Source organism: Paenibacillus residui (genome assembly GCF_042677205.1).
In the GTDB taxonomy this organism is placed as follows: domain Bacteria; phylum Bacillota; class Bacilli; order Paenibacillales; family NBRC-103111; genus Paenibacillus_L; species Paenibacillus_L residui.
On sequence record NZ_JBHTIU010000073.1, the window covers coordinates 1 to 43,322 of the forward strand.

Annotated in this window: 38 protein-coding genes, 2 pseudogenes and 2 CRISPR repeat arrays; of the genes and pseudogenes, 39 read left to right on the forward strand and 1 reads right to left on the reverse strand. The window is 47.7% G+C overall.

Going from position 1 to position 43,322, the window contains the following annotated elements; translation table 11 throughout:
• The 38 genes and pseudogenes from ACFQ03_RS18135 to ACFQ03_RS18320 form a co-directional block, all read left to right on the forward strand.
• Positions 1–604 (forward strand): annotated as a pseudogene (locus tag ACFQ03_RS18135) (transposase); the annotation flags it as partial.
• Positions 605–1,655: 1,051 nt separating this feature from the next.
• Positions 1,656–2,606, forward strand: a complete 951-nt coding sequence (locus ACFQ03_RS18140; protein WP_144938902.1) for an aldolase catalytic domain-containing protein — start codon at positions 1,656–1,658, stop codon at positions 2,604–2,606.
• Positions 2,607–2,858: 252 nt separating this feature from the next.
• Positions 2,859–3,464, forward strand: a pseudogene (locus ACFQ03_RS18145) (DedA family protein); the annotation flags it as partial.
• A gap of 51 nt (positions 3,465–3,515) precedes the next feature.
• A complete protein-coding gene (locus tag ACFQ03_RS18150; RefSeq protein ID WP_379289991.1) occupies positions 3,516–3,992 on the forward strand; it encodes a nuclease-related domain-containing protein in 477 nt (158 codons plus the stop codon).
• A 104-nt stretch (positions 3,993–4,096) separates the two neighbouring features.
• Entirely contained in the window at positions 4,097–4,660 is a 564-nt protein-coding gene (locus ACFQ03_RS18155; protein WP_379289949.1) for a thioredoxin family protein, read from the forward strand.
• 56 nt (positions 4,661–4,716) lie between these two features.
• Positions 4,717–5,337, forward strand: a complete 621-nt coding sequence (locus tag ACFQ03_RS18160) for an MBL fold metallo-hydrolase (protein ID WP_144938911.1) — start codon at positions 4,717–4,719, stop codon at positions 5,335–5,337.
• A 217-nt stretch (positions 5,338–5,554) separates the two neighbouring features.
• Positions 5,555–6,712: a YhgE/Pip domain-containing protein gene (locus ACFQ03_RS18165; RefSeq protein ID WP_379289951.1), complete on the forward strand. Its 1,158-nt coding sequence runs from the start codon at positions 5,555–5,557 to the stop codon at positions 6,710–6,712.
• A 79-nt stretch (positions 6,713–6,791) separates the two neighbouring features.
• The gene (locus ACFQ03_RS18170; protein ID WP_144938915.1) at positions 6,792–7,400 is read left to right on the forward strand and encodes a TetR family transcriptional regulator; all 609 of its coding nucleotides are present in this window, start codon (positions 6,792–6,794) and stop codon (positions 7,398–7,400) included.
• A 221-nt stretch (positions 7,401–7,621) separates the two neighbouring features.
• The gene (locus ACFQ03_RS18175; RefSeq protein ID WP_379289954.1) at positions 7,622–8,323 is read left to right on the forward strand and encodes an SAF domain-containing protein; all 702 of its coding nucleotides are present in this window, start codon (positions 7,622–7,624) and stop codon (positions 8,321–8,323) included.
• A 49-nt stretch (positions 8,324–8,372) separates the two neighbouring features.
• On the forward strand, positions 8,373–9,287 hold the full coding sequence (locus ACFQ03_RS18180) for an AAA family ATPase (RefSeq protein WP_144938919.1): 915 nt from the start codon (positions 8,373–8,375) through the stop codon (positions 9,285–9,287).
• A gap of 12 nt (positions 9,288–9,299) precedes the next feature.
• A complete protein-coding gene (locus ACFQ03_RS18185) occupies positions 9,300–10,682 on the forward strand; it encodes an ATPase, T2SS/T4P/T4SS family (protein WP_379289956.1) in 1,383 nt (460 codons plus the stop codon).
• Between the two features lie 4 nt (positions 10,683–10,686).
• On the forward strand, positions 10,687–11,622 hold the full coding sequence (locus ACFQ03_RS18190; RefSeq protein WP_379289958.1) for a type II secretion system F family protein: 936 nt from the start codon (positions 10,687–10,689) through the stop codon (positions 11,620–11,622).
• A 13-nt stretch (positions 11,623–11,635) separates the two neighbouring features.
• Positions 11,636–12,532, forward strand: coding sequence for a hypothetical protein (locus ACFQ03_RS18195; protein WP_379289960.1), 897 nt, complete (start codon positions 11,636–11,638; stop codon positions 12,530–12,532).
• 34 nt (positions 12,533–12,566) lie between these two features.
• Positions 12,567–12,719, forward strand: a complete 153-nt coding sequence (locus tag ACFQ03_RS18200; RefSeq protein ID WP_186328401.1) for a hypothetical protein — start codon at positions 12,567–12,569, stop codon at positions 12,717–12,719.
• A gap of 108 nt (positions 12,720–12,827) precedes the next feature.
• Positions 12,828–12,974, forward strand: a complete 147-nt coding sequence (locus ACFQ03_RS18205) for a hypothetical protein (protein ID WP_186328402.1) — start codon at positions 12,828–12,830, stop codon at positions 12,972–12,974.
• A 19-nt stretch (positions 12,975–12,993) separates the two neighbouring features.
• On the forward strand, positions 12,994–13,419 hold the full coding sequence (locus ACFQ03_RS18210; RefSeq protein WP_379289962.1) for a hypothetical protein: 426 nt from the start codon (positions 12,994–12,996) through the stop codon (positions 13,417–13,419).
• A gap of 209 nt (positions 13,420–13,628) precedes the next feature.
• Positions 13,629–14,111 carry a hypothetical protein gene (locus ACFQ03_RS18215; protein ID WP_144938929.1) on the forward strand — a complete coding sequence of 161 codons (483 nt, stop codon included), beginning with the start codon at positions 13,629–13,631 and terminating at the stop codon, positions 14,109–14,111.
• A gap of 299 nt (positions 14,112–14,410) precedes the next feature.
• Positions 14,411–15,604 carry a M24 family metallopeptidase gene (locus ACFQ03_RS18220; RefSeq protein ID WP_379289964.1) on the forward strand — a complete coding sequence of 398 codons (1,194 nt, stop codon included), beginning with the start codon at positions 14,411–14,413 and terminating at the stop codon, positions 15,602–15,604.
• A gap of 470 nt (positions 15,605–16,074) precedes the next feature.
• Positions 16,075–16,605 (forward strand): RNA polymerase sigma factor SigY, encoded by a 531-nt coding sequence (sigY, locus tag ACFQ03_RS18225; RefSeq protein ID WP_144938933.1) that lies wholly within the window; start codon positions 16,075–16,077, stop codon positions 16,603–16,605.
• Entirely contained in the window at positions 16,595–16,966 is a 372-nt protein-coding gene (locus ACFQ03_RS18230) for a YxlC family protein (RefSeq protein WP_379289967.1), read from the forward strand. The genes sigY and ACFQ03_RS18230 overlap by 11 nt, the downstream gene beginning before the upstream one ends.
• Positions 16,963–17,181: a hypothetical protein gene (locus ACFQ03_RS18235; protein ID WP_144938937.1), complete on the forward strand. Its 219-nt coding sequence runs from the start codon at positions 16,963–16,965 to the stop codon at positions 17,179–17,181. The genes ACFQ03_RS18230 and ACFQ03_RS18235 overlap by 4 nt, the downstream gene beginning before the upstream one ends.
• 353 nt (positions 17,182–17,534) lie before the next feature.
• Complete coding sequence (locus ACFQ03_RS18240; protein WP_144938939.1) at positions 17,535–17,912, forward strand: ATPase; 378 nt, start codon at positions 17,535–17,537, stop codon at positions 17,910–17,912.
• A 251-nt stretch (positions 17,913–18,163) separates the two neighbouring features.
• Positions 18,164–18,451, forward strand: coding sequence for an Asp-tRNA(Asn)/Glu-tRNA(Gln) amidotransferase subunit GatC (gatC, locus tag ACFQ03_RS18245; protein WP_144938941.1), 288 nt, complete (start codon positions 18,164–18,166; stop codon positions 18,449–18,451).
• A gap of 257 nt (positions 18,452–18,708) precedes the next feature.
• The gene (gatA, locus tag ACFQ03_RS18250) at positions 18,709–20,157 is read left to right on the forward strand and encodes an Asp-tRNA(Asn)/Glu-tRNA(Gln) amidotransferase subunit GatA (RefSeq protein ID WP_379289993.1); all 1,449 of its coding nucleotides are present in this window, start codon (positions 18,709–18,711) and stop codon (positions 20,155–20,157) included.
• A 15-nt stretch (positions 20,158–20,172) separates the two neighbouring features.
• On the forward strand, positions 20,173–21,618 hold the full coding sequence (gene gatB, locus ACFQ03_RS18255; protein ID WP_144938945.1) for an Asp-tRNA(Asn)/Glu-tRNA(Gln) amidotransferase subunit GatB: 1,446 nt from the start codon (positions 20,173–20,175) through the stop codon (positions 21,616–21,618).
• An 8-nt stretch (positions 21,619–21,626) separates the two neighbouring features.
• Positions 21,627–22,094 carry a GNAT family N-acetyltransferase gene (locus ACFQ03_RS18260; protein ID WP_379289970.1) on the forward strand — a complete coding sequence of 156 codons (468 nt, stop codon included), beginning with the start codon at positions 21,627–21,629 and terminating at the stop codon, positions 22,092–22,094.
• A gap of 817 nt (positions 22,095–22,911) precedes the next feature.
• Positions 22,912–23,628, forward strand: coding sequence for an MgtC/SapB family protein (locus tag ACFQ03_RS18265; RefSeq protein ID WP_144938949.1), 717 nt, complete (start codon positions 22,912–22,914; stop codon positions 23,626–23,628).
• 140 nt (positions 23,629–23,768) lie between these two features.
• A complete protein-coding gene (locus ACFQ03_RS18270) occupies positions 23,769–24,218 on the forward strand; it encodes an NUDIX domain-containing protein (protein ID WP_260982133.1) in 450 nt (149 codons plus the stop codon).
• 774 nt (positions 24,219–24,992) lie between these two features.
• Positions 24,993–25,692: direct repeats of the CRISPR family, unit length 32 nt; unit sequence GTCGCACTCTACGCGAGTGCGTGGATTGAAAT.
• Positions 25,693–26,129: 437 nt separating this feature from the next.
• Complete coding sequence (cas3, locus tag ACFQ03_RS18275; protein ID WP_379289973.1) at positions 26,130–28,568, forward strand: CRISPR-associated helicase Cas3'; 2,439 nt, start codon at positions 26,130–26,132, stop codon at positions 28,566–28,568.
• 78 nt (positions 28,569–28,646) lie between these two features.
• Positions 28,647–29,366, forward strand: coding sequence for a type I-C CRISPR-associated protein Cas5c (cas5c, locus tag ACFQ03_RS18280; protein WP_379289975.1), 720 nt, complete (start codon positions 28,647–28,649; stop codon positions 29,364–29,366).
• Between the two features lie 4 nt (positions 29,367–29,370).
• On the forward strand, positions 29,371–31,287 hold the full coding sequence (gene cas8c, locus ACFQ03_RS18285; RefSeq protein ID WP_379289977.1) for a type I-C CRISPR-associated protein Cas8c/Csd1: 1,917 nt from the start codon (positions 29,371–29,373) through the stop codon (positions 31,285–31,287).
• Entirely contained in the window at positions 31,288–32,136 is an 849-nt protein-coding gene (gene cas7c, locus ACFQ03_RS18290) for a type I-C CRISPR-associated protein Cas7/Csd2 (protein WP_379289979.1), read from the forward strand.
• Complete coding sequence (gene cas4, locus ACFQ03_RS18295; protein ID WP_379289996.1) at positions 32,123–32,782, forward strand: CRISPR-associated protein Cas4; 660 nt, start codon at positions 32,123–32,125, stop codon at positions 32,780–32,782. Before cas7c ends, cas4 begins: the two co-directional genes overlap by 14 nt.
• A complete protein-coding gene (gene cas1c / locus ACFQ03_RS18300; RefSeq protein WP_379289981.1) occupies positions 32,779–33,810 on the forward strand; it encodes a type I-C CRISPR-associated endonuclease Cas1c in 1,032 nt (343 codons plus the stop codon). The genes cas4 and cas1c overlap by 4 nt, the downstream gene beginning before the upstream one ends.
• 37 nt (positions 33,811–33,847) lie before the next feature.
• A complete protein-coding gene (gene cas2, locus ACFQ03_RS18305; protein ID WP_379289983.1) occupies positions 33,848–34,138 on the forward strand; it encodes a CRISPR-associated endonuclease Cas2 in 291 nt (96 codons plus the stop codon).
• A gap of 168 nt (positions 34,139–34,306) precedes the next feature.
• A CRISPR array of direct repeats spans positions 34,307–36,957; the repeat unit is 32 nt; unit sequence GTCGCACTCTGCATGAGTGCGTGGATTGAAAT.
• A gap of 324 nt (positions 36,958–37,281) precedes the next feature.
• The gene (locus tag ACFQ03_RS18310) at positions 37,282–38,505 is read left to right on the forward strand and encodes a copper amine oxidase N-terminal domain-containing protein (RefSeq protein WP_379289985.1); all 1,224 of its coding nucleotides are present in this window, start codon (positions 37,282–37,284) and stop codon (positions 38,503–38,505) included.
• A gap of 374 nt (positions 38,506–38,879) precedes the next feature.
• Positions 38,880–39,326, forward strand: a complete 447-nt coding sequence (perR, locus tag ACFQ03_RS18315; protein WP_144941886.1) for a peroxide-responsive transcriptional repressor PerR — start codon at positions 38,880–38,882, stop codon at positions 39,324–39,326.
• A gap of 197 nt (positions 39,327–39,523) precedes the next feature.
• Complete coding sequence (locus ACFQ03_RS18320) at positions 39,524–41,209, forward strand: glycosyl hydrolase family 18 protein (protein ID WP_379289987.1); 1,686 nt, start codon at positions 39,524–39,526, stop codon at positions 41,207–41,209.
• A 57-nt stretch (positions 41,210–41,266) separates the two neighbouring features.
• Here ACFQ03_RS18320 and ACFQ03_RS18325 read toward each other — a convergent pair whose 3' ends face one another.
• On the reverse strand, positions 41,267–41,668 hold the full coding sequence (locus ACFQ03_RS18325) for a DUF2614 family zinc ribbon-containing protein (protein ID WP_379289998.1): 402 nt from the start codon (positions 41,666–41,668) through the stop codon (positions 41,267–41,269).
• A 134-nt stretch (positions 41,669–41,802) separates the two neighbouring features.
• On the opposite strand from ACFQ03_RS18325, the gene ACFQ03_RS18330 reads away from it, so the two are divergent.
• Positions 41,803–42,672, forward strand: a complete 870-nt coding sequence (locus ACFQ03_RS18330; RefSeq protein ID WP_379289989.1) for a nucleotidyltransferase-like protein — start codon at positions 41,803–41,805, stop codon at positions 42,670–42,672.
• Positions 42,673–43,322: the final 650 nt, after the last annotated feature.

Here is a 43,322-nt window from a genome sequence, read left to right on the forward strand (position 1 = left end):
CAATACCGAGCGAGGCACGAATGCCGTTCAGCTCAGTTCATTCCTGCAGGTCACTTATAAAACCGCCTGGGCGATCCTTCACAAGATTCGCCAAGCTTTGTCTCAAGCAGATCATAAGCAGCCGCTTACCGGTGTGGTGAAGGGAGGCACAGCTTTTCATCGCCCTTTCCGCAGTGCTGCGTCGGTCTTAGGGCTCTATCCCGAACAGAGGCCTGTATTCGTCGTTGCTTCCTTGGACAAAGGAGCTGTACCTCAGCAGGTCAAAATCAAAACCGTTCGTCCGGAAGATATGGAGGACGGCAGAATCTATCGGTCTGCGGGCGAGCACTTCATCAAGGAGCATGTCAGCCCGGATGCGCTCGATGTGGATATCGAGACGAGGCGCTACCATTATCAACGCGTTCCTTCCCTGCGGAATTATTTGCGCAAAGCGAGAGCGTGGACCAATCGAGTATTTAACGGGATCGGACCGAAGTATTTACAGCATTACCTGGATGAATTCTGTTTTCGTCTGAATTTACAATTGCAGAACGTACCTATTTTTGAACATCTCGCCCGTGCTTGTATAAGGCTATCGATGGAAATGAGCTTATCTCGGCCATGAGAATTGAAAAGGGAGAAGGGGATTGCGAGCGTGATATAATCTGGTTCGGTATGCCGCATGGTCCAGGATGGGAGACCTCGTCATTCTTGCGAAACATAGGCAATTACTCTATCTATTTTGGTGCACGTACTTGCGAGCATGATGTGCAGTTCGGTATGCCGCATGGTCCAGGGTGGAGACCTCGTCATTTTCCTGAGTAACATAATAGGCAATTACTCTATCTATTATGGTGCACGTATATTACTTTGTTATTAATTGCGAGCATAAATGGGCTGGCTTCTTTTATGTGCATGTTCGGGACAGTAGACTTCATTATCTCTATTGAGAACATCATTGGCTAGTTTCGCCGCTTTCTATGGTACACATGTATGCAAGCTTCGTGGTTACATGGCATATAGTGTGCTGTTTTTCGTTATGTCGTATGGTGCAGCAGCTTTTTTTTCACTATGTTCGAAACAGGGATAATTGGTATCGATTATTTCGAATGTCCCCGCATTTGCTTTCAAGTGGGGCCATGCAGCGTACAGATTGTATTTTTGTCACGTTCTCTAGTTATTCTGAGCCAATGGGATAATAGTCAAAAGCCCGTAGAAAGGGAATTTATATCAAATTCTCGACCAATGCGAGATAGTATTTAAACAGCAAGAGGAGAGGTCAATACACAATACACAATACACAATACACAATATGCAATTCAAACAGGTTATAAGCAAAAGGGTATGTAACCACGTTTATTCATAATCGATCGTGCAATTTCCGTTGACAAAACAATCATCGTCATGTTATAACAGATTCATCTATCTTTAACGGATAAAAGCATAAAAGCCAAAAAGCTTGAAAGTGGAGAAGCAATAACTGAATATCGAGGCAACGGTTATGGCATCTAAGCAAAGTTGAATCATCTTAAGTTATGTTGAATCATTTAAGCAATGGCTGGATATCTTCTGTATCGAGAAGTTTCGAGGAAGAATTGTTCACGGAGGGTCGGGTTGCGGGTAGTCTAACCGCTTCCTGGCTATAGAGAATAGCGATAATGGGGGATGGAACAGAAATGAGAGATCAATGCAAAATTTTGGATTGTACTATTCGGGATGGCGGTCTGGTCAATAATTGGGATTTCAGCGTGGAGTTTGTCCGCGATTTATATAATGGGCTTAATGAAGCCGGGGTTGAATATATGGAGATCGGCTATAAAAACTCGCCCAAGCTGCTTAAAGGGGCGGACTCCGGACCTTGGCGTTTTCTGGATGAAAACTTTCTGAAAGAAGTCATTCCTGAGAAGAAACGCACAAAGCTGTCCGCTCTGGTCGATATCGGACGTGTGGACGAGAATGACATATTACCGCGTGAACAAAGCATGCTCGATCTAATCCGGGTGGCTTGCTATATCAAGGATGTAGATAAAGCTCTGGAACTGGTGCGCCAATTCCATGAGAAAGGCTATGAAACCAGCTTGAATATTATGGCTTTGTCCCATGTGCTGGAGCATGATTTGGTCGAAGCCTTTGCGGAAATTGCACAGAGCCCGGTAGATATCGTGTATATTGTAGACTCGTATGGAAGTATGGATTACAAGGATATAGAGCATCTCGCCGATAAATTCGGGCAGATGCTTCCCGGCAAGCAGCTAGGCGTCCATACGCACAACAACATGCAGCTTGCTTTCTCGAATACACTGGCAGCCAAAAATAAAGGAGTGGTCTATCTCGATTCCTCCGTATACGGCATGGGCAGAGCGGCAGGAAATTGCCCTACCGAGCTGTTGGTAAGCCACTTGAAGAACCCGAACTATCGTTTGCGCCCGGTATTGGATATTATTGAAAAACATATGCTTGCCATGAGACAGAAATGGGAATGGGGATACATCATTCCGTACATGATTTCCGGTACGCTCAACGAGCATCCTCGGGTAGCCATGGCCCTTCGCGACAGCGAACGGAAAGACTGCTTTGTGGAATTTTATGATACGTTGACTTCTCCCGAACCGGCAGGTGTCAAATAAGCATTTTCGAAGAGACTAATGCAGCCCCCTTGTTTAAAGGACGAGGGGGCTTTTTGCTGTGGATTCGTAATATTTTGTCCGTTGCGCTTCTTCTCCGTAACATCATTCATTCGCTTTTGACGGGGGTTTTCTGCATGCTTTGAGGCGTAGGAATCGTCCCGTTCTTTTTCTTAGGACACAGAAGTATGTATACTATAAAAGTGGACAACACTTCAAGCGATAAACAAATCTCAGCGGGAAAGTAGGGTGGCCATGACTGAATTGATTAATGAGCTGTTAAAAATCATGACTTCTATGGGCTATTGGGGGATTATGCTCGGGCTGATGATCGAGGTTATCCCAAGCGAGATTGTGTTGGCTTATGGTGGTCTGCTCGTATATCGGGGGAACGTCAGCTTTACGGAAGCCGTCATTTTCGGCACGATCGGGGGAACCATCGCCCAGATTTTTGTATATTGGATCGGGCGGTACGGCGGAAGGCCTTTTCTGGAGAAATACGGCAAGTATTTGCTAATTCATGACAAACATATAGATATGGCCGAGGCCTGGTTTAACCGTTACGGAACCGGAGTTATCTTTACAGCGCGCTTCATTCCGGTAGTACGGCATGCGATTTCTATTCCGGCGGGTATGGCGAAGATGCCGTTAGGCCGTTTTACGCTTTATACTGCAATGGCGGTTATTCCTTGGAGCATTCTCTTCGTTTTTCTTGGGTTCAAGCTGGGGCAATTGGGCAAGAGCTTCGAGCAAATCGGCGATATTGCCGGCCCCTACGTACAACCGTTCATCTGGGTGTCCGTCGCTCTGACACTGCTTTATATTGTCATTAAAATATTCCGTAGGAGGAAGCAGCTCTCCGTTAATGAACAAGGGAATACGGCAGAAACATCCGTGTCCGGAGAGCAGGAAATGGACAAGAACGAGAAACGACTTCTAGAGCTCGGCAGCAGCTATATCGTGTTACATTCCCAACGGGTGACAGCCGGTGGCAGTTCGCAGGTGATCGAGCATTTGGCCATCGGGCCAAACGGAGTATTTCATATCCGGACAGAAGGTTCCGCGGGGATAATCCGGCTCACGACCGAGAGAATCCAGCGTGGGGAGGAGAAAGGCTATGAGGATGCCACAGGTCTTCTGTACCGCAACGAATATGTGTTGAAGCAGAAGCTTCGCTCCAAACGGTTGGAAGCCGATGTTGTCGGCCTGTTGTGCTTCGTTCATCCGGATTGCCGATTGGAGGGGAGAATGCCTGCTTTTACCGCCGTAAGAGCGGATCAGCTGACGGAATTTATTCAAAGCTATAAACCAAAAAAGCTGCTATCCGTGGCTGAAGTAAAGGAGATAGCGAGTCTAATGGAAGCCGGGAGCGGAAGGAATACAGGTTAAAAGGGGCAGACTCCCGGAAGCCGTGCCCCCGGTCTATGCACCCTGCTGTACATTCTGATACAATGGGTACAACAGGTAAACTATTCAAGTGGAGGGGTAGGCATATGGCTAAAAGTGTTGCAGCTAAAATCGGCAAGGGGATTACACCTCAGCAGTTTATGGACGGTATGGAGAAAAACAAGGACAAATTTATGGAGTGGTACAACCAATTTAGCTGGAAGAGCGAGGACGACCGGAAGTTTTTCGAATCGCTTCGCGACCGTGACCTTCGCTGTCTGATCCTTATGGCCGATTGGTGCGGCGATGTTGTTCGCAATATACCGGTCGTATTCCGGGCTTTGGAGAACAGCGGTGTTCCTGTGGATGTGCTCATAATGGAACAGCATTTGGATACGATGGATGAATTTCTGACGATGGGCGGCCGTGCCGTGCCGATCGTTATCTTTGCGGATGGCAGCGGGAATGTGCTCGGACAATGGGGACCGCGTCCTAAACACGTGCAGGCGATTATGATTGAATTTAAGCAAAACAACCCGGACCGCGAAGCCCCGGATTACAATGACAAAATCCAGGTAGCCCGGCAGGAAATGCTTAAGCAGTACGGGGAAGGAACCGGTTATCATGACGTCATTGTGAAGGAACTGCGCGAGCTGCTTACGTCATTTTGAAGAGGAGAAATAAAGGAATTATTCTGCAGCAAGAACTAGAACAGGAGCGAGACTGGATGAACATAGAAGTGGTAACGCTGGGACCGTTGCAGACGAATGCCTATCTGCTGACCAATCCTGAACGGACCAAAGCGGTCGTAATCGATCCGGGGATGAACCCCCAGGCGCTGATTCGCAAGCTGGGTGATTTGGAAGTGGAAGCCATCCTGTTGACTCATGCCCATTTCGACCATATCGGCGGGGTGGATGAAATCCGCAAGCTGAAGCAGTGTCCCGTTTATTTGCACGATGCGGAGGCGGACTGGCTGACCAATCCGAACAAGAACGGCTCGGCTCGCTGGCCGGAAATCGGCGGACCGATTCAGACCGACCCGGCAGAATATGCGCTGGATGAAGGACAGACTCTGGAGCTTCTGGGCTCTACCTTTCAGGTGCTGCATACTCCGGGGCATTCTCCGGGCAGCGTAAGTTTTCTCGTGGGCAGCCATCTGTTCGGCGGGGATGTTTTATTCCGTTTGTCCGTGGGAAGAACGGATTTGCCGGGAGGCAATTGGAATGATTTGATGGATTCCATTCACGGCAAGCTGTTTGAACTGGATGATTCGATTCAGGTTTATCCGGGGCACGGGCCGAAGACGACCATTGGCTATGAAAGAGAAAATAACCCTTACCTGTAGCCTCATGGTGCAGTAAGGGATTGAGGCAACAAAAGTCGGAAGACGCCATTTGCAAGCAACGAGGATGTTTCGGAAGCCACCCGCTTTCGTCACATCCTCTTTTTTATTCCATTTTGAATTAAGGGGATTGGGGGTTGACAAATTATGTTATTTATAAGTATATTTAAACAAACATTTATTTTAAATAAACATTTAATTAAGTCAGAGGTGAAGGATTATGTATAAGATCATCAAAGCATTTCTGAAACAGAAAACATCGATCACCGGCATTGCAGTAGCGATCCTGTTCCAGCTTGTTTTCAGTGTCGTATGGATGACGGGATACAGGGAAGTGAACGATCATTTCGATCAGTTGAACGTTGTCATCGTTAACGAAGATCAGGAGGCGGGCGCCACCCTCGCCGAGACTCTCGTTCGGACGCTGCCTTTCCAAACCAAAGCTGCCGATACAACTACGGATGCCGAAGCTATGCTGAATGAGCGGGAAGCACAGATGGTGGTCGCAATTCCGGCCGGCTTCCAAGAACGGCTGAGACTGCCCGGAGGAGAACCTGTTTCACTTAAATTCATTATCAACGAATCCAATCCCACTATGGTCAAAAGCATTATGCAGAACATAGCCTTGGAAATAACTTCAACGATTAATCAGCAAGTGACTACTGCGGGAGTGGAAGCGGTTCTCGTTCAAGCCGGCATGCCGGAGGGGCAGGCACAGGCGGTCAGTGCCGGGGTGAGCGCGCGGGTGGCCAAGGAAATCCAAAGCTTACATCCGGTTGAGAGGATGTCCGATTCGATGGTGCCGTTAATGATGGTGCTGGCCTCCTTCGTCGGTTCGATGCTGTTTTCCATGAATTTGTTTCAATCGATGCAGGCGTTAGGGGCAGGATTTAGCAAGTGGGCGAAGTATTCCGCCCTGCTTCTAATCAGTATTTGTACGGCTCTTACGGTATCTCTTGTGGGCACCTCCATGGTGATGCTGTTGGGAGAGACCTTTAACAGCAGCTTCTGGACCGTCTGGGCCTTCCAGTCTCTCTTCCTGTTCACATTTATCTTGTTTACAATGGCTTTTGTTTTGCTTTTTGGTATGGGCGGCATGCTGTTCAATATTATAGGCCTGTCCGTTCAATTGGTCACATCGGGGGCGCTCGTTCCTGCCGTTCTATTGTCCGATACGTATCGCGGCATAGGCCAACTGCTTCCGGCCACTTATGCCGTAGAAGGAGTTATGAATTTGTTGTTCGGAGGAGAAGGAACCGGATCGGCCATTCGCATGCTGTGCGTTATTATGGTTATAAGCGCAGCGGTTGGAGTGTTGTCTGTCGCAATCCGCCGGGAGAAGGAGGAGCTTCCGGGCATAAGCCGAGCCGTTGTTTAGCCTGAGGGCCTTGTGCACCCTCTTGCAACAAGTCCCGGGTACAGTTCATAATAGAAGAAAACTGTTAAAGGAGAAGCAAATGACAACTCCTGAGCCTGATGCTAAGCAAAGAATATTGCTGGCCGCCAAAAAGCTGTTTGCCCGCCAAGGATACGACGGGACGAGTGTAAGACAAATATGCGATGAGGCGGGCGCTAACGTTGCGTTGGTTTCCTATCACTTCGGAGGAAAAGAAAATATGCTCAATGCCATGTTCAACGAATTTCTTCCGCAGCATCGTATAGCTGAGATTGAAGCCTTCAAAGATCTTCCTGCGGAAGCCCTTCGATTGCTTATACAGGAAATCATCCGTTTTAGAATGAGCGACCGCGATCTGATTACGATTTTGCAGCAGGAAATTTTGACGGCCTCTCCGAGAATAGATATGATTCGCAAGCACTTTTTACCTTTGTGGTCTGCATTCCGAGATCTCCTTGAAAAAGGGAGGGAGCAGGGAATCTTCCATTTTCGCTCGCTGGATCAAACCTTTATGTTCACTCTGGGGGTGCTTCTGCTTCACAAGCAAATAGACTATTTTTCTCCGCTTCTCCAGGAAGGTCCGCCAAGCTTCGAGGAACTGGTCAGAGATACGACCGAATATATTTTCAGAGGGTTGGGAGCAGCCGATCTATTGGAGAAGCAGGGTTGATTTTTGTAAAATATAGAAAAAATATGTCAACAATCGGTTGAAAATTCCAATAGGCTCTGGTATATTATGTTACAAATGAATATATGACTTTGCGAAGAACGCAAGCTTACGGATAAGATCCGCGAGTTTGCGTTTTTTTGTTTTATTGTTCCGCATTCGCTGCAGGACAATTGTCTTTCGGCGAAGCGGGGCGCCCATCTGCGAAGGAGGTGATGGATGGATTGAGCAGAAGGCGGAATTTGCTCATTAGCCTGGTTGCAGGGATATTGTCCTGTCTGCTGGTTTATGGTGTTTACTTGCTTCAGGTTCGTCAGGTGGAGCTGCAGCAGACGACAAACGTTGTCGTTCCCAAGAGCTTCATTAAGGCAGGAACATTGATAACGTCCGATATGATCGAGATGAAGCCCATATTCATCGGTTCTTATGACGAACAGATGGCTTCCAGGGCGGAAGAGGTGATAGGCAGGGAGGCAGTCGTACCTCTGGGAACGAACGAACCGATCCTTCATTGGAAGCTTGACCGGTTTCAGCTGCTTCCAAGAGAAGGCCAGTACACTTTCCAGGTGCCTAAGGAATACATATTGTCGATCTCCAACGGGATCCGTGCCGGGGACCGGGTACGGATTTATCTGTCCGGCAAAGCAGGCCCACGCATCATGTTTGAGGAGGAGATTGTAGTTGCTTCCGTCAAGTCGGCGGCCAACATAGAGGTCGATGATCCGAACAATACCCATTTCCTATCGAAGCTGAATGGCGATGAGGAGAAGATGTACGCTTCGCGTCGCGAGGCCAACGGCAACATCGAACAGATTAATTTGAATTTGACCGAGGAGCAGTGGCTGAGAATGGATGACGCTTGCCGCAATCAAGACGGAAAGCTGGTTATCGCTTTCAGCAATATGTCGGACATTGAAGAGCGATAAGGAGGCCGGCCTGAAGCCGGCCGTGAGACAGAAGGAGGATAACAGAAAAATGGATACCCATATGACGGTAGACAAGGAACCGGAAATCTGCGCAAGTCAAGCCCATTCCGTCCGAACGGGAACGGCTTCCGGAGATAATAAATTGATAGTTTATTTGGGAACGACGCCGAACATCGGAACCACCCTTCTTTCTTATGGTTCTGCTGTCTGCGCCGCGCGATGCGCACATTTGTCGGTGGGCTACCTATGCCTGAATTTAAAGAGCTCCAAGCTGCACCGTTATATAGGAATGAATGAGGTATCATCGTCGCTGGATCATCTGCGGGCCGATCTGAAATCGCAGAGCCTGACCCGCCAGAGGCTGCTCCGCCACTGCGTTCAGGCTCCCGGAGTGCCGGGACTGTCGGTGCTCTTCGGAAGCTCCTTGCGGGAGCAGGCGGAATTCTATCAGCCGGAAGATATCGAGCATCTGTTGATTGCGGCCCGGTCGGCATTCGACCTGTGCATTGTTGAGGTAAATGCTTATTGGGATAACGCTGCAACGGTCGTGGCATTGCTGGAAGCGGATGCAAGAATCATCGTAACCACACCGGATCTCACTCACTTTCAGGAGGACTTGCAGCGCTGGATGCTGACGATGGCACCGATGTTCGGACTTCATCCGGAAACCTTCCATCTGGTAGTCAATCAGGTGGAGAAAGCCTCCGCAGCGGGCGGCATCCGAATGAAAGATATTCAGAGGGAAACCGGCCTGGAGATTATCTCACAGGTGCCAAGGCGCGAAGAAACGGTTGAAAGATTGAATCAGGGCAAGCTGATGGAATTGCTGGCGGGCGATCATCCATTTTATCAAGCGATAGCGAGGATTCCCCGCAAATTTTTGGAGCAGTGGAATATGGAAGCTACGGATCTGTCCCGCAAGAAGCGCTGGCTTGGCCGCTGGATTCCGCGGGCCATCTCTTAAGGAGGAGTGGCTGTGGAGAAGAAATTTTCCGTCCTTGCCTATGCGAATAAGCTCCGGGAAGATCACCCGTCTTCCAATGAAGGGCTTGGTGCGAGGGGGGACAGGCAGCTTCAGGAGTTCTACCGCTGGACGGAGGAAATCCGCAGCGAATTGGTAGCGGCCAAGGGAAGAACCGAAGAGGAACAGCTGCAGTATGGTGAAATGCTCAATCGTGCGGTTTTGGGCTATGAGGAGGACCGCTTGAAAATTTTCGCCATTATCCGGGACCAGCTGGCCAAGCGAAGAATCCATGACATGCCGCCTCCTAACCGGAAGCACAGTACAATAGCCGAGGCGATATTTGCCGAAGTCATCGGCTTGGGGGAACTGGAGCTTATCCTGAAGGAGAAGGAAGGGCTCGAGGAAATTCAGGTCGTGGGCAGGAACATTTTTGAAATCCGTAACGGCAAGGTGAGGCCGTCGCCGTACCAGTTGAACTCTGTTAAAGAACTGGAGAGAATCCAGCAGAATCTGGTGTTATTTAATAATGACTCATTAAATCCGCGCAAAAGATGGGCGGAAGTGATGCTCAGGGACGGTTCGCGAGTAACGATGACGGGGTTCGGCTATACATCGGTTCCGACTTTGACGATCCGATTTTATACCGTTCAGCGCTTTCGGCTTGAGGAGCTTTGTCAGAGCCGTTACGGGACGATGAGTGGGGAAATTATGGAATTGCTGCGGTGTGTTATCCGTTCTTATTTTAATCTTGTCATTATCGGCCCGACCAATTCCGGTAAGACTCACTTGATGAAAGCCCTGATTGCGGAACTGCCCGAGGATGAGAGAATCATTACGATCGAATCCAGATACGAGCTGATGCTGAAGCGTGACTTCCCTAACAAAAACATTGTGGAATACGAAATCGATGAGGATGACCGTAAGCATAACGGACAGCAAGCCTTCAAGCTGGCGCTCCGCCAATCGCCCCAGAGAATTATACATGCCGAAATCCGGGATGAGGACGCCAATATATACGTTCGGGCGTGTACGAGGGGGCACCAGGGAAGTATGACTTCCGTGCACGTTAATGAACTGGAGGATGTGCCGGAGGCGATTACCGACATGTGCATGCTGGATTCCCGGGGAATGGACCCGCTGCGCCTGGCCAAAAGGATCACAAACTATGTTACTCAAATTGGCATTGAGATGGCGATGGTGGACGGTAAGCGAAAAATTGTCAGGATAGGTGAATTTGAATTCGTCGAAGGGGAGGTGAAGGTTCGCGATCTGGCCGTCTATGATTATGGGCGGAAGGGCTGGCGGTACCCCCTCCGCTTCTCCGAAAGAGCCTGGCGCAGAATAAGGAAATACGATCCGGCAGGCCATGAAGGGCTGCGGGCCATAGGGGGGTGAACGGATGCTGATTGCCGCCAAAGCAGCTTTCCTGCTGCTATTGTTTATCTTAATCTACACAGGGATTCGGGGAGTTATGCTCGTTGCCGCAAACCGCAAAATGGCGAGAATCCGGCTTCATCATGTTCGCAATGCCGCCTTCGGCAGCAGATTGACTGATCTTCTGCAGCGAAGCGGCTTTCTTTACCGGCATCTGTCTGATTTGCTGGAATCTACGGGCTCCCGGTTTACTTTGCCCATGCTGCTTACGACTTCTTTAGTGCTGTTCTTGTCCGGGTTTATTACGGCGGTGCTTTTCTTCCCTTCGGTTAAGGGAATCCTTGCGCTTTGTCTTATCGCGTCTTCCTTCCCTTACTTATTGCTGCGGATGCGCTTGATTACGAATCAGTTGAGATCGCGGATGGATTTTCTGCCGGCTGTGGAAATTGTCTATCAAACCTATTTGTTGGACCCGCATCCGAATATCCGCAATGTTCTTCATCGGGCCTTGAGAGAAAATCGGATTCGTTATCCGTTGAAGCCTGTGTTTGAACAACTGCACCGCAATTTGTCGATGAGCCGGGAGGTTGACGACGCGCTGCGTATATTCAAGATGTCTCTGGGACATCTGTGGGCGGATTATATGGCAAGTATTCTTAAAATTGCTATTGTCGAGGGGAATGACGTAACTCTAAATCTGAAAGAATTGATCGACGATATGCGGAAGGCCAAATTGGCCGATCAGATCGCCCGCAACCGGCTGCTCGAAATCCGGATTGCCAGCTTCTCGCCTCTGTGCTTCCTGGCCGTCTTTCTGTTGGTGAATTTCCGGATCAACTATGAGAATGCCTATTACTATTATTTCGTAGACGCCGCCGGCCGCAATATGCTGTTAGATGCCTTACTGCTTATCTTCGCAGGATTTCTGATGGGAGTATACCTTTCTATGAAACGAATGTGAAAGGAGGAGAGGAATGAAGGCTGTCCCGGAGTTGCAGTGGATGAACTGGTTATTGAACGGGCTGTTGTTTACCCTTAGTTTCATGGCGTTTTATTTCCTGCTGGTTTCTTTCATTGCGGGAAGGAGGAGAAGGCTGCGGGCGAAGCCGTTCTTCCGCGGGGAGCATCCGCCGCCGTTATTGCTGAAATGGTTTCGCGTTGCATTGGAAGGATCGATGGCTGAAGAGCGGAAACAACTGCTGCTGGGCTGCGGGATTCCGGTTTCGGTGTTCTGGTATGAGCTATGGAAAAAAATATTGCAGGCCTTACTTGTTGTCACCGGCCTGGCAGGATGGTTCGCTCTTCGCAGGCCCTACCTTACCTTGTATATTCCCGGGACCTATGTTCTGGCCGGCTCTATCGTTCTGCTGTTCCTTATATACTTCGACCGTGTGCTGCTGGAAGCCATTCAGAAGCAGAGAGCGCATCGGATCGTTAAAGAAATCTATACGGTCAGCAATCAGCTGCTTTACTATACCGGGTCCAGAATGAATCTGCACGGCAAGCTGACGCGATGCCTGCCGTATACCCGCACGATCCGCAAAGAATTTCAACTGCTGATCAACGAATGGTACCACGATGCGGAACAGGCCGTGATTCAATTCAAGAATAGGCTTGGAACCGAGGAGGCGCACAGCTTCTCCGAGACCATCCGTTCTTTGCGGCTTAATGAGAACGATGCCTATTATGAGCTTCTTCGGCAAAGAATCGCGGATTACAAGGAACGAATCGATTTGTACAAGGAAAGCAAGAAGGAAACGACTTCTTACGTGCTGTTCGTCCTGGCCGGCATTCCGATCCTGAACACGTTCCGCCTGTTTATTTATCCATGGGTGCAGGAAGGACAGAAGCTGTTTCAAACCTTGCAATGAACAATTCCGATATCGAATGGAAAGGATGATTTGAATGAGAAATATATTAATGACCGTTATGCTGCTGATTGTCGTCGTTGTCATTTTTACTAACGTGATAACCAATGATACTACAGGAACGAAGAAGATGATTGAAGATAAAGGAACTTCGATCAACACCGAAATCAAATCGTTGATTCACCCCTAAACTGGCAGATAAACTCTGCCTATGCTGAGGAGGGGCAAATTCATCCCGCGGAAAGGAGAGGCGGCTTCTCCCTGACCTTACGGCATGGAGGTTCGTCGCCATACGGTCATGAGATCGTTACTGATAACTTTGCTGCTGCTGCTGGCAGTCATTCTTATTTTCAATTCAACGGTAGGAGGAAAGGACGGAACAGAGGAGATGGTCCGCTCCGGCGGCTCGCGGATCAATTCCGTTATTGAGAGCATAAATCCGTAAGGAACCAAGGTGGTAATAGATGAAGCAAATCCTGGTTTTTATCCTGTTCGTATCGATGCTGTGCTGGTTTATGTTCGCTCCGGTATATAAGCATGTGATTATTACGAGACAAGCCGTTCTGCAGAAGGAAGTCGATTACTTGCTGGAGGTGGGAGCAAGCGGAGCCTATGGCTACATTGATGCGCGAATGATTGGACAATCCAGGCTCAGGCTGGCGGAGAGAGGCTTCGTCGGCGCGGATCTGAACTATATCGTGACGACGACCCATGGAAGGGGAGGAACCCGTGCGGCCGAGCCCGTGCCCCGCGGCGAAGGAATTCGATTGATGATTACATATCCCTATGGAGGGTTATTTGCGATTGACCGGCTGGTCGGTGTGATCCCCCCTGACGACGGATCATTAATGGCGGCGGTAGGAATGAAGATGAGCGAGTATGTTCCCTGACCCTTGCAGCAAGGGGCTAGAAGCGGATCCGAATGTCTTGTCAACCGGAAAAGCTGCTTAAAGGCTCCAACGAGCCTTCTAACCGGCGGATTGATCTCTCTTAGAACGCCGGACTCCTATCCTTGAAGAACCGAGAACCGTTATCACTTGTTATTCCCGGCCCGGTGCCGCGCGATAGAACGAAGAAGCTGGAAGGGGCGGGGTGATGGATGAATAAGCTCCTGTTGTTCTTTTTGCTAATAGGTTTCTATATGACGATGCAAGCTCTTCAGACCGATGAGGAGTTGGCTATGCATACTCTGTTTAACGCCAAGCATGCCCTGAACTATGCAACTCATGCTGCAGCCCAGCAAGTCAATAACGCCAAGCTGGCGCAGGGGATTATCTCCATTGATCCTGTTCGGGCCAGGGAAACCGCCGACCGTTATTTGCAGGCCAACCTGCGTTTGGATTCCGCCAACCGCCCGCTTCCGGGAACGTTCCTGCGCCAGCCGGTGGAGCTTCTGGCCTTTGAAGTCATTAATGAGGATAAGACATTTCCTTATCTATATTCCAATCCGTTATACGATTACTCGGTCTTGTTCCACCGTCCCGGAGTCGTAATGATTATCCGGCTGGAGTTTCCCCGTACGTTCCAAGTGTTAGGGCCGATTACGTGGGAAATCAAAAGCTCCTCCGAACTGACGTTCTAAAAAATACTGGCCAAAATCCGGGACAGGACATTCTATCGTTATACGAGTGCGAGGATTGTGAAATTGATCGGACCGGACAAGCTGAAGTAGTTTTCAACGTCGCACCCTGTTGTTCTGACATCATATATTTGTAATCGCGGGTTGATCAGGGGGAACGATGGGGCGTTTCTTCAAGAAAAACAGTCATAAGTGCGCTGTTTCCGGTTATCCTCAGAGGATGCTTGACCTCCTGGTTCTGTGTATAATGAAACCATGAAATGGACGAAGATTATGCATGAAACCGAACAGGGGGACTGTGAATGGATGTGTTTATGACCCGTCGCGAGAAGCTTATGAGTAGGATGAGAGCTCAGCAGATCGACGGTTATTTGGTGACGCAGAATGTGGATATCTACTACTTTACCGGAACGATGCAGACCGGGTTCTTGTTTATACCGTCAGAAGGAAATCCCGTGTTTTATGTCCGCAGGAGCTTGACCCGTGCGCAGTCGGAATCCGGTGTCGAGGTCGAGGAGCTCGGGTCTCTGCGCAGCTTGGGAGAGCGGTTAAAGGCCCGCTATCCCTCATTGTTCTCGAATGAAGGAAAAGCTGTAATCGCGACCGAATTCGATGTGCTTCCCGTCCAATTATTTCATAGGCTTCAAGCGGCTATCCCTATGGTGGAATGGAAGGACGGAACGATGCTGGTGCGGGAAATCCGCATGATCAAGGGGCCGGAGGAAATCGAGGCGATCCGGAGAGCGGCTGTCGTGACCGATCTTGCCTTCGAGAAGGCGGCCGCGTCTGCTAGGATCGGAATGAGGGATGTCGAGCTAATGACGGTGATCGAGGCGACGATGCGTGAGCACGGTCATATGGGGCTTATGAGAATGCGAGGCTATAATCAGGAGATTATTACGGGAATGGTGGGCTCGGGCAGAGCCATGGCCATTCCGACATATTTTGACGGACCGGCGGGAGGAGAAGGTCTGGGCCCTGCAAGCCCGCAGAGCTCGGGGAACAAAACGATAGGACCGAATGAGCCTATCCTCGTGGACATTGGCTGCTGCATAGACGGTTACGTCTTTGACCAGACGAGAACGATGGTCATCGGCGAATTGGATGAAGAGCTGGACAGAGCTTACCGGGTGGCGGAGCATATTTTACGGCGCACGGAGGAGAAGCTGGTCCCCGGCACCTCCTGCGAGCAATTGTATATTCAATCTCTGGAGCTCGCCGAGCAGGCCGGCTTAAGCGAGCACTATATGGGCTTCAGACAGGATCAGGTGAAATTTCTCGGGCACGGGATCGGCTTGGAGGTAGATGAACTGCCGGTGCTGGCGCGAGGATTCCGTCTCCCGCTGGAGCCCGGAATGGTAATTGCGATCGAGCCCAAGTTCACGTTCCCCGAGCGCGGAGTCGTCGGGATAGAGAATACTTATCTGATTACCGATGACGGATTCGAGAAGCTGTCTGTTTCGCGCGAAGGACTTATCCGCTTGGGCGGAAGATGATGTGCACCATTTACTAACCGATCAGGAACCGCCTGGTTGGTTTTTCTTTTTTGACCAATAGGTTTCCGAATGCGACCGCTTCTCTGAGACATATAGTTGACCACCGTCGCGCGACGTCATATACCACGCTCTGGGAGTCTCGTGCAGTGCGAAATGCTCCGGCAGATTTTTTTTCGTTCGGAATGAACTTTGGCTTCTAGCTGTTCGTACTATTGGATGAACCGGATGATTTGGCCCATGGGTCGAAAATCAGCGGTTTTGGAGAATGAAGCGAATGGAATGGACAGCTATACTTGCCGTATGGGCCGAACTTTCCATCATAGCTGAATGCGGCAAAAAAGAAGCGAAGCTTTGTCACAGGTTTCTCGACGGGCACTAGAAGCTTCGCAAGATGAAAATGTGTAAAAATAACCACAATAACAGTAGGAAAACCAGATTGATCGCAGAAGAAGCCGAATGGAGGGTAAGGATTGTCTGAGGAGCGGGAGCAGATACGGAAAGCTCAGGCGGGAGACAGCCATGCGCTCGCTATTCTCCTCCAGAGCCATTATTCCATGGTGGTACGCTATTTAATCAAAGTGACCATGGAGCCTCATATAGCTGAGGATATAGCGCAGGATACGATGATGAAAGCAATGGAGAAGATCAAGCTGTACAATGGGCAATCCAGCTTCTCTTCCTGGCTTATGACTATAGCTACCCGGCTATATATTGACATGCTGCGCCGGAAGAAGCGGGAGAAGCTGTGGCTGGATCAGGAAGCGGCCCTGCGCAAAATCAAGTGGCATATGGCCCGGCAAGGGGAGGATTGGCCGGAAGTGCTGGATGCCGTCCATAGTTTGCCTTATGAATATCGGATTCCGATTATTCTTAAGCATTATTACGGCTATGCCTACGATGAAATTGCCCGAATGATGTCCATTCCTGCGGGAACCGTGAAATCCCGGGTGTTCCATGGTTTAAAAACGCTGAGGAAGGAGTTGAACGCAGATGAAGAGTAAACCGACAGACAGCCGCTTGTCCGGCTCCGAGAAGGCTCTTGAGAATGAGGTTAATGAAATAGATAGCGAGATGGTCAAGGAATTGCGGGAGGGTCTGGATAAGCTTGAACAGTCGGTCCCGGTATTTTCCCCCAACCTTCATTGGTTTGAGGAACAGATCCTGCAGCATCGCAAGCAGTTGAGAAAGAAGCTGGTTCGTGATCTGCTGTTGTTCTTTACCATCGCCGCTATTGTTCTGAGCCTGACCGTCGCATCTATGCTGAACATCCCTTCCGTTTACATGGTCTTTCAAATATTCGCCTGTATGTTAGTCCCGGCTGCACTATGGTGGATCCAACGAAGAAGGAAGGTGGGCGCATGAAGCCGCAATTTACGGAAGTGTCCCCCTATATCTTCCTTCTCCTTATCCCGCTTCTGCTGGTACAGAGCACATGGCTCTTTCTGGATGCAAGGAAGAGGGAATGCTACCCATGGTTCTGGGGGATATGGGGGCTGACGACCATTCCTTTACCCGGTATACTATATCTGTTTCTTGTGGTTAAAATTTTCCGCAGAAGAAAGGAAGATAAGCGGTAAAAAGATCGGCGCGCCGTCGCTTCATGTCGGGAGTTCTGATCCCATGTGGCCAATGGTGTTATAGGCTTATTCGGCTCCGTCATGATATATGGTGCATATGCTGTTTTTTGCGAAGGAAATCGGCTGCCCCTGCAGAAAATATGTCGATGTTCGGGTTTCTCTATACGAACACGGTCTAATTTGCCGAATAATAGATTATAATAAGAAGAAAAGGATGAGGTGTGGAACAGGATACGCGAATTTCCATTGGACACCGTAATCTTTTTTTAGTAGGATAGAGTCCATAATCTATTATTTATGGAAACAGGGCCACGCTTTCAGACACGGCCGCTAGGGGCAAGGGGGGAGAACAAATGCTTCGATTGGGTCAAAGAATATGTATAGTGGACGATCAACTCGAGCAGAATTTGCCGATAGGAGAATATGGATATATAATCGCTTATGACCGTAATGCGGATAATATCTTCGATTATGTCATACGGGTTCCGAAAGTGAACAAACATTATTTCGTTCCGGCTGCGGATATTGAACTGGAGGAAGTTCTGATTCAGCAGGAGGCGGATCGGATAGAGAGAGAAGCTCTGATCGACTTCGCTTTGGCTACGAAGAACGAGGAACTGTTCCGCCGGGTCCTGAACGGAGAGGATCTGGAGCTGGAGACGGAGAGCGATAAGGAAGTATTGTCCCGGGAGGATTTTATCAAGCAAATCAACCTGAGGGCCTGGATTTAATCTCGCCGGCCGCATCGGACACGACATTTTTCCGGGACGGCAAGAGCTGCGTATATTAACGGGAATGCCCGATCTTTCTTGTAGAAAGGCATGTTTCTGAAGAAGACGTTAACCGCTCTTTGGAAGGATGCCTTTTTTTGCCGTGCCGCTCTCCCCTTCCCTTGGAACGACGGACAAGCTGATGATTGAGTTAGAAAAACAACTGAGATATAATAAAAAGAATGATTGTACCTAGAAAGGATGTCGTACAGATGAGTATATCCATGCAGGATGTTGAGCATGTTGCCAAACTGGCCCGCCTCGATCTGACGGAGGAGGAGAAGCAGACCTTTACCGGTCAGCTTAACGCCATTTTGAAATATGCGGAGCAATTGAACTCGATTGATACCGATGGAGTCGAGCCGACCAGCCATGTCGTTCCGATGTCCAACGTTATGCGGGAAGATGAGGTTCGCCCGTCCCTTCCGCTCGATAAAGTGTTCCTTAATGCGCCGGATGAAGAAGAAGGACAGTTTAAAGTTCCTGCCATTCTGGAATAGCCGCTTGAAGTCAGGCGAAATTAATGAACGCAAGTACAAATATACAAACTGGAAAGCGGCAGTGGTCTACAAGCTTTCGTGAGAAATCCGGCTTTCGGAAGCATAGGCTGTTATCCCGGATTTCAACCTGAGAATGATTGGTGAAATCGGAGGATAAGAGCGTGTCGATTGTCCTAATTCGGCGCGAAGTGCTCGGGTATATCACCGCACCTCCAGTCATTGCCCAATTTTGAAAGGAGGACACGGAGTTGTCTTTGATGGATCGCTCTTTAAAAGAAATACATAAAGGACTGGCCGGCAAGGAATTTAGCGTGACCGAGCTGGTTGAACAGTCGCTTCGCCGTATTGGAGAAGTAGACGGGAAGATTCAAGCCTTTTTGCAGGTGGATGAGGATAATGCGAAGCGGGTTGCCCGCGAGCTGGACGAGCAGTTAGCTTCGGGAGGGGAGCAGGGGCTGCTGTTCGGACTTCCTGCGGGAATCAAGGATAATATGCTTACGGAAGGGTCCCTCACTACATGTGCGAGCAAGTTCCTCTCCAATTATAAGGCGATTTATGATGCGACGGCAGTGCAGAAGCTGAAGCAAGCGCAGGCTGTTCTGATGGGTAAATTGAATCTCGATGAATTCGCTATGGGAGGCTCCAACGAGAACTCCGCTTTCCATCCGACTTATAACCCCTGGAATACGGAATATGTTCCTGGCGGTTCCAGCGGTGGATCGGCTGCGGCCGTAGCGGCCAGAGAGGTTTATTTCTCCCTGGGATCGGATACGGGAGGTTCGATTCGCCAACCGGCTTCTTTCTGCGGAATTGTAGGGCTGAAGCCGACCTATGGGCTGGTGTCCCGGTTTGGTCTCGTCGCATTCGCTTCTTCGCTTGACCAGATTGGTCCGATGACGAAGAACGTGGAAGACGCAGCTTATGTTCTGCAGGCGATTGCCGGGCATGACCCGATGGATTCCACCTCTGCGAACGTCTCTATTCCGGATTATTCCAGCGCACTTACCGGGGATGTCAAAGGGCTTAAAATCGGTGTGCCTAAAGAATATATCGGAGAAGGAGTGGCTCCGGAGGTAAGAGAAGCCGTATTGGCCGCTCTTAAAGTGCTGGAAGCCCAAGGGGCCGTATGGGAAGAGGTTTCCCTGCCTCATACCGAATATGCGGTGGCGGCTTATTATTTGATTTCTTCTTCGGAGGCATCTTCGAACCTGGCCCGGTTTGACGGAGTACGTTACGGCAAGAGATCGGAAAATGCGGAGAATCTGCTGGATCTCTACCATCTCTCGCGCAGCGAGGGCTTCGGACCGGAGGTCAAACGGAGAATCGTGATCGGAACCTATGCATTAAGCTCCGGTTATTATGATGCTTACTATGTCAAAGCGCAGAAGGTGCGGACGCTGATCAAGCAGGATTTTGACAACGTGTTTGCCAAATATGACGTCATTGTCGGACCTACCGTTCCTACGCCTGCTTTCAAAATAGGCAGCCAGGTCGATGATCCGCTGACGATGTATTTGAACGATATTTTAACAGTGCCGGTCAACCTGGCAGGAATTCCCGCGATAAGCGTTCCTTGCGGTCTGGTGGACGGTATGCCGGTAGGACTGCAAATTATCGGCAAAGCATTGGACGAGTCTACGGTGCTGCGTGTCGCTCACGCGTTCGAGCAGAACACCGAATTCCATAAGCTGCGTCCGCAATTGTAGGAAGGAGCGAAACTGATGACTACCACAGCAAAAAAATACGAAACCGTGATCGGGCTGGAAGTTCACGTTGAGCTTCATACGAAATCGAAAATATTTTGCGGCTGCTCGACATCGTTCGGAGCTCCGCCCAATTCCCAGACATGTCCGATTTGTCTCGGGCATCCCGGTGTGCTGCCGGTATTGAATAAGCAAGCGGTGGAATACGCGATGAAAGCGGCCATGGCCTTGAACTGCCAGGTGGCGACCGATACGAAATTCGACCGTAAAAACTATTTCTATCCCGATTCGCCGAAGGCTTACCAAATCTCCCAGTATGATAAACCGATTGGGGAGCATGGCTGGATCGAGATTGAGGTGAACGGCGAGACGAAGCGGATCGGCATCAACCGCCTGCATCTCGAGGAGGACGCGGGCAAGCTGCAGCACGTAGACGGAGGCTATGCCTCCCTGGTTGATTTCAACCGTGTAGGGACGCCTCTGATCGAAATTGTTTCCGAACCGGATATTCGTACGCCGGAAGAAGCCAGAGCTTATCTGGAGAAGCTTAAGGCGATCATGCAATATTGTGAAGTGTCCGATGTCAAGATGGAAGAGGGCTCGCTTCGCTGCGACGCCAACATCAGCATCCGTCCATACGGTCAGGAGAAGTTCGGAACGAAAGCCGAGCTTAAGAATATGAACTCTTTCCGCGGGGTTCAGAGAGGACTCGAATACGAGGAAATCCGCCAAGCGGAAGTGCTCGACCGGGGAGAGAAAGTGGTTCAGGAGACGCGCAGATGGGACGAGGCGCAGGGGAAAACCATCTCCATGCGGAGCAAGGAAGAGGCTCATGATTACCGCTATTTCCCGGATCCGGACCTGGTTATGCTGCATATTGATGACGAATGGAAAACCCGAGTCCGCAATTCGATTCCGGAGCTTCCCGATGCGCGGAAGGCCAGATATACGAGCGAATATGGACTGCCTAGCTATGATGCCGAGGTTCTGACCTCGTCCAAGGAGCTGGCTGACTTCTTCGAAGAAAGCCTTGGGTATACGAAGGATGCCAAAGCCGTTTCCAACTGGATGATGGGTGAACTGCTCGGGTATTTGAACGCCAACAATCTGGAACTGTCCGATGTTAAGATTACGGGCAAAGGCTTGGGCGAGATGATAGGCTTGATCGAGAAAGGGACGATCAGCAGCAAGATTGCCAAGACCGTCTTCAAAGAAATGATCGAGACCGGCAAGGAGCCCGGGCAGATCGTCGAGGAGAAAGGGCTCGTTCAGATCAGCGACGAAGGGGCCATCAAGGCGATCGTCGATAAAGTGGTCGACAGCAATCCTCAGTCTGTGGCTGACTTCAAGGCCGGCAAGGACCGGGCCGTCGGCTTCCTCGTAGGTCAAGTTATGAAGGAAACCAAGGGCAAGGCTAACCCGGGAGTGGTCAACAAGCTGATCATGGAACGCCTCCAGCAATAGATTAAGAGATGATCGAACGGATTCGATTGACCAATAATGAAGAAGCTCTTCGTGTACTTCGGCTTCAGATGGATTCTTATCTGGTCGAAGCGAAGAGGATCGAATACGATGATATTCCGCCGTTGAAGGATACCATAGCGTCTTTAATGGAATCCAAGGAGAGGTTCTATGGCTATTTCCCGGAAGGAACGGATGGGGAATTGTCCGGGGCCATAGCCTACGAGAGAGAGGGCCAAACGGTGATGATCTGCCGTCTGATGGTCCGTTCCGACCGCTTCCGTCAAGGGATAGGCTCTGCCTTGCTGCGATTTATTGAACAGCAGGAGCAGGAGTGTACATGCTTCTTCGTTACGGCGGCGGCCAGGAATGAACCGGCCATCCGTCTTTACACCAAGCACGGGTATGTGGAGGAAAGCCGCCGGGAGGTTGCTCCCGGCCTCGTCCTCTTACGTTTAATGAAGACCGTGCCCCGATAAATCCATTTGATAAGCTTTGTCAAACAGCCGGTGAATACCGGCTGTTTTACCACATAGGGATCTTCAAGTTCTTTACAGTGTTAATACAATGTAAACAAAGATTCCTATTGGCATAAAAAGCTTCTGCTAAAGATGGATTCGACGACTTCTCCGAGAAGGCTTCAATAGAAGCTTTTTTTATTGGCTCAGCCTAGCCCAACCTAGAAAACAGTGCCTGATTTCCTATCTCTGTGAGTAGACTCCGGAAAAACTACCTTGAAAATCCGGCTATTTTCATCATCCGCCGGTGCCGCAGTCAGAGGCATGGGGGGCTAACTGGATTTTATGAAGTTAGATACGCTGAATTAGACGATTTATTGCAATCTAACGGGAAAACATACAGCTAGTTCAGACCAAATCTAATCTTTTCCTCCCAATCCCCATTTCTAACTGCAGGTTTTCCATCTAGTTCCGGTTATCTGGTGATCAAAGCATGAACTAACTGCATAAATTCCATCTAGTCATCATGGAGGCGACGGATCTTTCAGGAACAGAATATGGTTTTGAGCCGTTTATTACTATAAGACTATCTTCTCAAAAGGGGCAACGGCTGTTTTTGCTGAAAAGGAGCGTTATCCGTCTTCATTGTGGGGGCCCGGGAGCGAATCATTTACCCGACCCGATCAAGACACTAAATCAACATTGCCTTCATAGGTTTGACAATAAAGATAGAAGATTGTATGGTTGCAGTTAAATGGTCATATGCTAATTTAGCGACTTAAGGCTGAATCATTACAAATATAAGCGGATTGCAAGTGATTTTGAAGAAAGGGGGGGTATTGTGGACCCGTGGCATATTGAACCGCTGGATTTAACCATCCGCCTCGTTCTCGCCCTTCTCCTGGGAGGGTTAATTGGTCTGGAGCGCGAGAAGAACAATCACCCGGCGGGCTTAAGGACTCATATTCTTGTCTGTGTCGGATCGGCTTTGCTCATGCTCCTCTCCATGTACGGTTTTTCTGCTTTTGTGGACGAAGGGAATGTTCGTTTGGATCCGGCGCGTCTGGCCGCACAGGTTATTCCCGGGATCGGTTTTCTCGGAGCGGGAACCATTATCCGCAACGGTTTTTCCATAACGGGGCTGACGACTGCAGCTTCACTGTGGGTAGCCGCGGCTATCGGATTATCGGTAGGGGCAGGCTTCTACTACGCGGCGTTTCTTTCTACGGCGGTAGTCCTGATTAGCCTGTGGACACTGAATATTGTAGAGAAGAAATATTTCGAGAACCGGCGAACCTATTGGCTGAAACTAGTGACGAACCAGAAGCACGGAACTCTGACCCATATCTCGTCCAATTTGGAGAGAAAAGGAATCACGATCCGTCAGATTTCGATGGAAGAAAACGATTGGGAATCGGAAGAGAATGCGGAAAAACATGAGCGGCTGACGCTGTCCATCCTTATTCGCGTCTCCAAGCCTTCCTTGCTGATCACCATTACCGAAGAAATGAAGCTCCTGCCGGGAATAGAAAAGGTCAGCGTGGAATCCGCTTAGAAGGCTCATTCGGATTCGCGTCTCCAAGCCTTCCTTGCTGGTAGCTTTGTGGAGTTAAATTGCTGCCGTGGATAGAAAAGGTTAGCGTGGACTCCGCAGTGCGGCAGGGATGAAGTTGGTTTAGACTGGGGGATCGGCCATTGATAAGAAAACAACGGGCTCAGGCAATCATTATCGACCGGGGCAAAATACTGATGGCTCGCCATTACGACCATTATATTTCTCAGTACTACTGGTGCTTTCCCGGGGGAGGAATAGAAGCCGGGGAAAGCCCGGAACAAGCGGTAGTGCGTGAGCTCAAGGAAGAGACGGGCTTATCCGTCCGCCCTTTGCAGTGTCTTGGTGTCGAAGTCTTCCCCCATATATGGCAGGGCTACGCTTCCACGATTACTTTCCTAGCAGAGGTTGCACAAGGCGAGCTTTCCCTCGGATACGATCCCGAGTATGAGGGCTGGGATATGCCATTTCTGCAGGAGGTTGGTTGGCGGCCATTGGAGGGCGAGCTTCTGAAACAAGTGGACAGGTTCCTCAGGGGCTTTACGATGTTCGAGGCTTTTTCGCCCTCTTGGTTAGAAGTCCGGCGATATTAGTAAGCCGGAAATAGCTTCTCCATTCGCGTCGCAAATTCGAACGAGAGCACGATGCGGTGTTGCTTCAAAACAAGCAAAAGTGCATGCTTATAGGGAGCGTCTGATGCGCTGTACTGGACTAGCTGCGAAGACGAGCAGAAGCGCAGGCTAATATGGGAGCGTCAGGCGTGTTCTACCGACGCTGCTGCAAAGACAAGCGAAAGTATATGTCTTTGCGGGAATGTTCCAATGCGCTACCGACGAAACGTCAAAGACAAGCAAAAGTGCATGTCTTTTTGTGTCATTCCGGTAAATCTCGGGAATGACGAGCAAAAGTGCAGGTGATTTTCCGCAAAACGCTGAAAATTAGTAAAATGGCTGAATTTACCTGCACAACTGCACGTCTTTTGCTGTTTTTGGCTAAAATCGTTCTGAAGACCTGCACTTTTGCAGGTCCTTGATGGCATTGCTCCTTTAATTGACTTCGTAACTTTAGAAGGTAAAGCAGGAGTGCGATCTGGTTTTGGAAAGAAAAGTTTGAAGGCTTTATTTTCAATAGGTTACTTTACTTGGAAATATTTACAAAATATTAGTGAATAATGCGTTAATCAGGTCTAGTTTGAACAAAGTGCGAACCTATAGCTCACATGAAAACCCCCGGGAAACTCGCACCGGCGTAACGACGCGGGTTTTGGCATTTTTGCAGGTTTTGTCGGCAGTATGATCCTTACAAAATAGAGGTTCGCACTTTTAACTGTTTGAGCCCTTATGGTATGCTGGATTTGGCAGCACCCTGTCGCACTCTGTACGAGTGCGTGGATTGAAATATGGTTTAGAAGAGAATGTAATCTATAAGTTTGCGTCGCACTCTGTACGAGTGCGTGGATTGAAATAGAATCGTTCTGGTGGCTTCTGTGAACGGTGTGGTGTCGCACTCTGTACGAGTGCGTGGATTGAAATAATCGCGACTAAATCGAAGCCGGAAGCACCGTCCGTGTCGCACTCTGTACGAGTGCGTGGATTGAAATAGTTGCTCCTTGCGCTCGTTGGCCGCTTCCTTAACAGTCGCACTCTACGTGAGTGCGTGGATTGAAATCATGGCGCAGTTATACGTGAACCGGACAATCCGAAGGTCGCACTCTACGTGAGTGCGTGGATTGAAATTTTCGTGGTCAGAACGTGAGGATTTATGGGAAAGTCGCACTCTACGCGAGTGCGTGGATTGAAATCTCCCTCACCTGTTCGTCGTACTTCCATAGTCCGTCGCACTCTACGCGAGTGCGTGGATTGAAATATTACGGCGGACAATAGATTGCGAGATTTAATTCGTCGCACTCTACGCGAGTGCGTGGATTGAAATACGTGATCGTCCCGCATGATCAGACGCATCTCGGTAGTCGCACTCTACGCGAGTGCGTAGATTGAAATATGATTTCAAATCAGTTGCAATGCAGAATAGCAGCGTCGCACTCTACGCGAGTGCGTGGATTGAAATATCATGCGCATGGCGTCCAGCGTATCCCAAACGGTCCCACTCTACAGAGTGTATCAACTGCTTGCCATTCGAATTACTTACAGGAGACTGCAAATAGCAGGGCTCCTTTTTTGTTTTTGTTCGTATTGGAAACGGTTTACAATTTTGTAACAAATGAAAGTGGGTATAATGGAGGAGTTTGTCTGGATATGTCGAATGATAAATATAGGAAATTAATCCTATGAAATGGAGGGGTTGGTTTTTCTTTCTTTATATTCATAATTGCATTATTAGGATCAGCAATGAAAGGAGTGGGGTCAACTAAGTTGTCATTCATTGCAATTTGCTAACCCTTTTTAACTTTCTTAATATCAACACAAGTCCATATTTATAAAATCGCTCCCCGCATAGAAGCATGACTTGTAACGTTTATGATAGCGAGCATTAGGAGGAGAGTCATGGGCTATATTGCGCATATTCGCGAAAGTGACGGGGCTATTCAAACGGTGCAGACGCATTTAGAAGAGGTGTCGAAGCTCAGCGAAAGGTTTGGCGGAAAGATAGGAGTCAAGCATTTAGCAGGGTTGGCAGGTTTGTTACATGATTTGGGCAAGAATAGCGAAGCCTTTAAAGATTACATTCAGGAAGCAGTAGCGAATCCGAATCATCCGCCACAGAGGGGGAGCGTTGATCATTCTACTGCAGGCGGGAAACTTATATATCAACAATTTCATGCAGGGGCAAGATCCGCTCTTGAACAACTGACAGCAGAGTGGATCAGCATGTGCATTCTTTCGCACCATGGCGGCTTACGAGATTTTATATCCCCTGATTTGTCATCGCCTTATTTAGAACGCGTGAAACAGAAGGAGATTCCAGAATTTGAGCATGCTGTAGCGACTTTTTTCCAGCAACAGATGGGACCGGCCGAATTGGAAAGCTATTTTAACCAGGCTGTGCGTGAAGCGGAAACAATCATTAAATACAGGCAGCAGCACAAGCTGAAGCCCATTACCTTCTCTTTTATCCAAAAGTACATTTTTAGCTGCCTGATCGATGCGGATCGAACCAATACCCGAACATTTGAGGAAAATGAAGAGCAGGCAGAGCGTTCTTTGGATAGCGCTGCTTTTTTTAGGGAGTGCTATACCGCTTTAATGGAAACCATCGTTTCTTTTCGTGAAGGGAAAGATTCGGAACACCTCATCCATAGGCTCAGAAGTGAGATGTCGGATCAATGTGAGCAGTTCGCATCCAAACCATCCGGAATTTATACCCTGTCTATTCCAACGGGGGGCGGCAAGACATTAGCCAGTTTACGTTATGCCCTCAAGCATGCTATCGAATATGGGAAGGATCGAATCATTTACATCGTCCCCTACACAACCATAATTGAGCAGAACGCTGAGCAGATCAGAAAAATTTTGAAGAATGATCTAAACATTATTGAGCATCATTCGAACGTCATTGAAGAGCACGAGGATGGGAGCGGGCATGAAGCATACGACCTGAAGAAAAAGAAGCTCAAACTGGCCAAAGATAATTGGGAAAGTCCAATTATTTTCACAACGATGGTGCAATTTTTGAATGTGTTTTACTCCAGAGGGACCAGAAATGTACGGCGGTTACACAATCTGGCTAACTCGGTTCTGATTTTTGACGAAGTCCAATCGGTTCCTGTTAAATGTATATCTTTATTTAATGAAGCGCTCAATTTCCTCAGCAGCTTCGGGCGATCAAGCATTGTGTTATGCACGGCGACACAGCCAGCGCTGGACTATGTGGATAATAAATTGAAAATTCCAACAAATTCAGAAATGGTACAAGACCTGAAGCGCGTTAGCGAAAGCTTCAAGAGAGTTAATATTGTTGACAAAACGACTACAGAAGGCTATAACGCGAGCGAAATAAAGAAATTTATTCTGACTGAAATGGAAAAGGTAGATAGTTTGCTAGTCATTTTAAATACGAAAACGGCTGTGCGCAAGCTCTACGAAGAATTAAATGATAAAGCCGAACGGAAACAGCATTCCTACAAGCTATTCCATCTTAGCACGAGCATGTGCCCGGCGCACCGGAAGAAAGTGCTGGAAAATGTCAAAAGACAACTGGAGACGGACGGCCAAAGAGTCATCTGCATAAGCACACAACTGATTGAAGCGGGTGTCGATATTAGCTTTCAATGTGTCATTCGTTCGTTGGCGGGTTTGGATTCGATTGCACAGGCGGCCGGAAGATGCAATCGGCATGGCAAGGATGAAATTCGTAACGTTTATGTGATCAAATCTTCGGACGAAGAATTGTCCAAGCTTAAGGAAATTCGAATAGGTGCTGAGAAAACAGCGCGTATTTTGGAAGAGTTTGCCCGCAGGCCGGAAGTATTCGGTAACGACTTGTTATCTCCTGAAGCAATGAAGAAGTACTTTGAGTACTATTATCATGATATTGAAGGTGAGTTGGATTATTGGATCCCTAATATTAGGCAGAATGCGTTTGACTTGCTGGATTTAAATAAAGATTATTCCTCTGGGCTGCAGCGTAAATCCGGGATGAATGTGCGGCTCGTCAGTAAACAATCTTTCGCTACTGTGGAGAAATATTTTCAGGTGATTGATCAACCTACCACTTCGGTACTTGTCCCATACAATGATGAGGCGAAAGAGATCATAGCCGATTTAAATGGTGAATTGGATAGCGGGCAGCTTACTTCTTTACTAAGGAGAGCCCAACAATATGTCATTAACCTTTATACCCATGAACTCAAGCAATTGGATCAAGCTCAGAATATCGATGTTTTGCTGCATGGTAATGTTTATGCTCTGAAGGAAGTGGCATATACAGACGAGATGGGGCTTGATTTAAAGGGAGAAGGAGTTTGGTCGCCTGAAATCATATGAATCCCTTCTATTTAAATAGATGGTCCTACGATTACGGATGGTTTAGGTAATAGTTTTTCTTTTACAGGAGGTGCTCCTTTGCGGAATCAGATTGAATTTGAAGTTTACGGAAAATATGCGCTGTTTACCGATCCCCTGACCAAGATTGGCGGGGAGAAAATGACGTATCAAATTCCGACCTACCAAAGCTTGAAAGGGATTGTAGAATCCATTTACTGGAAACCTACGATTATCTGGTTTGTGGATGAAGTGCGGGTCATGAATCCGATTCAGACCGAATCGAAGGGAATTCGTCCCATTGAATATAGTGGGGGAAATACGCTGGCCTACTACACTTATTTACGCGATGTTCGCTATCAGGTAAGGGCTCATTTCGAGTTTAACCTTCATCGTGAAGATCTGGAATATGATCGTAACGAGCACAAGCATCATAATATTGCCAAGAGGGCTGTCGCTGCTGGCGGGAGAAGGGATATTTTCCTGGGGGCCAGGGAATGTCAGGGCTACGTTGAGCCTTGTGTTTATGGCGAGGGGGAAGGTTTCTACGATAATTACAAAGGAGAAATCAACTTTGGCGTGATGGTGCACGGCTTAAATTATCCCGATGAAACGGGTCACCATGTGCTGGAAACGCGCTTGTGGCAGCCGGTGATGAAGCAGGGCGTGATTCAATTTATTCGACCTGAGGAATGTTCGCTAGTCCGTCCGATTGGCGAAATGTTGCCGAAAGCATTTGATTCATCCAATCTGCAGTCTGTTGATGAATTGTATCAAGAGATGTTTGCGGAGAAGGGGTGATTAAATGACTTGGCTGCGGCAATTATATCGAACCTATGAAAATAACACGGAAGTGATCGGGGAATTTCAGAAGAAGCATAACGATCAAGAATTTGCCCTTATTCCCGTATCCCATACCACCCAACAAGCTCAGATTGAAGTTTCATTGGATCAGGATGGAAATTTCGTATCTGCGAAGGTGGTCGACAAGAACGAGGCAAGCACCGTTATACCTTGTACGGAGGCTTCGGGCAGTCGAACGAGTGCACCTGTACCCCATCCGCTGCACGATAAATTGATGTATGTTGCCGGGGATTATTTGCAATATGGTGGTACCGCCAAGAAGACCAATCCCCACGAAGACTATCTGAAACAGCTGAAAGCCTGGTGCGATTCAGAGTATGCCCATCCGAAAGTTAAGAGCGTGTATACCTATCTTTGCAAAGGACAACTGGTTAAAGACCTGGTAGAGGCTAAAATTTTGTATGTGGATGAGAAGGGGCGTTTTATCGAAAAGTGGAGCAAGGAGCTGGAGGAGCAGTATGGGTTCAGACCCGACATCTATAGGGTGGTGACATCGAATCAAAGCGATGCCTTTGTCCGTTTTGCCGTAAATGTCATCGGAGAACCGGAGTCAAGACTATGGCGAGACAAAAGCGTTTATGAATCGTTCATTCGATATTACGAGAGTACCTTGCAAGTAAAGGATTTATGCTACATTTCCGGAGAAGAACGTCCGTCTACAGAAAGACATGCATCGCGGATCAGACATGCGGCAGATATGGCGAAATTGATTTCCGCGAATGATACGAGCGGATTCACGTTTCGCGGCCGTTTTAAACAAAGCAAAGATGCAGCCTCGATCAGCTATGAAGTTTCTCAGAAAGCCCATAATGCACTTAAATGGCTTGTAGAGAAGCAAGGGTATACGATCGACGGCAAAGTATTCCTCGTATGGGGGACCGACAATCATGAGGTTCCGGATCCGTATGCGGATACGACATCTCTTCATGGGATCTACGATGAAGTCGAGCAAGCGACGGTTGGGGACCGGGCCCATCAAGCTTATGCCAATCAAGTAAGTCTGGCGATTGCGGGGTACAAGCATGATCTGGAATATCAACCCGAAGTGAATATGATGATTCTCGAAGCAGCCACGCCGGGACGGATGGCGATCGTTTATTATCGAGAGATGAATAAAGAATTGTTTCTTGAGCGTATTGAAGCCTGGCATAAATCGTGCTATTGGCTGCATCGTTACAAAAAAGACGAGAACAACCAACTGCTGCAATTTATAGGGGCGCCGGCGACAAGAGATATCGCATTTGCCGCTTACGGGTCCAAGGCCAGTGACAAGATTGTCAAGGGATTAATGGAAAGGATGCTGCCTTCCATTGTGGATGAACGAGCTATTCCGCTGGACATCGTACGGAGCGCCATCAATAGAGCTTCCAACCCAGTTGCAATGGAAGGTTGGGAATGGGAAAAAACGCTGAGTATCACTTGCGCACTCGTAAGAAAAACATACGAGAAGGAGGGCTTTGAAGTGGGATTAGATGTAACGAACGACAATCGGGACTATTTATTTGGCAGACTGCTGGCGATAGCGGATGTACTGGAGAGAAGCTCGCTTGATCCCGATGAAAAAAGAGCAACCAATGCCATTCGCTATATGAATGCATTCGCCCAGCGTCCGCAAAGAACTTGGACGATCATCCAGTCTAATCTTCAACCGCATCAAGCGAAATTGGGAGCCAAGCTGAAGTATTTTAATTCATTGCTGGATGAGGTAGGTTCCATGCTGAAGCCGGAGGATTTTACAGATAAACCGTTGAGTGGCTTATATTTGCTAGGTTTTTACAGTCAGAGACATGATTTATATAAAAGTAAAAAAGAAAAAGAAGCTGAAAAAGAACAAACTGAAGCCAAAGGAGAGATATAAATGAGTGTTCTGGATCGAAAAATTGACTTTGCTGTAGTGTTGACGGTTCGTAATGCTAACCCGAACGGAGACCCGCTTAACGGGAACCGCCCTCGTCAAAATTATGATGGTCATGGCGAAATTTCGGATGTATGCATTAAGCGGAAAATTCGCAATCGCCTGCAAGATATGGGGGAATCGATTCTCGTACAATCAGATGAGAGACGTGATGACGGTTATCGCAGTATTAAAGATCGTGTGGATGGTAACGAAGAATTACAGAAATATGCCAAGGGGAAGACGAAGGATAATATTTTGTACTCCAAAATCGCCTGTGAGTCATGGATGGATGTTCGCAGTTTCGGACAAGTATTCGCCTTCAGTGGCTCGGAGGTGTCTATTGGCATCAGAGGTCCGGTATCGATCCATACGGCAGTAAGCCTCGATCCGATCGATATATCCACGATGCAAATTACTAAGAGCGTTAATTCCACAACGAACACGAAAGATCCCGATAAGAAAACCTCCGATACGATGGGGTTGAAGCACAGGGTGGATTATGGGGTCTATGTTTTCTACGGCAGCATAAACCCGCAACTGGCGGAAAAAACAGGATTTACATATGAGGATGCTGAGAAAATTAAGCAGGCGCTGATCACTTTGTTCGCCAATGATACTTCTTCTGCTCGTCCTGACGGAAGTATGGAAGTGAACAAAGTGTACTGGTGGGAGCATAACTCCAAGCTAGGCCAATATTCGTCTGCCAAGGTACATCGTACTTTAGGCGATGTGCTCAAAGAAGGATATAGCGACACTTTAATTCCAAATAAGCTGGAAGGTCTCGACGTTGAAGTTTATGAAGGTTTATAACGAAGAAGATTATTTGCTGCTCTCTGGTATCCAGCATTTTATCTTCTGCCGAAGACAGTGGGCACTCATTCATATAGAACAACAATGGGAAGAAAATGTACTAACTATTGAAGGTCAGCATATGCATCAGCGGGCAGATCAACCGATGATCCGTGAAAAAAGAGGAGACAAGCTGGTCGTCAGGGGACTCCCCGTACATTCCAAAAGGCTAGGTGTAACCGGAGTTTGCGATGTTGTTGAATTCGTTCGGGATCCCAAGGGCATTTCTTTAGCGGGCGAGGAAGGACTCTTCCTCCCCTTTCCCGTTGAATATAAACGAGGGAAACCGAAGAAAGATCATTCAGATATTCTGCAATTGACCGCCCAAGCGATTTGCCTGGAAGAAATGCTGCTTTGCGAGATTGAGATGGGGTTTCTTTTTTACAATGAAATTAAACACAGGGTTGAAGTACCCCTTACAGCAGAATATCGTCAAGAAGTGGAAAGCCATTTTGCTGAAATGCATCAATATTTTCTCAAAAATCATACACCTAAAGTAAAGACGGGGCCACACTGCCGAAATTGTTCGCTTCAGCATATTTGTGTTCCTGAACTCATGCACAAGAGATCCGTTGCCAGCTATATTGAAGGGAGGTTAAGGGAATGAAAAAGTTATTAAACACTTTGTTCGTAACCCTGCCGGATGCCTACCTTTCACTAGACGGAGAAAATGTTGTAGTAACCGTAGAAGGAGAAAAGCTAAGGCGGGTCCCGCTGCATAATTTAGAGGCGATTTGCACTTTTGGCTACACCGGGGCAAGCCCTGCACTGATGGGGGCCTGTGCCAAAAGAAATATTGCGTTTACTTTCATGACGAGAAATGGAAATTTCTTGGCAAGAATGACTGGAGAAACAAGAGGAAATGTCGTCTTAAGAAAGGAACAATACCGCATATCGGATGATGAAAAGAGAAGCGCTATTGCTGCCAGAAACGTCATTCTTGGAAAAATATACAACAGTAAATGGATTTTAGAGCGCGCGACAAGAGATCATCCCTTGCGAGTCGATGTGCCTAAACTGAAGTCGGTTTCCAGTGTGTTATCGGAAGCTATGCTATTGGTCCGGGAAGTTGAGGATTTGGAACGGTTAAGAGGGTTGGAAGGGAATGCGGCAGCGAATTATTACTCCGTATTTAACGATCTTATTCTTCAGCAAACCGAGCATTTCGTCTTTCAAGGCAGAAATAAACGACCGCCGCTGGATAATGTGAATGCTTTGTTATCTTTTGCATATACCTTGCTTGCGAATGATTTGAAATCCGCATTAGAAAATGTCGGGTTGGATCCATACGTAGGATTTCTACACCGGGATCGTCCGGGAAGAGCCTCGCTCGCTTTAGACATCATGGAGGAGTTAAGGAGTGTGTATGCGGATCGTTTTGTCCTGTCATTAATAAATAAGAAAATGATAACCCATAAAGGATTTCATCGAAAAGAAAACGGTGCGGTCATCATGGACGATGAAACGAGAAGAACCGTCTTGGCTGCGTGGCAAGAGAGAAAGCAGGAGAACATTCAGCACCCTTACTTAAATCAGAAGCTGGCATGGGGACTTGTCCCTCATGTCCAAGCCTTGCTGCTAGCAAGATATATTAGAGGAGATTTGGATGAGTATCCTCCTTTCTTATGGAAATAAGTTCGCTGAATGAAACCATATAGAAGTAGGTGATTGGTTGCTTGTTATCATTACTTATGATGTGAACACCACGACCAGCGAGGGAAGAAGGAGGCTTAGACAGGTCTCGAAAAAATGTTTAGACTATGGGCAGAGGGTACAAAACTCTGTATTTGAATGTATTGTAGATTCAACGCAATTCAGGAAGTTAAAATACGAATTAGTAGCATTAATCGATCCAAAGACAGATAGCTTGCGCTTCTATCAACTGGGTGACAACTATAAGCGAAAAGTGGATCATGTCGGAGCTAAAGAGTCTTTCGATGTGGAAGGTCCGCTTATTCTTTAAGTGCGAATGTGAAGCTCTCATAAAATCTCTGGGGGATTCGCACCAGTAAAATGGATGATTACGGGAATTTTATTAATTAGCATTACAATTAATGGTTTTTAATCCTAAAAGAGTAATATATTTGTGTTTAGATAACCCTTTTTGCATACAAAATGTCGATTTTCCGCCGTCGCACTCTGCATGAGTGCGTGGATTGAAATACTTTCCAACTTGCTAATACTACTGCGGGAGCGATTGTCGCACTCTGCATGAGTGCGTGGATTGAAATCCCCATTTGCCCATTAGGCCCATTCCTTACGTTGGTCGCACTCTGCATGAGTGCGTGGATTGAAATTGTAGGAGCTTGCGTTCCGCTCCAGTCATCCCGGCGTCGCACTCTGCATGAGTGCGTGGATTGAAATGTAGACATCCCCGTTATATTCGATCGTCTCGCTAACGTCGCACTCTGCATGAGTGCGTGGATTGAAATCCTCCTTATGGTATAATTGACAACGCTGCCCATAGTCGCACTCTGCATGAGTGCGTGGATTGAAATTTTTTAGGGCGCCACCATTTCCCGATCTAAACCAGTCGCACTCTGCATGAGTGCGTGGATTGAAATGTTAAATAGTCGCAGGGCCCGGTTAAATCGCGCAGTAGTCGCACTCTGCATGAGTGCGTGGATTGAAATCCTTACCTACCCAAGAAGAACTCATTCGTCAATATCGTCGCACTCTGCATGAGTGCGTGGATTGAAATCCTCCTTATGGTAGAATTGACAATGTTATGGTGTCGCACTCTGCATGAGTGCGTGGATTGAAATTTGCTCCAGTCGATTTTACGAACCACTATCGCAGAGTCGCACTCTGCATGAGTGCGTGGATTGAAATATGAGGACAATACGTGCACAGTTCACAGCGTTTTAGAGTCGCACTCTGCATGAGTGCGTGGATTGAAATTACTCAGCAGTTAATGGTATCAAGGTAGTGACGGGTCGCACTCTGCATGAGTGCGTGGATTGAAATGAAGTGGACAACAGCGATACTGAGTTTGCTGATGACAGTCGCACTCTGCATGAGTGCGTGGATTGAAATATGCGCGGTAGGGGTAGCGCATTTTATCGTAAACGTCGCACTCTGCATGAGTGCGTGGATTGAAATCTTGTCTGAAACTGAAACTGCCTGATCATTGACGAGTCGCACTCTGCATGAGTGCGTGGATTGAAATACCCGGATGTTAACACTCCTTTTTTAAGGCGAAACAGTCGCACTCTGCATGAGTGCGTGGATTGAAATTTAGAATCTCCGGCATTTATATCGGGTGGAATAGTCGCACTCTGCATGAGTGCGTGGATTGAAATGGAAACATCCCAATCTACCAGCTTGCGGCTGTGGGTCGCACTCTGCATGAGTGCGTGGATTGAAATCCTGGGCGCCGGCCTGTCCGCATCCACTCAAGCGCGTCGCACTCTGCATGAGTGCGTGGATTGAAATCACTTGTAATATATCTACAAACGGCACCCATGTCTTGTCGCACTCTGCATGAGTGCGTGGATTGAAATCGCCTCAGTTTGGTCATCTATCGCGTCAATTTGAGTCGTCGCACTCTGCATGAGTGCGTGGATTGAAATCTCGCAAGACTTCAACAGCTTGTTGCAATACTTTTGGTCGCACTCTGCATGAGTGCGTGGATTGAAATTCGGGGTCTGTATGATACAAACCCCATGTTTCTTCGTCGCACTCTGCATGAGTGCGTGGATTGAAATAGTACGAATGGTGAAATCGTCAGATTGAACCGTCGTCGCACTCTGCATGAGTGCGTGGATTGAAATTAATCAAATCGAATCGACAAATGTGACAACTGGTGTCGCACTCTGCATGAGTGCGTGGATTGAAATTCTGCTCCTCAACGAGTGCGTTTAGCGCGTCTAATTGTCGCACTCTGCATGAGTGCGTGGATTGAAATAGATCAATCCCAAGTGTTGAAGGACTGATTATCCCTGTCGCACTCTGCATGAGTGCGTGGATTGAAATATCCCTGTTTCCTCTGCAAACCAATCCGCAATCAAAGTCGCACTCTGCATGAGTGCGTGGATTGAAATATCCATTACTTGTTCGATTAAATCATCTTTTTCGTCGCACTCTGCATGAGTGCGTGGATTGAAATTCACGAAAGTTGGTATAAAGTAGAGGAGAAATTCAAGGTCGCACTCTGCATGAGTGCGTGGATTGAAATCCATGCGGCTTTGCCGTCTTCGTAGCCTTGTTTGAAAGTCGCACTCTGCATGAGTGCGTGGATTGAAATATTTTTGACCCTTGCAGTTTTCCTGCCGATACCTATAGTCGCACTCTGCATGAGTGCGTGGATTGAAATATTTGAGGGAGGTGAGGGATGAATGGCGGATATTGTCGCACTCTGCATGAGTGCGTGGATTGAAATTAAGTCGTCCCACCCCCCGCGAAGTATCCCGTTGGCGTCGCACTCTGCATGAGTGCGTGGATTGAAATCATGTATTTTTTGCCTCTGCTGCTGATCTTCTTTATCGTCGCACTCTACGCGAGTGCGTGGATTGAAATCAAAGGGTCATTATAGCGAGTGAAAAGATGCTCAGTCGCACTCTACGCGAGTGCGTGGATTGAAATCGGGCGTAAACGACATAATCACCGCCCCGATCTTCGGTCGCACTCTACGCGAGTGCGTGGATTGAAATTTCCCTCCTTTAGTATCCGATGGCTAGCCAATAGTCGCACTCTACGCGAGTGCGTGGATTGAAACAGGAACGTTTGTTCCTATTATAACATAGATTTAGTCGCACTCTACACGAGTGCGTGGATTTAAATGAAGCCAGCCGCAGAGTCACAAGTGCTGGCAGCGAACCCCAGTGGCTTCTGGAATATGAAACCCATATCCGGGATAGTCTGATGTTCATGCGCAGAAATACCTATACCTCATTCCTGAAAGTGAATAAAGTACTATTCGCCCATAATGTAATCCCTTCTTTTACCAAATATATTCATAAAGGAATAAATTCCGTATCTAATAATGGGATCGATTCCTTCCTCTTGGGCCTTCTTGTCTATTTACAGTCCTGAAAACTTTGCGTTAACTTATTAATCAAAATGTCTATGGATATGGATACGGAAAAGAGGAGGATACGAAGGAATGTGTCTATCAAGAGTAAGCGTTCTATTTGGGGGATGTTCGTTGCGTTTGCGATCCTGATTGGTTTGGTGATACAACCCATCCCGGAGGCGTCTGCTAACTCGGACCAAAATATCGAGCTTCTGCGATCTGAGCATAAGGTCATTGACGGCAAAATGAAAGTAACCGCAGACGTCCGGGTTGAATCCAGCGAACTTGTCTCGCTGCTGGTCACCGGTTATAACCAATTCGGTGAAATTATAGAGATCAAAAAAGAAGACACGTTTATCATGGGGGGAAACACGAAAGTATTCCAACTGACCATGGATCATGGAGAAGAACTGACTAAGGTCGACATCGAGGCCTTGGGTCCGATTGAAGAGCCTTACAAAGTTTTGAAGGAAACGACCGTAGCTCATACAGATCATTTGGAAGGTATCATAGCCGTTAAAAACGGGGGAAAATCACAAATGATTAACGTTGTCGCTACAGGGACGAACGCTAACGGCAAGGTTGTAGAAGTAAGAGGGGCCAATAATTTTGTTATGGACAGCCGCATCTCGATTTTTAAAATAAAGCTGGATGCCGTTAACGAAATTAATGACGTTAAATTTACTGTTCTTACCGATGACCAAACCTATTTGGTCGAGACTGGAACCTATATTAAAGATGGAAAGATTGTACTGACTTCCGTAGTTAAAAATGGGGAGAAATCACAAAAGATAAGTGCCAGAGTAACCCCTTATGCAGGCAACGGCAAGGAATTGTCGATTCAGACCGATACCAACTTTACTATGGATAATCGTCTATACAATCTCAAAATGCAGATTAAAGACACCAATGCAAGCAGCGTAGCCGTTCAATTCTACGATGAGACAGGAAAGCAAGAGATCGTTAAAAGAGGGACATTGGTAACGATTGACGGCAAAGGACTGGCTACCGAGCAGCCGCCCGTTAATTTGGCAGGCAACGTGGTTGTTCCCATGAGAGCTATATTTGAAGCTATGGGGGCAGGCATCGAATGGGAGCAGGAAACCATGACGGTAACCGCCACTAAAGGAAGCAAGGAAATCAAGCTGCAGATCGGTTCCGATACAGCTTACATTGACGGTCAAGAGTATACACTTAACGTCCCTGCACAGCTTATCAACAATAACACCATGGTCCCTGTCCGTTTTGTAAGTGAGGCCTTGGGTGCCAAGGTATTCTGGGATAATAATTCGCAAACGGTGCTCATCGTTCGATAAGCTCAAGGAAAAGCCGGAAGAGAGGAAAGCTCTTTTCCGGTTTATTTTTTACGCTGTTATCTTCCGCATGACCTCTTATACCGGTCTAGCTTTACTTGATTATTACGCCAACGAATTTCGTCGCACTCTGCATCATTTTATTCTTGAACCGGCCCTGTTTCCATGCATCGCTCCCTATGCCAAAAATCAAGTGCCGACTTCACCGGGAAGCATCCGTTTTGTCTCCTTAAACCTACTCTTATTAGTCTCTGGCGTCTGCCTTTGAGGCAGAAACATTGACAAAGATCACACTTCGCACGTACAATGAATATATATCTTTTGTAAATGAAGAGCGTATTTCCATTACTAACAGAGAGTTATTGGCGGTGAATAAAATGACAACCAGGTTTGAACAAGCGCTGGATAAACTGAAAATGTCCGGAGTCCGGATGACACCGCAACGGTATGCGATCCTGTCTTATTTGCTTGATTCTACCTGTCATCCGACTGCCGACGATATATATAGAGCTCTAGAGGACCGTTTTCCGAGTATGAGTGTGGCGACGGTTTATAACAACCTCAAGGTATTCATCGAATCCGGACTTGTCCGGGAATTGACCTTCGGCGATAATTCCAGCCGATTCGATGCGGATATGTCCAACCACTATCATGCTCAATGCGAGCAATGCGGAGTGATTGTGGACTTCCATTATCCTACCCTTACCGATATTGAGCAGCAGGCAGCCCACGAAACCGGTTTTCAAGTACGGGGACACCGTGTAGAGGTCAGTGGGATTTGCAAGGAATGCATGGAGAAGAACGCCCATAACAGCACTCATTGATTTATGGACTGCTGAGGAACATTTTTTATAGTATAATGAAACGTGTCGGATCACGCCGGGAAGGCGGTCCGGGGCGTTTTTTTATTTTATTCATTTATAAGATAGTGTTTGATACCGGAAGGGAGCATATTATGCCAGCATCCTATGGGCTTTCGGCGGTTCCGCCTTTACGCCGCCGGCGGCGGAGAAGACCTGTTTTGAAATGGTTCTTATTTTTTGTATTTGTTTGTTGTGTTATTGCAGGAGGATATCTTTACTGGCAGTGGTATTGGCCGAATTCAACCATAGTCGAGCCCTCCATGAAAGGATTGGAGAAGCCGATTTATTATAAAGGAAAACTGTATGAGGTATCGGCAAGCGGGGAGAAGGAAAGTCTCAAGCTTCCCCTGTCTTTTATGCAAGAGGTCGTTGATCCGGATATCCGCTACGAGAAGGAGAGTCAGTCCGTTATTCTGACCACTAAAGATAAAGTAGTCCGGTTAAAAACGAACGAATTAACGGCGGTTGTCAACGAGAAGCCGTTTGAGCTTAAATTTACAGTCGATCAGCAGGACGATACGGTTCTAATCCCGATGGAGCCGGTGCTTGATTTGTATCGCTTGCAGATTAAGGAGTCGGAAGAAACCGGTGTCGTCACCATTCATAAGGAAGGGGATACGATCCGATGGGGCACGGTATCCGGCCAACCCGGGGAGAAAGCCAAGGCCATTCGCTCCGAGCCGACGATCAAAGCGCCGAAATATCGGGATCTCGATCCGGGAGAATCGGTGATGATCTGGTCTGCACTGGAAGAGTGGTATGAAGTGCAATTAAGTAACGGATGGGTCGGATTTATGAAAAAAGAACATGTAGTGCCGGGGCAGGAGGAGGTCATTCCCGTCGAACCGGAAAAACCGGGCTTTGTCCCTAAACCTCTGGACGGCGGTAAAATCAATCTGACCTGGCAGCAAGTATACAACCGCAATCCGGATACTTCTCAAATTGGCCCCATGCCGGGGTTAAATGTAATCAGCCCGCAATGGTTTCATCTGGAAAACGAAGAAGGGCTTCTGAAAAATATGGCCGACGCTTCTTTCGTGCAGTGGGCCCATTCGCAAAATTATCAGGTGTGGGCTCTGGTTACGAACAGCTTTGATCCCAAAAGAACGAGCGAGGCCTTGTCCACCTATGACCGAAGGATGAATATGATCAAGCAGTTGGTCACTTTCGGTAAAATGTATCAATTGCAAGGGATCAATATCGATTTTGAGAATGTTTATTTGAAAGATAAAGAAAACATGGTTCAATTCGTGAGAGAAGCCGTTCCTCTCCTGCATGAGCAGGGGCTGGTCGTATCGATAGACGTGACGGTCAAGGGAGGCTCGGAGACCTATTCCCTCTTTATGGATCGGGAAGCGATCGGTCCTCTTGTAGATTACATGATGGTCATGACCTACGATGAGCATTGGGCGTCCAGCCCGAAAGCCGGTTCCGTGGCATCGCTGCCTTGGGTGGAGAAAGGAATCGTCCGCATTATGGAAGAGGATGGGGTTCCTCCCTCCAAGCTGGTGCTTGGTGTTCCTTATTATACCCGAATCTGGACCGAAGAAATCAAAGACGGCAAGACGGAAGTGTCTTCGAAGGCCGTATCGATGGAGAAGATTCAGGATTTGATCAAAGAAAAGCAGCTAACTCCGGCTTTCGACGAGAAAACCGGCCAGAATTATGTTGAGTATACGGAGGACGGCAAGAAAATCAAAATTTGGATCGAAGACGCTACATCCATTAGAAGCCGTGCCGAACTCGTCAATAAATATAATTTGGCTGGAATTGCTTCCTGGAGCAGAGGATTTGAAACTCCGGACATTTGGGAGGTTATTAAGGAGACTCTGGCGCAACCTTAACGGATTGATAAGGAAAAAAGGCTGTCCCTTCTAATAAAGGGACAGCCTTCTTCGTCGTTAGGACTGCTTTTTGGCCGTATTCTGGATTGTCACTTGTTGAGCCGGAGGAGAGGTATCATTGCCGGCTTCCTGTGAAGCATGCTGCGGATCGAAGGTAAGAATCGTTTTGCAGAACATGCAGCGGTCTGTTTTACCGATCATCTTCGTGATTCGCTGGCATTCCGGACACTCAATAACAACGGCGCTTGTAGACATCATGCCCGCCCAGAAGTAGACCCCCATACTGCAGAGAATGCTGATTAAGCCCAATACGAGGAAAATACCTGCAATAATTTTGCCGGCGATTCCCCAGTCAAATACAATTCCCGCTGTCCCGACGATCATCAGAACAAGGCCGAACATGGTCAGAAGCAGCCCCCATAATCGGAACTCATTTACTTTACTCGACTTAAGAATCATCATTTTCCAACTTCTTTCTATTCATGTAATGGCAACGCAAGCAGGAAACTCACCTATGAATGTAGAAATTACTACTTCACAATATTGCCTTTCCTTTGATACATTTAGAAATCTCAAAAATCCAGGAGGCCTTGATGAACTCTTTAAAGCGTGAGCTTATAAGAAAATATAGGGACCGGGAAGGGATCATCGGCGTCATTCTACACGAAAATCCATACCCCAACGATGCGCTTGTCAATGGATTTCCATACCAAGCATTAATTGTGACCGATCAACCTGCAGTCAATCCTGCCACTAGCTATCATTATATAAAAGAAGGTACCCGGTTACAAGAACGCTGGATTTCATTCCGTGACTTAAATCTGGTTTGGCGTTTAAAGGCGGATAAGGAACTCATTCTCTTTATTACCCGGGGAGAGATTATTATGGATCGGGACATGTCAATGGAAGGTTGGAAAAATGATCTGATGGAGTTTTCCAAAGCAGTCAAAGACCGGATGCTTCTGGTTGAATTTTCGAATTTTTTCACCCGGTACCTGATGAGTAAAGATTATTTCGTGAAAAATCAGCTGCTGGATGCCTATAGCTGCTTGGTGGAGGCATTGACTCACTGGGCCAAGATTGTCATTATCGAGCAGAACAGCGATATATATAGCGGCATCTGGGAGCAGGTCAAGAAGCATAATGCGGGAGTGCACAAGTTATATGAAGAACTGGTTCTGAGCGATGAAACGCTAATTCAACGAGTTCAACTCGTAATGCTTGCCTGCGAGTTTTCCATTGTGACCAAGATGGAAGGCTGTTGTTCCATGCTGCTCGACGTGCTAAGCAGTAGGAAAGAGCCGTGGAGCGCTCTTGAAATACTCGACCATCCGGAGCTATCGGATCTGGATATCGATATTCCGATGCTGCTTGGAGTCCTGGCCAAGAAAGCCCTGATTCAGGAGGTTCAAGTGGAAGTCGGAGAAGTGAAGGGAGAATATGAAATTAAATATATCCGATAAGCTGTTTTGACGATACGTTGGGCTTAGGCTTCCTTAATGTCGATTGGCCGGATCACAGGAAAGCCTTTTTTAAAATAGGAGTATATATTTCATTGGTAAACGCGCCTGTCCAAAGGGCAGCGATAGCCGTTTATCTTTGTATAGAAGTAATTAATCTTAGGTAGTTATTTATATTTAGGTTGTGCGATGTCCATATGTTTCATGCGATATTTGTTGGGTCAAAAAACTGTAAATATGTTAAAGGGTAGGTCGCGATTGATCAATAATTCCTTCTGAGCAGGATAAAAAAAATTGGATAACGATGGCGGCTGAGCGACAAAGGAATAGGGGCACAGCGGTTAAAGAACACGCAAAATATAAGGTTTCTCCGCATAAATCCACGATTACAAAAAAGAATGAAATAAAACTGTTGACATGCCCTGTCGATCTGTGATACATTAATTTTCGCCGCTTCAAACGGCTTGGTCTTCTCGAGCAGGCTGTCGGCAAGCTGGAAGAAAAAAACTTCAAAAAAAAAGCTTGCATTCGATAGGCGGTATATGATATATTAAAAGAGTCGCTGTTAAAGAACGACGGCATTGAAAAAAGCAGCATTGCCCTTTGAAAACTGAACAACGAGTGAATGAATGAAGCCAGTGCGTATACGGTTT

What these genes read in the sequence shown, in the direction of transcription:
- perR (WP_144941886.1), top strand. Translation starts at nt 38,880, where the DNA reads ATGACAACCAGGTTTGAACAAGCGCTGGATAAACTGAAAATGTCCGGA.
- ACFQ03_RS18140 (WP_144938902.1), top strand. Translation starts at nt 1,656, where the DNA reads ATGAGAGATCAATGCAAAATTTTGGATTGTACTATTCGGGATGGCGGT.
- ACFQ03_RS18205 (WP_186328402.1), top strand. Translation starts at nt 12,828, where the DNA reads ATGAGATCGTTACTGATAACTTTGCTGCTGCTGCTGGCAGTCATTCTT.
- ACFQ03_RS18170 (WP_144938915.1), top strand. Translation starts at nt 6,792, where the DNA reads ATGACAACTCCTGAGCCTGATGCTAAGCAAAGAATATTGCTGGCCGCC.
- gatC (WP_144938941.1), top strand. Translation starts at nt 18,164, where the DNA reads ATGAGTATATCCATGCAGGATGTTGAGCATGTTGCCAAACTGGCCCGC.
- ACFQ03_RS18325 (WP_379289998.1), bottom strand. Translation starts at nt 41,668, where the DNA reads ATGATTCTTAAGTCGAGTAAAGTAAATGAGTTCCGATTATGGGGGCTG.
- cas4 (WP_379289996.1), top strand. Translation starts at nt 32,123, where the DNA reads ATGAAGGTTTATAACGAAGAAGATTATTTGCTGCTCTCTGGTATCCAG.
- ACFQ03_RS18165 (WP_379289951.1), top strand. Translation starts at nt 5,555, where the DNA reads ATGTATAAGATCATCAAAGCATTTCTGAAACAGAAAACATCGATCACC.
- ACFQ03_RS18330 (WP_379289989.1), top strand. Translation starts at nt 41,803, where the DNA reads ATGAACTCTTTAAAGCGTGAGCTTATAAGAAAATATAGGGACCGGGAA.
- ACFQ03_RS18160 (WP_144938911.1), top strand. Translation starts at nt 4,717, where the DNA reads ATGAACATAGAAGTGGTAACGCTGGGACCGTTGCAGACGAATGCCTAT.
- cas8c (WP_379289977.1), top strand. Translation starts at nt 29,371, where the DNA reads ATGACTTGGCTGCGGCAATTATATCGAACCTATGAAAATAACACGGAA.
- ACFQ03_RS18190 (WP_379289958.1), top strand. Translation starts at nt 10,687, where the DNA reads ATGCTGATTGCCGCCAAAGCAGCTTTCCTGCTGCTATTGTTTATCTTA.
- ACFQ03_RS18215 (WP_144938929.1), top strand. Translation starts at nt 13,629, where the DNA reads ATGAATAAGCTCCTGTTGTTCTTTTTGCTAATAGGTTTCTATATGACG.
- ACFQ03_RS18155 (WP_379289949.1), top strand. Translation starts at nt 4,097, where the DNA reads ATGGCTAAAAGTGTTGCAGCTAAAATCGGCAAGGGGATTACACCTCAG.
- ACFQ03_RS18220 (WP_379289964.1), top strand. Translation starts at nt 14,411, where the DNA reads ATGGATGTGTTTATGACCCGTCGCGAGAAGCTTATGAGTAGGATGAGA.
- gatB (WP_144938945.1), top strand. Translation starts at nt 20,173, where the DNA reads ATGACTACCACAGCAAAAAAATACGAAACCGTGATCGGGCTGGAAGTT.
- ACFQ03_RS18230 (WP_379289967.1), top strand. Translation starts at nt 16,595, where the DNA reads ATGAAGAGTAAACCGACAGACAGCCGCTTGTCCGGCTCCGAGAAGGCT.
- cas3 (WP_379289973.1), top strand. Translation starts at nt 26,130, where the DNA reads ATGGGCTATATTGCGCATATTCGCGAAAGTGACGGGGCTATTCAAACG.
- ACFQ03_RS18195 (WP_379289960.1), top strand. Translation starts at nt 11,636, where the DNA reads ATGAAGGCTGTCCCGGAGTTGCAGTGGATGAACTGGTTATTGAACGGG.
- gatA (WP_379289993.1), top strand. Translation starts at nt 18,709, where the DNA reads ATGGATCGCTCTTTAAAAGAAATACATAAAGGACTGGCCGGCAAGGAA.
- ACFQ03_RS18240 (WP_144938939.1), top strand. Translation starts at nt 17,535, where the DNA reads ATGCTTCGATTGGGTCAAAGAATATGTATAGTGGACGATCAACTCGAG.
- ACFQ03_RS18200 (WP_186328401.1), top strand. Translation starts at nt 12,567, where the DNA reads ATGAGAAATATATTAATGACCGTTATGCTGCTGATTGTCGTCGTTGTC.
- cas7c (WP_379289979.1), top strand. Translation starts at nt 31,288, where the DNA reads ATGAGTGTTCTGGATCGAAAAATTGACTTTGCTGTAGTGTTGACGGTT.
- ACFQ03_RS18260 (WP_379289970.1), top strand. Translation starts at nt 21,627, where the DNA reads ATGATCGAACGGATTCGATTGACCAATAATGAAGAAGCTCTTCGTGTA.
- cas1c (WP_379289981.1), top strand. Translation starts at nt 32,779, where the DNA reads ATGAAAAAGTTATTAAACACTTTGTTCGTAACCCTGCCGGATGCCTAC.
- ACFQ03_RS18180 (WP_144938919.1), top strand. Translation starts at nt 8,373, where the DNA reads ATGGATACCCATATGACGGTAGACAAGGAACCGGAAATCTGCGCAAGT.
- ACFQ03_RS18235 (WP_144938937.1), top strand. Translation starts at nt 16,963, where the DNA reads ATGAAGCCGCAATTTACGGAAGTGTCCCCCTATATCTTCCTTCTCCTT.
- ACFQ03_RS18150 (WP_379289991.1), top strand. Translation starts at nt 3,516, where the DNA reads ATGGACAAGAACGAGAAACGACTTCTAGAGCTCGGCAGCAGCTATATC.
- ACFQ03_RS18210 (WP_379289962.1), top strand. Translation starts at nt 12,994, where the DNA reads ATGAAGCAAATCCTGGTTTTTATCCTGTTCGTATCGATGCTGTGCTGG.